Here is a 56,357-nt window from a genome sequence, read left to right as displayed (position 1 = left end):
CGAGGAGTTCGGCACGCTGCTCGGCACTGAGGCCGTCGAAGACGCCGCGCACCGTGATGCGGAAGGTTCGAGTGGTCATCCCCCGACCATAGGCGGCCCGGCCGCCCGGCCGCCAACACGATTCCGGCGTGCGGACGTGCGCGGCCGGGCGGGCGCGACGCCCGGCGGGGCGCTGCCCGGCCGGGCGCCCGGTGCCCGGGGCGCGGCTACGAACGGGCCGCCGGGAGACGGGTGCAGACGGTGCCCGGAGCGGGCGGGGCCGGTTCGGCGTCGAGCGCGGCGAGGCTGAAGGAGGTGGTGATGGCGCTGATGTCGGCCGCCTCGCGGATCAGGTAGTGGTTGGCGCCGGGTGCCTCGTACCGGGCGAGGTCCGCGCTGACGGGCCGGGCCCGGAGGGCGTACTCGAGCGACTGGACGGCGTTGGCGGCACTGCGGTCACCGGTGCCGTGGACGATCAGGACGCGGCGGCCGGCGAGCTGTTCGACCGGGTCGCCGCTCGGCAGCCAGGGGGCGATTCCGGCGACTCCGACGACGTTGCGGTGGCCGGCGCACCAGAAGGCGGCGCGTCCGCCGAGGGAGTTGCCGACGAGGACGACGGGGACGTCGCCGTAACGGCGGGCGAGTTCGTCCAGCGCCCAGCGGGTGTCCACGGCGGTGTCGGCGTCGGCGCCGTTCCAGCCGCTGTAGCGGTAGCGCAGGAGGTGGACGGCGATCCCGTGCGGGCGGCCGCGGGCGGTGAGTTCGGCCGCGAGGTCGCGCAGTCCCAGCTCGGCGACCTTCAGGGGGCCGCGCCGGCTGCGCAGGAAGCCGCCGGGCAGGAGCAGGACGACGCCGGTGACCCGGCCGGTCGCGCCGTCGCCTCCTGGTGGCGGGGTCAGCTGGGCGGCGCGCGGCCGTCGTGCTCGGAACACTCGATCCCTCCCTGGTGCGTACCCGCGGATTCTACGGTTCCGCGGGCGGGTCGTGGTGGTCGAGCGGGGACCGCCGGACCCGGCCGGTGACGCGGGTACGGGTGAGCCGTGCGTGCGCCCGGCCGACCGGGCGACTGCCGCCCCGGCGCGGGTGGTCGGCGCGGGTGGTCGGGGCGGCCGCGGTCAGGCCCGGCCGCCCTGCTCCTGCTCGCCGTCGGCCGCCTTCCGGCCGGGGAGCAGCCGGGACAGGTTGCGGCGCTGGGCCCCGGGCGGCGGGGCGATCGCGTGCCGGGGCTCCGGGGAGGGCCCGAGCCCGGCCTTGGCGGCCGCGTCGGCGAGGAAGTCGGAGGCCTGCCGGCGGGCGTTGTCGACGCTGCGGCGCAGGCTGTCGGCGTCGGCGCGCAGCTTGTCGGTCTGACGGCGCAGCAGGTCGGTGCGCTGCTCCGCCTCGGAGAGCTGCTTGAGGCTGGCGGCGGCCCGGGCGGCGGCCTCGCGTTCGATCTCCTCGCCGCGGCGCTGCGCGTCGGCGATGATCTGCCGCGCGGTGGCCTCGCCGCGGGCCCGGACGGCGGCGATGTCCTGCTCCGCCTCGAGGCGCTGCCGGGCGATGCCGGCCTCGAACTGGAGGGCGGCCTGGGCGGCTTGGTCGCGGGTCTGCGCGAACAGCCGGTCGGCCTCCTGGCGGCGGGCCAGGACGTACGGGTCCTCCTGGGCGGCGGGGACGTCCCGGACGGTGGCGTGGTGGCCGGCCGGGGCCCGTCCGGCCTGCTCGGCGATGTGCAGCAGGCGGTCGGCGACCTGTTCGGCGTGCGGGGGGCGTCGTCCGGGGTCCTTGGCGAGCAGCTCCAGGACGAGGGCGTCGACCTCGGCGGGGAGTCCGGGCCGCAGGGTGCCGGGCGCGGGCGGGTGGACCTCGCCGTGCTGGCGGATCAGTTCGTACAGGGTGCCGCGGAAGGGGGTGCGGCCGGTGAGGAGCTCGTACAGCAGGCAGCCGAAGGCGTAGAGGTCGGAGCGGGCGTCGAGGCCGCCGCCGTCGAAGCGCTCGGGGGCCATGTAGGCGGGGGTGCCGACGATGACGTTGGTGCTGGTCAGGCCGTCGTCGGCGGCGCCGACCCGGGCGATGCCGAAGTCGACGACCTTGACCGCCCCGGAGGACTGGATCATCACGTTGGCCGGCTTGACGTCGCGGTGGACGACGCCGGCCCGGTGGGCGGTGGCGAGCGCCTGGGAGATCTCGACGGCCCAGGCGAGCGCCTGGTGCAGCGGCAGTGGCCCCTCGCCGAGGTGGCGGCTGAGCGGGGCGCCGTCGAGCAGTTCCATGACCAGGAAGTACAGCGGCCGGCCCGATCCGTCGTGCTGGCCGAAGTCGTGCACGGTGACGATCGACGGGTGGTTGAGCGCGCCGGCGGTGGCGACCTCGCGGACGAACCGGGCGGCGTCCTTCGGGGTGTTGCCGGTGCCCGGGAGCATCACCTTGACGGCGACGAGTCGTTGGATCCGCGCGTCGCGCGCCTTCCAGACCGCGCCGAACGCGCCCTCGCCGATCTGCTCGACCAGCTCGTACCGTCCGTCCAGTACGTCGCCAGGCTGCATCCCCCGCCCCTTTCACGCCCCGGTGCCGCGCCCCGGCCCCGGTTCAACCTACCGCCCCGCGGGGGCGGGCCGTCACCGGTGCCGGGCCCTCGGGGCGGGGCCGGGGTCCGGTCCGGCGCGGCCCGCGCGGCGGGCGTGGGCGGAGGCCGGCGGGGGTGCCGGCCGGCCCGCCGGGCGGAGCGGGAAGTCGGCCCGGCCGACCTCCCACTCCGGCCGGCCCGGAGCGCTACGCGGCGACCAGGGCGCGAAACTGTGCCGTGTGGGCGGGCAGTTCGACGTCGGCGAGGCCGGTGAGCAGGTCCCGCAGCGGGAGCGGCCGGTCGACCAGGACCGTGCCGTTCGAGAGCAGCAGGGTGGGCACCGGGGTGTCGAGCTCGGCCTCGCTCAGGCCCGGGCCGGCGAGGGCGCAGAGGGCCTCGCCCTGCACCCGGATGCGTTCCCGGAGGCCGGCGGTGCCGCCGCCCGCGAGGGCGATCGTCCGGTCGATCGTCCAGGTGTCCAGGGCGTGGCGGTTGTCGTAGCCGGTGTTCGCACCCGCGGTGACGGCCGAGACGGCGGCCAGCGTGGTGGCGGTGACCAGGGAGACGTGGGCGAGCACCTGGTCGGCCGTCCACTCGCCGTCCGGCGGGGCGGCCGGGGTGCCGGGGGCCGCGGCGGCGTCGAGGAGGGCGCGGTAGGCCGCGCGGAGCCGGGTGGTGTCGAGCATGTCGTCCGCCCCCTCAGGCCTGCGGGCGGGACATCGCCCAGGGGGCCTGCGGGAGCGCCTCGCCGGTTTCGAGCAGGGACTTGAGGTTGGCCAGCACGGCCGCCCAGCCGTGCGAGATGCCCCGGTACATCTCCAGGTTGGGCAGGTTCTCGTGGGTCACGGTGAGCCGGACGATCGACTCGTGCGGCTCGACGAGGAAGGTCACCACGGACGCGTCCTCGGCGGGCCGCGGGTCGTCGCCGCCCTTCGGCGCGTCGTCGAAGGTGAGCACCAGCCGGGTCGGCGGTTCGGCCTCCAGGACGCGGCCCACGACGTCGAGGGTGCCGGAGCCGTCCGTCCGGCGGTGCTCCCAGCGGGAGCCGGGCCGCCAGTCGGAGACGTTGGCGTGCGCCCAGTAGCGGGCGGTGAGGTCGGCGTCCGTCAGGGCCTGCCAGACCTGCTCGGCGGTGGCGCGGATGTAGGTGACGTAGACGTAGCTGGGCACGGGGGTGCTGGTGGCGGTCATGGCGTAGTCCTCTGCCTGGTTCTTGACGGCGCTGATCAATTGCAGGTTGGGCTTCTCGAAGCCGGCGATCCAGCGTTCCTCGATCTCGTGGATCGGGACCGGGTTGAGGTAGTGCAGCCGCTCCCGGCCCCGGCGCACGATGGTGACGAGGTTGGCCCGCTGGAGCACGTCCAGGTGCTGGGTGGCGGACTGGCGGGCCATGGCGAGGTGCTCGCACAGCTCGCGCAGGGTCTGGCCGTTCTGCTCGCGCAGGCGGTCGAGGAGGAGGCGGCGGGTGGGGTCGGCCAGTGCTTTGAAGACCGAGTCCATCGCTGATGCTTCGAGGCTCACGTTTCGATTATGCAGGTGTTTGACTGCCTATTGTCAACCGGGGGACGCGCGGGTGGCGGGTGGCGGGTGGCGGGTGGCGGGTGGCGGGTGGCGGGCCGGGGCTGGGCCGGGGGCCGGGGCTGGGCCGGGTTTTCCACGCTCTTGGTTTTGGATCTTTCCTTGTCCTGAAATCATCCGATGATCGGCGCTCGTGTGGCGGGCGGCGCTTCACGGAGAGGGACCGGCATGGCCGACGTGCCCGGGGACAAGGACGTCCGAACGGGGCGGGCCGGCGCGAGGCGGTTCGGGCCGTCCGGGCCCGCCCTGGACCGGGACACCTGGATGGTGGTCTCCGGGGGCCTGCTCGGCGCCTTCTTCGCGAGCATGGGCCTGGCGGTGCTGCTCGGGCCGTCCCAGGGCTTCGGCGGCGACAGCCTCGGATCCATGGGCATCGTCAGCATCCTCGGCCTGATGCCGTGTGCAGCCGGCCTGCTCTGGGCCCTGCTCCACCCCCGGCGCGGCGTCCCCGCCATCGCGGGCGGCGCGGCGCTGGGCGTCGGCGCGTTCGCGCTGTTCGCCGGGACGGGCCTCAACGACGACTGGAAGGCGCCGCCCGACCGGCCGGCCACCGCCCGCGCCGTCGGCAGCTGGACCAGCGGGAACCTCGTCGTCCGGGTCCGGCCCGACCAGGTGGTGGCCTACCGCAGCGGCACCGGCACCGTCGCCTGGCGGTGGACGCCCCCCGGCGACGACTCCGTGTGCGCCATGAGCCGCGGCACCGGCCGCGGCCTCGGACTGCTCGGCCACTCCCCGCACGACCAGCCCTGCGGATCCGTGACCGCGCTCGACCTCTCCGACGGCACGGCCCGGTGGACGGCCGTGGCCGACGCCCCCGCCCGGTTCGGCGACACCGCCGAACCGGACCTGCTCGCCGTCGCCGACGACGAGGCCGTCCTCCAGGAACGGACCGACTGGCGGGCCCTGCGCCTCGCCGACGGCGCCGCCGCCTGGCGCAGCGACCCGGACACCGGCTGCGCGCCGCTCCAGGTGGCCGGAGGAGCGGCGGCGGTCGTCACCGTCGCCCAGTGCGGGGCGGCCGAACCCGTGCTGCGCTCGCTCTCCCCGGCCGACGGCCGGGAGCAGACGCGGGTCGCGCTCCCCGGCGCGGGCGGACTGCGGAACCTGGCCGTCGTCTCCGTCGAGCCGCTCGCGGTGTGGGTGGACACCCAGGGCGAGCGCGGCACGCACGCCGTCCTCAGCTACGACCGGGCCGGCCGGCAGCGGGCCGCGATACCGGTCACCGGTGACGAGTACGACCTCGACGTGATGCTCGGCGGGGTCCACGCCTTCGACGAGTTCGACGCCCGGCCGCTGTACGGCGGCGTGGTCGTCGGCGACCTGCTGATCGTCCCCGGCAAACGGCCCGACGACGTGCGGATCACCGGTGGCAAGAACCCCAGCCGCACCGCCACCGGGCGGCTGGTCGCCTACTCCCTCGCGGACGGCGCCAAGCGCTGGACGGCCGGGCTGGACGACCAGGTCATCGGCGTGGCGGTCGACGGCCCCTCGGTGTGGGCGCTCACCCGGGACAAGCTCACCAGCGTCGACGCGGCCACCGGGCGGCAGCGCAGCGAACTGGACGTCAACGACACGGTGTCGGTCAACCCCGTCACCCTGTCCGTCACCGGCCGGGAGCGGTTCACCGTGGTGGCGGAGGACGGGACCCGGGACGAGCCCCCGGCGCGCGGTCTCGGCTGAGGGGCGGGGCGGGGGCGGTGACGGAGCGTCGGGGTCAGTCCGGCGGAGCCTGGCCCCGCTCCGCAGCCTGCGCACGGTTGGCCAGGGCCCTGGCCTCGTTGTGGCGGTCGTCGAGCTCTCGGAAGATGGTGGCGGCCCGGGACAACGAATCGAGGGCCTCGTCGAACCTGCCCGCCCGGCTCTGAGCGAGGCCGAGGTTGTTCAGCGCACCGCCCCTGCGGTGGTGGTCGTGGAGTTCGGCGTAGGTCGCGGCGGCCCGGGTGTGGGCATCGATGGCTTCGTCGAACCTGCGGGCCTTCCGCAGCGCGATACCGAGGTTGTTCAGGGTGCTGGCCTGGCTGTGGGGGTCGTGGAGGTCACGGAAGACGGTGCCCGCCCAGGTGAGGAGGTCGATGGCCTCCTCCAACTTGCCCACCTTCACCAGAGCCTCGCTGAGGGTGGCCAGGGTCATGGCCTCCCGGTGGCGGTCGTGGAGTTCGGCGTAGGTCGCGGCGGCCCGGTCGTGGGCGGCGATGGCTTCCTCGAACCTGTGGACCGCCGTGTGTGCGGCACCGAGGTTGTTCAGCAAGGAGGCTTGGCTCTCGAGGTCGTGGAGGTCACGGAACACGGTGCCGATCCGGGAGAGGACCTCGATGGCTTCCTCGAACCTGCGGGCCTCCCTCAGGGCGAGGCTCAGGTTGTTCAGGGCCTTGGCTTCGCCATGACGGTCGTGGAGCTCGGCGAAGATCGCGGCTGCCCGGGTCTGGACGTCGATGGACTGCTCGAACCTGCGGACGTCCCGGAGCGCGACCCCGAGGTTGACCAGCGCCACGGCCTCACCACTGCGGTCTCCCAGTCGGCGGCGTAGGGCGACGACCCGGGTGTGGGCGTCGATGGCCTCCTCGAACCTGCGCTTCTTCCGCAGGGTGACGCCGAGGTTGTTCAGGGCCCCGGCTTCGCCCGCGTGGTCGCCTCGCTCGCGGAACGTCCTCAAGGCGGCGGCGGTGACGTCGAGCAGGTCGTCGAGATGACGACGGCGGCTCAGGAAGTGGGACAGGTTCAGGGCGAGGGAGGTCGTCGCGCGCGGCCGCCCGAGGGGCGGGGCGGCGGTGACGAGGGCGATGAGGTTGGGCCGCTCTGCGTCCAGCCAGGCCAGGGCCGCCGCGAGGTCGGCGAAGCGGGGCGAGGGCGGATCGAGGAGGGCGGCGAGATGGGTGTTGGCGGCCCGGAGGGTGGCGGTGAAGTGCTCGTGCAGCCGGTCCTGGGCGGCGTCGCGGTGGTCGGCGGCGGCGTGGGCGGGCAGGTTCCCCTGCTCTCCCGCGTAGAGGCGGACGAGGTCGTGCATGCGCCAGCGCCCCCACCCGCCGGCCTGCTCGACGAGGTGGGCGCGGGAGAGGTCGCAGAGCAGCTCCTCGGCCTCGACGTCGTCGACCCCGGCCAGTGCGGCGGCGGCCTCGGTGGCCAGGTCGGGGCCCGGGTTGAGGGAGAGCAGACGGAAGAGGCGGGCGTGGGTGGCGTCCAGGCGCCGGTAGGAGAGGTCGAACGCGGCGCGGACGGCGAAGTCCTCGTAGTGGAGCCGCCTCAGCCGGGTGTGGTCCGCCTCCAGGGCCCTCGCCAGGGAGGACAGCGGCCGGCCTGGGCTGTCGGCGAGCAGCGCGCCCGCGATGCGCAGGGCCAGCGGCAGACCGGCGCAGAGCCGGACGACCGTCGCCGCGTCCTCGGGGGCGTCGGACACCCGGGTGTCGCCCCCGCCGCGGGCCTCGCGCAGGGCGTGGTCGAGGAGGTCGACGGAGGCCCGGGGGCCGAGGGCCGTGAGGTCGTGCAACCGGGCGTCGACGGCGAGGCCGTCACGGGAGGTGACGAGGGCGGCGGTGACGCCGTCGCCCGGCAGCAGGGGGCGGACCTGGTCGGAGCCGGCGGCGTTGTCGATGACGAGCAGGACGGGGCGGCCCGCCCGGGCGAGGGCGGCCAGGGCACTGCGGAAGAGCCGGGACCGGTCCTGGACGCCGGGCGGGATGTGCTCGGCCGGGATGCCCAGGGCGCGCAGCCAGCCGTCGAGGGCGTGGTCGGGGGAGAGGTGGTGGTCCGGGTCGTAGCCGAGCAGGTCGACGAAGAGGGCTCCGCCGGGGAACCACGACTCCTCGCGGAGCGCCGCATGGGCCGTCTGGACGGCGAGTTCGGTCTTCCCGATGCCCGCGAGGCCGGCCACCACCTGGACGCGCGGCGACTGCCCGGCGGCCCCGGGGGCGAGCCCCGCGAGGAGGGTCGCCAGCTCGGCGTCGCGGCCGGTGAAGGTGGAGGAGCACGGGGGGAGGCCGGAGAGCGCCCGGTCGATCTCCCGGGGAAGGCGGAGGTTGACGTGCCTGCCCTGGACCACGGTGTTGAGGAACACCCCGTCACGGATCTCGTTGTGCACACCCGGTGCTGCCTCGGCCGACACTCCGGCGCCTCCCCCTCGCGATCTGTTCCGTCACACCCTAGGGAAGGCCGGGCGATCGTGGGCCGGGAACGCCGACGAGCTCTCGGTGGCCCGGGCTACATCACCCTCGGTGACACCGACGCCCCGGCCGGGGCTGTGACCGGCCGCCTCCCCGCCGGGTCGGGCCCGCGCCCCCGGCGGCCGCGTCGGCGACCACCGGTTCCGTCACTGATCTGAGCCTTCCGACCGGTTGTGTCAGGCTGGTGGGGGAGCACCGCCGAGATCGGGAGGCTCGTGATGTCCGAGGTCAGGGTCAACGGGGTGTCGCTGCACTACGAGGTCCGTGGCGAGGGCCCGGGGATCGTCCTGGTGCACGGCTCGTGGAGCGACGCCGACGGCTGGGCGCGGGTGCTGCCGGGCCTGGCCGAGTCCACCACCGCCGTCGCCTACGACCGCCGGGGGCACAGCCGCAGCGAGGACCCGCTGACCCAGGGGTCGGTCCACGAGGACGCCGCCGACCTGGCCGGCCTGATCCAGGCCCTCGGCTTCGCCCCCGCCTTCGTCTACGGCGACTCCTACGGCGCCCTGGTGGCCCTCCGGCTGGCGGCCGCCCGTCCCGACCTGATGCGGGGCATCGCCGTCCACGAGCCGCCCGGCACCGGCATCCTGCTCGCCGACCCGGACCTGCGCCCGATCGGCACCGCCTTCGCCGACCGGATCGCCGCCGTCCGGGCGCTGCTGGAGCAGGCGGAGTCGGCGGCCGCCGCCGAGCTGTACGTGGAGACCCTGGCCTTCGGCCCCGGCGCGTGGGAGCAGCTGCCCGCGCCGATACGGCACACGTACATCCGCAACGCGCCGACCTACCTGGACGAGCTGCGGGACCCGGACGCGCTGGACCTCGACCTGGCCGGCCTGGCGCACTTCACCGATCCCGTGCTGCTGACGCAGAGCGACGACAGCGCCCCGATGTTCGGCGAGGTGCTGGACCTGATCGACCTCACGCTGCCGAAGGCCGAACGGCACCTGTACGCCGGCGCCGGTCACGCTCCGCACCTGTCGCAGCCGGAGGAATGGGTGCAGGCGGTCCTGCCGCGCGCGTTGGTGTGACGCGTACCCAGGGGGCGTGGGACGGGCGTACGCGCCGGTTCACGAGCCGCCCTCGCCGCCGTCCTCCTGGGCCTCCACCAGTTCCTCGCCGCGCGGCGTCCGCCGGTACAAGACCTCGCGCCCGCTGCGCACCCGGCTCACCAGGCCCGCGCGGTGCAGAACCCCGAGGTGGTACGAGACCGTGCCCGCGCTGAGGAAGTGCCGGGCGGCCAGGGCCGCCGTGGTGGCCGGACCGACCAGTGCGGACAGCAGGTCCGCCCGGGTCGGCCCGAGCAGCTGGGCCAGCGAGGGAGCGGGGGCGTGCGGCACGGTCGACGGCACCCGCGGGACCGGGTACATCACCGTCGGCGCGCGGTGCACGCCGTCGACCGGGTCCAGGATGAGGTGGATCTCGTGGCTCACCAGCGTCGGCACCAGCAGGACCATCCGGGCTGGCAGCGCCACCTCGAAGCGGCTCTCCAACTCGATCCGCCCCTCGGCCCAGCACATCTGCGGGGCCAGCGAGTTGAACAGCGCGCCCGAGCCGTGCCGGGCCAGGAACCGGCCCCGCTGGTCGATCTCGGCGTCCAGCACGGCCCGGGCGTCCGCCCAGTACGGGGCGAGCGCCACGTCCCAGTAGCGGCCCAGCTCGTCCGCGACCCGCTCGGCGAAGTAGCGGGGCCCGCGCGCCAGCGTGCGCAGCACGACGTCGGGCACCGGACGGCCGTTCAGCCGGGCCGCGGGCACGCCGTGCTGCACCGTGTCCAGCTCCGCCCGCACCCGCTCCGGCGGCGTCCGGCGGACGGCCTCCAGCTGCTCCGCGACGGTCGGGGCCGGGCCGGTCGGGTGGGGGGAGAGGAAGTCGGGCAGGTAGCCGCCGGCCTGGTCCAGCGCCAGTCCGGACAGCAGCTCCAGCCGCTCCCGCCGCAGCACCCGGCGGGTCCGGCCCACCCAGGCGTACGGGCCGGTGCGGGTGTTCAGCCCGGACGCCATCAGGGTGTTCACCGCCTCGTGCAGCGGTGACACCGCGAAACGGGTGCGGGCGAGCCCGGTCGAGTCGATGGTGAGCCGGATCACGGCCGCCGTCCTTCCCCCTGCGTCCTGCGCTGCGTGCGCCGCCGGACCGGGGCGCACCGCCCGTGTCACCGACGCCGTCCGATGGGCCGTTCGGGTCCTCGACCCTTCGAAGCTGGTCGAATCCTGGCCCTAATCCTCGCGTCCGGAGCGGCCCAGGGCACAGGCTTTTCCGTGACCGCGTCAGTACGGCACGCGGTCCGACCGGAAGGACGAACATGACGAGCACGCGCGGCCGCATCGCCGCCCTGCTGGGCGCCGTCGCGGTGGTCGCCGGCACCACGCTGGCCACTCCCGCCGCCGCGGCCCCGGCGGGCCCCGACCGGCCCGCCCCCGGCAGCGGACTCACCGGACAGGCCCCCTGCCCGGACCTGCCGGACTTCACCTGCGCGACCCTCACCGTCCCGCTCGACCACAGCGGCTCCGACCCCGGCGCCCTCGGGCTGAAGGTCGCCGTCGGCGGCAACACCCACGCCCCCAAGGGCGATCTGCTCTTCCTCACCGGTGGGCCGGGCCAGCCCGGCGTGCCGCTGGTGAAGCGGGTCGCGGACGGTCTGGCGCCCGTCCTCAAGGACTACCGCCTGGTCATGTTCGACCAGCGGGGCACCGGCGGCGGCGCGCTGCAGTGCCCCGCCCTCCAGGAGCAGATGGGCGCCTCCGACCTCACCCCGCCCACCCCGCAGGCCGTCCGGGACTGCGCGGCCGCGCTCGGCCCCGACCGGCGCCACTACGCCACCGCGGACACCGTCGACGACATCGACCTGCTGCGCCGCGCCCTCGGCGCCCACCGCCTCACGCTGGACGGCGTCTCCTACGGCACCTTCGTCGCCGAGCGGTACGCGCTCGCCCACCCCGGCCACGTGAACCGGCTGGTGCTCGACTCCGTGGTCCCGCAACAGGGTTACGACCCCTTGGACCTCGCCGCCCTGCCCGCCGGTGCCCGGGTGCTGCGGGCCGCCTGCCAGGCCACCGGCTGCACCACCGACCCGGGCGCCGACCTCGCCGAGACCGTCCGCCGCTACCACGACGGGCCGGCCGTGCTGGACACGCTCACCAGCTACGAGTTCGTCGACCCGAACTACGGCGGGATCCCGGAGGCCCTGCACGAGGCCGCCGCCGGACACCCCGAGAAGCTCCAGGGCTTCATCGAGGGAGCGCACGAGGGCGACGCGGTGCCGGCCGAATTCCTCAGCCAGGGCCTGCACGCCAGCACCCTGTGCGCCGACGGCCACTACCCGTGGGGCACCTCGGACACCCCGGTGGAGGGCCGGGCGGCGGCGCTGGAGCGCACCCGGCAGCGGCTCACCGCCGAGCAGACCTGGCCGTTCGACCCGGCCACCGCCACCGGGCTCGGCAGCCTGCTGACCTGCCTGGACTGGCCGCGCGAGAAGGTCCCGCCGACCCCGCCCGCGCACCGGAAGCTGCCCGACGTGCCGGTGCTGCTGCTCGGCGGGGACCGTGACCTCTCCACCCCGCTGGAGTGGCTGCACCAGGAGGCCGCCATGGCGCACGACCCGCAGGTCGTGATCGTGCCGGGTGCGGCGCACTCGGTGCAGTCCCGGGACCGCAGCGGCGTCGGGCGCAAGGCGGTGTTCGACTTCCTGCTCGCGTAGCAGGGAAACCCCGCCCGTGCGGCGGGAGGGGACGGACCGTTCGGGACGGGGGTCTGAACGGTCCGTCCGCACGTCGTACGGGGGACGGGATCCTGCCGGTGGGGACGGGGCCCGCGGTGGGCGGGCGGGCGTCAGTCCTTCGCCAGGCCCCAGCCGTCGTCCGGGACGGAGCGGTCCGGCTCGGGGCAGTCGGTGTGCTCGTAGCCCCAGAGCAGGGCCTTGTGCAGCAGCCAGTCGTCGAGCGGGGGCGCGTCGCGCTCCTCGCGGTCGACGAGGACGAACACCGCCCGGACCTCCCCGGCCACCGGCACCTCCAGGGTGCGCTGGTCGGGGAGGTTCTCGTACGTCACCGTGTTCCAGGAGCAGCCGGCGGCGGTCAGCGCGGCGACCAGGGACGACTCCGTGACCCGGGTGTCGAGGGTCTGCAACGCGCCCCCGGGAAGCGGCAGTTCGAGGTCTCCGTGCCAGACCGGAAGCGAGAGCGACTGGAGCCGGCGGCAGTGGCAGAACACCGTCACCACGTCGCCCCAGCCGAAGCCGTGCGGCCAGCGGGACGCGCGGTGGATCCGCCCGCCGTCCCAGGGATCCCCGTAGCGGGCGGCGAGTGCGGGCAGCGAGGCGTTGTAACGGAAGTCGCCGAGGCCGCCGGTGGCGGCCATCGCGGTCAGCCGGGCCAGGAAGTCCGTCACGCCAGGCACCCGCGCAGCGCCTCGATCAGCCTGGTCGCCCGGGCGTCGCCGTGGCCGATCATCCGGTTCGCGACGTACCCGAAGCCGACGCCGAACTCGTCGTCCCCGAAGGCGAACTGGCCGCCGGCGCCGTCGTTGCCGAAGCTGCGGGCGCCGAGCAGTCCGCGGAAGCCGGGGGAGTCGAGCAGCACGCCCGAGCCCCAGCGGGCGCCCATGTCGAAGCCCAGGAAGCCCTGGCCGGAAGAGAGTTCGCGCACCACGTCGGTGACGGTCGCCGCCGCCAGCAGTCGCTCGCCGCCGTCCAGGCCGGTCACGGCCGCCGCGTACAGGCCCGCCAGGCCGGTCGCGGAGGCGACGGCGCCCGCCCCGGGCAGCTCGATCGCGTGCAGGGCCGGGTCGTTCCAGCCGTGCGGGGCATCCAGCCCGGGGAAGACCAGGGCGCCGTTCATGGTGACGATCCGGGTGAGCAGGTGCTCCGGGCCGGGCATCGGGCGGCGGCCCTCCGACTCCACCAGCCTTGCCAGATCGCCGAGTTCGCTCTCCGGGAGGCCGATCCGGACCGGCAGGCCGAGCGGATCCGCGATCTCCTCGCGGAGGAACGCGCCCGGGGTCAGCCCGGTGATCCGGCGGATCACCTCGCCCACGGCGAAGCCGAACACGTGCCCGTGGTACTCGTGGCCGGTGCCGGGCTCCCAGAGCGGCGGCTGCTCCTCGATCGCCCGCACGACGGGCTCCCAGGCGGCGATCTCCTCGAAGGAGAGCACCGCGTCCAGCGCCGGGATGCCGGCGCGGTGGCCGAGCACCATCCGGGTGGTGACGTCCTGCTTGCCGTGCCGGGCGAACTCGGGCCAGTAGCGGGCGATCGGCGCGTCGAGGTCCAGGCGGCCCCGCTGGGCGAGGAGGTGGGCGAGGATGCTCACCGGGCCCTTGGCGCAGGAGAAGACCGGGACGACGGTCCGCGGCGTCCACGGCCGGCCGGTGCGCTCGTCGGCCGTCCCGCCGTACAGTTCGACGACCTTGCGGCCGCCGACGAACACCGTGGCGGCGGCACCGAGTTCGGGGAACTCCTCGAAGTTGCGGGCGAAGGCGTCCGCGACCGCTCCGTAGCGTTCGTCGGCCCACCCCTGGTACTGCTGCATGGCTCTGCCCGTCCTTCCGGCCCCAAGATCATCGACCGGACCACGCTACGGGAGCGGTGCGACCGGTACGAGGGGTTTTCGCAGGCCGGGGTCGACGGGACGGGCGGAGCCCGCGCGGTGGGCCGCACCGGTGTGACGGGCGGGGCCGGTTTGACGGACGGGGGGCGGTGACGAACGGGGGCGACGGGCTCCCGGCGGGGAGGGCGGCACCGCCGACTGCATCGGCCCAGGGGTGTACATCCGTGGGCCGACCCCCGGGCGGACGATCGACCGGCGGTCTGATGCCGCCCGCAGGAGGCGCGTGACAGCGTTCCCCTTGCCCACGGACCCTCCGGGGCACCCCGATTGACGACCCGCCACCACAGGAGGCACCGTGACCGCCACAACGTCCACCGGCCCGAGGGACGTGACGCGCCGCCGCGTGCTCGGAGCCGCGCTGGCCGCCGGAGCCGCCGTGCCGCTCGCCGCCGTCGCCGGCCCCGCCCGGGCGGACCAGGGCGCACCGGGAGCCCCGGCCGGCCCGGGTCCGTCCGCGCCCGCCCCGACCCGGCTCACGCTGCCCGCCCCGACCGGACCGCACCCGGTGGGCACCGTCCAGCTGCACCTCGTCGACCGGTCACGCCCGGACGACATCGCGGGCCCCGGGCACTTCCGCGAGCTGATGGTCACCGTCTGGTACCCCGCCCGGGACGTCGAACGGTTCCCGGTGGCGCCCTGGATGCAGCCCGCCCCGTTGAAGGCGTACCTCGACGCCGTGGGGTTCGGCGCGCTGGCCGACCTGGCGCCGGTCACCTCCGGCCACGTCGGCGCCCCGGTGCTGCGGTCGGGCCGGCGGCTGCCCGTCCTCCTGTACTCGCACGGCGCGCACAGCCACCAGGGCGACCACACGACCATCGTCCAGCAACTCGCCAGCCACGGCTACGCCGTCGTGACGGTGGCCCACACCTACGACACCTTCGCGGAGTTCCCCGACGGGCGGCTCGTCGCCCCGCTCGACCACCCGACCGACGCCAGCCTCCCCAGGGGCTTCGCCGCCGACCTGCGCTCCGTCCTCGACGCCGTCGAGCAGCTCGCCGCCGGGTGCAACCCGGACGCCGAGCGGCGCGCGCTCCCGGCCGGACTGCTCGGCGGCCTCGACCCCCACCGCATCGGCGCGTTCGGCTGGTCGAAGGGCGGGTCCGCCACCGCCTGCGCGATGCTCGACGACCGGCGGATCAGGGCCGGGCTCAGCCTCGACGCCCCGATGCTGATGAACCCGCCGCTCACCGGCGACCTGGACCGTCCGTTCATGCTGATGACCGCCGAGAAGACCCCGACGCAGGAACCGGCCGTCGCCCGGTTCTGGACGCTCCTGCGGGGCTGGCGGCTGGCCGTCCAGGCCCAGGGCGCCGCCCACGTGTCGTACGGCGACGACGAGGCGCTGTTCCCGCAGGTGGCGAAGCTGGTCGGGTGGAGCGGGCAACAGCTCCAGGACGTGATCGGCACCCTCGACCCCGACCAGGGCGTGCGGATCCAGCAGGCGTACCCGCTCGCGTTCTTCGACCAGCACCTGCGCGAGCGCCGGGACCACCTGCTCGACGGGCCCTCCCCGGCCTTCCCGGCGGTGACCTTCCTCGGGTGAGACCCGGGGCCGTGGGGCCTGGCTGCGGAGGGCGTGACCCTCGGGGGGCGGCCGCGGGGGCGCACCGGCGGGGGCGCGGCCGCAGCCAGGAGTCCGGGCCGGCGCGACCGGGAGGCCGGGGACGCGGTGGAGCGGGGGCCGATCCGCCGGCCCGCCGCTCCACCGCGGGCGGGCTACTGCTCGCGGCCGGTGACGTAGAACGGCTTCATGTCGACGACCGCCGCGGTGGCCGTGTGCCCGAGGCCCTCGCGGGCGGCGTTGGTGAGCAGGCCGGGGTCGGCGGCGGCGTGCTCGGCGAACAGGCCGCCCAGACCGCGGGCCCGCACGTACTCCGCCTTGGCGCGCACCGAGCGCGGGGTGTCGAGGGAGAGGAACACGCCGCTGGCGGGGCTGTACAGGAAGTCGGCGTTGGCGGCGGTGTCGGTGTACAGCTCGAAGCCGTTGCGGCCCCGGCCGTTCTCCAGGTCCAGGTGGTGGCGCAGCACGTCGGCGTAGGTGCTCACCCCCGGACGGAACGAACCGAGCGTCCCGCCCGCGTCCCCCTGGTAGCCGCCGCGCAGCGGCGAGACCGCCTCGACCCGGGCCCGGCGCGCGTTGCGGGTGGTGGTGGCGTAGCCGACGTGGATGCGGCGCGGGTCCACGCCGAGCCCGTCGGTCAGCCGGGTGACGGCGGTGTCGACGTCGCGCAGCGAGGAGTGGTGGCCGAGCCCGGCCGACCAGGGGCTGCCGAAGAGGTCGAAGGACATCAGGTCGAGCCGGTCGGCGCCCGAGTGCAGCAGCAGCGGGACGTTCATCGCGGCCAGCTGGGCCGGGACGGCCGGGACGGCGACGGCGATGGTGGCGCGGACCCCGGCGGCGGTCAGCGCGGCCCTGGTCTCGCGGACCAGCGCCGCGTACTGCTCCGCACCGTCCGGCCAGCGCCAGTCCAGGTGGAGCGTGGAGAACATCGGGAAACGGCCGAGGAGTCGTGCGACCGAGTCCGCGAACCGGCGGCGCGCGGCGGCGTCCCGGGCGACGGCACCGAAGGCCTCGCCCAGCTCCCAGCCGCCCACGTGCAGCCCGACGGCCAGGCCGGGGCTGCGCTCCTGGAGGCGGCGCGCGGCACCGAGCAGGCCCTGCGCCCGCTGCTGGTCGAACAGGGCGCGGTAGTCGTTGGAGACCCAGCCGTCGAAGCCGTAGCCGAAGTAGGCGGCGACGGCGCTCCACGCGTCCGTGAAGACGACCGCGCCGTGGTCGGTGGCCGGGACGCCGAAGTCCTGCGCGGCCTGGGCGGTGGCGGCGGCCAGCGCGCCGCGGTCGCCGACGATGCCGACCAGGCCGAGGACGAGCTCGTCGAAGGCGCCGTCCGCGGCGACGATCCCGGTGAGGTCCGCACCCGGCCCGCCCTCGGCCCCGCCGTCCTGGGTCAGCCGGCTGTCGTAGGCCCAGGAGGTGTCCAGGAAACCGGAGACCGTCTGGTGGCCGCTGCGCCGGTAGGTGTTGAAGACGGGCTTGGCGACCCGGCAGGGCGTGTAGGAGAGGCGGCGGTCCTCCGTCGCCGGGTCGAAGCCGTTCTCGGCGTAGGTCCGTTCGGCGGCGTCGACGGCCAGCCCGTCGAGTCCGGGGTCGGACGGGTGCACCAGTTCGCTCATGGCGGCTCTCCCTCGGCGTTTTCGATCACGGAAAGTGCCCGGACGGGTGCCGGGCGTGGTCGCGCGGGCAGCGTAGCGGCCGGGCCGGTCGGTGCGGGCGGGTTCGGGAGAACGGGTTGACGGGCGGTCGGGTGCGTGCGAGCGTGACCGGCCTCCGGGCGTGGTGTCCGGCTCCCGTCGGGCGCGGGCTTCCGCGGTTTCTGTGATTGCCTTCCGGCTCCCTTCCGGCTCCCTTCCGGTTCCCGTGCGGTTCCGTGCGGTTCCGTGCGGCGAGTTCGCGCCGTCGCGGCTACCGGACCCCGCGGTCGGGCAGGCTCGGTCGGACACCGAGCGAAGGAGCCCGCCATGGCGGCAGTGCACGAATCCGTTCTCGACGCGATCGGCGGGACGCCCCTGTTCCGCCTCGCCCGCCTGGGCGCCGGGCTCGCCACGCCGGTCTACGCCAAGGCGGAGTTCCTCAACGTCGGAGGCAGCGTCAAGGACCGCGCCGCGCTCTCGATGGTGCTCGCCGCCGAACGGGACGGGCTGCTCCGACCCGGCGGGACGATCATCGAGGCGACCTCCGGCAACACCGGGATCGGCCTCACCATCGTCGGCCGGCAGCGCGGCTACCGGGTCATCGCCGGAGTGTCCGACCGCTCCAGCGCCGAGAAGTCGGACATCCTGCGGGCGTACGGCGCGGAGGTGGTGACCGCGCCCACCACGGTGCCCGCGGAGGACCCGGCGCACCTGTTCAACGTCGTCGAGCGGCTCGCCCGGGAGATCCCCGGCGCCTGGCTCGCCAACCAGTACGACAACCCGGCCAACCCGGACGCTCACGTGCGCGGCACCGGCCCCGAGATCTGGGAGCAGACCGGGGGCCGGATCACCCACTTCGTCGCGGGCGTCGGCACCGGCGGGACCATCTCCGGCACCGGCGGCCACCTCAAGCGGGTGTCCGGCGGCGAGGTGACGGTGATCGGCGCCGACCCGGAGGCCTCGCTCTACGGCGGCGGGGACGGCAGCCCCTACTTCGTCGAGAGCATCGGCCACTTCCTCCACCCCGACACCGTCGAGGACCGCTGGCCGCAGGCCTACCGGCGGGACGTGGCGGACGCCTTCGAGCGCGTGCCGGACCGCGAGTCCCTGCTGACGGTCCGCCGGCTCGCCCGGGAGGAGGGCATCCTGGCCGGCCCCTCCTCGGGCACCGCCGTCGCCGCGGCCCTGCGGGTGGCGCGCCGGCTCGGGCCGGGCGACCTGGTCGTGGTCCTGCTGCCGGACTCCGGGCGCTCCTACCTGTCCAAGGTGCACAGCGACGACTGGATGCGGCGGTGGGGCTTCCTGGAGGAGCCGGGGGAGGGGGCGCTGCGGTCCTTCCTGGACACCGTCGGCCCGCTCGCGACGGTGACCGCGGACGCGACCGTCGGCGGGGCGCTGGAGGCGCTGCGCACCGCGCCGGGCGGTGTCGCGCCGGCCGTCCTGGCGCGGGCCGCACGCCCGTACGGGGTGAGCGCGACGGAGGTGGTCGGCTCGGTGTCGCACGCGGTGCTGGCCGCCGCGCTCGCGGACGGCACGGCGAAGCCCGGCGACCCGGTGGCCGGGCTGCTGGGCCCGGCGCTGCCGACGGTCGGGGTCGGGCAGTCGGCGGCCGAGGTGCGGGAGGCGCTCGGCGGGACGTACCCGGCCGCGCTGGTGCTGGTGGACGGGCGGGCGGTCGCGGTGCTCCCGGCGGGGGCGGTCCGCTAGGCGCCGCGCCGCGCCGCGGGCGGGCCGGGGGCAGGGGGCGGTCAGGGGGTGGGTCTGCCGGGAGCTCTTCGGCAACCCCTCCGCCGCCGGCGACGCCTGGCCCGTGCAGCACGCCGTCGCGGCCTCGCTGGTGTGGAGCGCCGTGCTGCTCACGCTCTGCGTGCCGCTCGCCGTAAGGAAGTTCGCCACGCACGGGCGGTGAACGCCACCGGGGCGGTCGGGCCGGCGGGGGCGTGAACGCCGTCGGGGTGGTCAGGGGCCCCGGGGCCGTCCCGGAGGGCGGGAGGTGCTGGACACCGGTGCCGGTGCGGCCGAAGGTGGAGCCCATGGAGTTCACCCACCTCGGCCGCACCGGCCTGACCGTCTCCCGACTCTGCCTGGGCACCATGAACTTCGGCCCCTACACCGAGGAGTCCGACGCCCACCGCATCATGGACACCGCCCACGAACGGGGCATCAACTTCTTCGACACCGCCAACGCCTACGGACGCGACGGCGAGGGCAACCTCAAGGGCCGCACCGAGGAGATCATCGGCCGCTGGTTCGCCCAGGGCGGCGGCCGCCGCGAGCGCACCGTGCTCGCCACCAAGGCCTACGCCCCGATGGGCGACTGGCCCAACGAGGGGCGGCTCTCCGCCCTCGCGATCCGCCGGGCCGTCGAGGCCAGTCTGCGCAGACTCCGGACCGACCACATCGACCTGTACCAGATGCACCACATCGACCGGGACACGCCCTGGGAGGAGATCTGGCAGGCGATGGAGCTCCTGGTCGCCCAGGGCAAGGTCATCTACGTCGGCTCCAGCAACTTCGCCGGCTGGCACATCGCCCAGGCCCAGGAGGCCGCCCGCGCCCGGCACTTCCTCGGCCTGGTCAGCGAGCAGTCCCTCTACAACCTGCTCGACCGCACCGTCGAACTGGAGGTCGTCCCCGCCCTCCAGCACTACGGCCTCGGCCTGCTGCCGTGGTCCCCGCTGCGCAGCGGCGTCCTCGGCGGCATCCTGCGCAAGGAACGCGAGGGCACCCGCGTCCGCGGTGCGCTGGAGCACGCCGGCGCGCTCCTGGAGACCCACCGCGAGCGCCTCCAGGCCTACGAGGACCTCGCCGACGAGCTCGGCACCGACCCCGCCGACCTCGCCCTCGCCTGGCTACTCTCCCGCCCGGCCGTCACCGCCCCCATCATCGGACCCCGCACCCCGGCCCACCTCGACGCGGCCGTCGCCGCCGTCGACCTGAAGCTCGACCAGAAGACCCTCGACCGCCTCGACGAGATCTTCCCCGGCCACCGGCCGGCCCCGGAGGACTACGCCTGGTAGCCCGCGCCCGCCGCCGCCACCGACCGGGTCCTGCTGGCGGTGGCGGTGGCGGTGGTGCGCGGTGCGCCGGTGCCGATGGTGCGTGGTGGTGGTGGCGGCCGGTCGTTGTGGTAGCAAGGCGGGTATGACGGAACGGCCTGACGGGCGCAGCTCGTACCATCACGGGTCCCTGCCGGAGGCGTTGGTCGGGGCGGCGTTCGAGCTGCTCGACGAGTGCGGGCAGGACAAGGTGAGCATGCGGGAGGTGGCGCGCCGGGCGGGGGTGTCGGCGGGGGCGCCGTTCCGCCACTTCGCGGACCGGCAGGCGTTGTTGACGGCGCTGGCGGACCGGGTGCTGGCGGACTTCGCGCGCTGGCAGGAGGCCGAGGCGGCGTCGGTGGAGGCGGCGGGCGGCTCGGTGATGCGGGCGATCGGGCTCGGGTTCGTCCGGTACGCGCTGCGTCATCCGCGCCGCTTCGAGCTGGTGCGGTCGCGGGTGTTCACGGCCTCGCGGGAGCCGGAGCTGCGGGAGCAGCTGGACGGCATCGACCGGGCGCTGACCGGGATGATCGTGGCGGACCAGGAGGCCGGCCGGCTGCGCCCCGGGGACCCGTTGCTGGTGGGCCTGGCCGGGCAGGCGCTGGTGTACGGGCTGGCGCAGATGATCGTGGACGGGTACCTGCCGGCCGAGAAGGCGGAGGAGCTGGTCGTGCAGGTGCTGGACACCTTCGGTCAGGGGATCGCCAACCGCCCTCCGCAGTAACCGACTTGTGCCCGCGGGGAGCCTTGACCGGGTTACCGGGCCCTGATGTAATCACCGCTTACATGGGGTGCGGAACGGGTACGGGGAGGTCGGGATGTCCACGGGAACGACGTTCGTCCGCTCGATGTTCGCCAAGGCGGCACCGGGCTACACCACCGCGGCCGCCACCGGCGACACCGTGGTGCTGCTCATCGGCATGCGGATCAACCGCTTCTGGGCCGTCCACCACTGGGGCCCGGTCATGTTCGCGATGTTCCGGATGCTGCACGAACTCGCCCGCAGCCCGGAACGGGGCCTGCGCGGGCGCATCCTGCTCACCGCCTCGCCGCGCACCTACTACGTCGTGCAGTACTGGGAGTCCAAGGAGAAGCTGTACCGGTACGCCACCGCGCCGGACGGCTTCCACCACACCGTGTGGGGCATCGCCAACCGCAAGCTGCGGGAGGGGAAGGCCCGGCAGCACGTCGGGCTCTGGCACGAGACGTACATCGTGCCGGAGGGCGGATACGAGTCGATCTACTTCGACATGCCGCCGTTCGGCCTCGCCGGCGCCACCGGCTCGTTGCCGGTGGAGGAGCGCGGGCGGCACGCGGCGGCGCGGCTGGCGTTCCGGTCCGGGACGGAGGGCGGGGCCGGGGCGGCCGGGGCGGCGGGAGGGACCGGGGCGGCCGGGGAGGGCGGCGTGGGTGAGACGAGCGGCGCGTCGGCCGCCGGGAAAGCCGCCGGGAAAGCCGCCGGGAAAGCCGCCGGGAAGGCTGCTGGGAAGGCCGCCGCGGAGGGCGGCGCCGCCTGACCGGGGGCCTGCAGGGAGTGTCGCGGGTCGGTCCGTCGGCGCGGTGTGGGAGCGTCGGGGGATGGCGGACGAGGCTGTGGTGCACCAGGTGCCGTACCACTCCCAGTGGGAGTCGGCGGAGCTGGTGCGGGCGATCATCGACGGGCAGGTCGACGCGGCCGAGGACCCGCGCTGGGGGCAGTCCGGCGCGGGCACCCCGGAGGAGTACGCGTGGTGGTCGTGGCGGCTCTGCGGGGTCGCCTGCCTGCGGATGGCGCTCGACCACTGGTGGGGCCTGGCGCCGCCGGCGCTGACCCTGGCCGAGGAGTGCGTGGCGGCGGGTGCCTACGTCCGGGACGGCGAGAGCCTGCGCGGACTGATCCACACCCCGTTCGCCGCCTACGCCCGGGAGCGCTGGGGACTGGCCGCGCGGGCCGCGGAGTTGACGCCCGAGGAGGTCTCCGCCGCGGTGGCCGACGGGGGGCTGGTGATGGTGTCGGTGCATCCGGCGATCCGCGAGCCGGCCGGTCCGGAGCCGGTCCGGCGGGGCGGGCACCTGGTGCTGGCGGTCGGCACCACGGAGACGGCGGTGGTCCTCCACAACCCGTCCGGGTTTCCGGGGGAGTCGCAGTCCTTCGCACACGTTCCGTGGCGGGCCTTCGCGCGGTTCTACTCCGGGCGGGGCATCGTCCTCGGGCCGCCGGGGACGTGACGGCCGGCTGGGTGCGACGACGGTCGTCGTGCCTCCCGGTGCCCGGTCTCCTGGCACCCGGCCTCTCGGCGCCCGGCCCTGACCGGCCGGGCGCCACGGGGCCGAGGGCTACGGCTTGTCCGGCAGTCCGGCCGGATTGACCGGGAGGCTGCCCCGACAGAGCGCCGAGATCGGCTTCAACGCGGACGCCAGGGCGTCCAGTTCGGCCCGCGGGTAGTTCTCCCACACCCGTGCCGCGGCCAGGTCGGTGGCGGCCTCCAGGGACTGGTGCCGGATCCGGCCGAGCTCGGTGACGGTGCCCTCGGGGGTCAGCCAGCCCCGCTCGACCAGCCGGGCCGCGGCCGCCTCCCACTCCTGGTCCGTCCACCCGCGCAGCGGCTGGATCATCTCCCGCCGCATGTCCATCGCGCAGCGGACCACCAGTGCCTCGCAGCCGTCCAGCCCGGCCGTCACCAGGGCGGCCACGTGGCCGTCCCCGCGGTGCTCGCGCATCACGGTGGCGGCCTGCCAGAGCCGCTCGTACAGCCCGGTGGGCCGGGGGAGCGCGGCGTTGGCGGCGGCGAGCACCCGGCCGACGCAGTCCAGCCGGCCCGCGGCCCGCTCCAGCGCCTCCGCCACCAGCTCGACCTGCTCCTGCGGCACGTGCTCCAGCAGCCGGGCCAGCGCGTCCGCCGAACCCTTCAGCCGGGCGGCCAGCGCCTCCTCCGGGCCGGCGTGCGTCCACACCTCGGGCAGCGCCCGCTCGACCAGCGCCGGGGCGAAGTTGAAGAAGGCGGCCGTCACCGGTGCCGCGTCCACCGCGCCCAGCGGTGCCGAACGGCTGGCGAAGTAGCCGCGCCAGGCGCCGTGCAGCCCGACCGCCTCGAAGGCGTCCCGGCCCTCGGGCACGAAGTAGGTGACGGCGTGCACCGGCTCGAAGAGCCACCACAGGGCTCGGGCGGGGTGGACGACATCGGCCATGGCGGGGACCTTCCTCACGGGGACACGGGAACGCGCGGTGGTGCGGCGAAGCGGGAGGGCCCGCGTCCGGCGGGCGCCGGCGGCCCGGGCGTGCGGGTCGTCCCCCTGCTGATGGCCCCGGCCGCCGCCGGGGTAACCCCGCGCGCGGTGTGATGACGGTCACGCGGGGGAGGGGGCGGGCGCCCGGTGCACCGGTGGCGCGAGATGATGGGGGTGAGGTGTCCGTTCCCGGGGCGCCTCGGCCACGCGTGGACGCCGGGGCGGATACCCGTGCGGACGCCCGTCGGCGCTCTCGTGTGAACCCTCGTGTGAAGGTAGTCGGTAATGGCGCAGATCAACCCCAGCATCCTGTCCGCGGACTTCGCCCGGCTCGCCGAGGAGGCCGAGGCCGTCAGGGGCTCCGACTGGCTGCACGTGGACGTGATGGACAACCACTTCGTGCCCAACCTGACCCTGGGCGTGCCGATCGTCGAGTCCCTCGCCCGCGCCACCGACATCCCGCTCGACTGCCACCTGATGATCGAGGACCCGGACCGCTGGGCCCCCCAGTACGTCGAGGCCGGCGCCGGCTCCGTCACCTTCCACGTGGAGGCCGCCGCCGCGCCCGTCCGGCTCGCCCGGGAGATCCGCGCCAAGGGCGCCCGCGCCTCGATGGCGCTCAAGCCGGCCACGCCGATTGAGCCGTACGAGGACCTGCTGCCCGAGCTCGACATGCTGCTGATCATGACCGTCGAGCCCGGCTTCGGCGGCCAGGCCTTCCTGGACATCATGCTGCCGAAGATCCGCCGCACCCGGCAGCTGATCGACAAGCACGGCCTGGAACTGTGGCTGCAGGTCGACGGCGGCGTCTCGGCGAGCACCATCGAGCGCTGCGCCGAGGCCGGCGCCGACGTGTTCGTGGCCGGCTCGGCCGTCTACGGAGCCGAGGACCCGGCCGCCGCCGTCGGCAAGCTGCGGGACCTCGCGGCCGCGGCCACCGCCGACGCCTGGTGGGCCTGCTCGCACTGAGCCCCGTGGGCAGGGACCCGGCAGTGGCGGGTCCCAGCGGGTCCGGGCGGGTCCGAGCGGGTCGAACCGCGCGGACCCGCCCGGCGTGTGGTGGAGGAACCGCCGGCCGTCCTGGAGGATCGGTGCCGAACGCCCCTCGCCCGGCCCCTCTCCGCACGGTGGTGCAGTGCACATGAGCAACCTCGACCGCAAGCCCGCCCCGACCGCCTGCGGCCGCGAGGCCGACACCGGCCCGGTGCGGGACCTGCTCACCGGCCGTCAGGTCCCGCTCGGCGAGAGCACGGTGGTCCGCCGCCTGCTCCCCAACCTGGGCCGCCGGATGGTCGGCGCCTGGTGCTTCGTCGACCACTACGGCCCCGACGACATCGCCGACGAGCCCGGCATGCAGGTCCCGCCGCACCCCCACACGGGCCTCCAGACCGTCAGCTGGCTCCACCAGGGCGAGGTGCTGCACCGCGACAGCCTCGGCAGCCTGCAGACCGTCCGCCCCCGCGAACTGGGCCTGATGACCTCCGGCCGGGCGATCTCGCACTCCGAGGAGTCCCCGCGCCCGCACGCCCGGTTCCTGCACGGCGCCCAGCTCTGGGTCGCCCTCCCGGACGCCCACCGGCACACCGCCCCCGCCTTCGAACACCACGCGGACCTGCCCGTGGTCACGGCCCGCGGCCTGCACGGCACCGTCATCCTCGGCACCCTCGACACCGCGACGTCCCCCGGCACCGCCTACACGCCGCTGGTCGGCGCCGACCTCACCCTCATCGAGGGTGCCGACCTCCGGCTCCCCCTCGTCCCCGACTTCGAGTACGCCGTCCTCGCCATGTCCGGCGGCGTCGACGTCGACGGCGTCCCCGTCGAGCCCGGCTCCCTGCTCTACCTCGGCTGCGGCCGCCGCGAACTCCCCCTCCTCGCCCGCACGGACGCCGCCGTCCTCCTCCTCGGCGGCGAGCCCTTCGAGGAGCGGATCGTCATGTGGTGGAACTTCATCGGCCGCTCCACCGAGGAGATCGCCCGGGCCCGCACCGACTGGGAGACGGGGTCGCGCTTCGGTACCGTCCACGGCTACGCCGGCGCCCGCCTCCCGGCCCCGGAGCTGCCCGCCACCCCGCTGAAGCCCCGCGGCCGCGAGCGCTGACGCGCGGCACGCGGACGCCGAGCGGTGACTTGTGGCACGCCGCCACGGGCTGACAGGATTTCAGATCGCGAACCCCCGGGTGAGGTGGACCGGATCCGGGGCGGCGTGGAGAAGGGGGCAGGATGGCACGGGTGAACCTTCGGGCCGCGTTCATGAGCGGGCTGTCGTCCACCGTCACGGCGCAGCAGGTCTTCACCAACCGGGTCGACGAAGTGGCGGCCTTCAGTAGATCGGTGGAGTGCCTGCGCCGGACGCTGGACGAGGCCGAGGTATCACCGGTGGTGGACCGGGCGCAGGGGCGCCGCAACGTCCTGACGCTGTACGGGGTCGGCGGCATAGGCAAGACGACGCTCTCCCACGAGCTCGAGCGCCGACTGCTCGCCGACGCGACGGCCGAGGGACGTGACGACGTCCTGGCCGTCCGGGTCGACCTGTCCGAGGACGGCGCGTGCGACATCGAGGGCCTGCTGCTTCGGCTGCGGGCCGGATTGGGCCAGTTGGGGAGCCGGTGGCAGGCGTTCGACCTGGCGCTGGCCTCGTACTGGGCCCGTGCGCACCCCGGGGAGGCCCTGCAGGACTTCCTCGACACCTCTCCGTCGCTGCGCCGGGCCTCGCGGAGCATCGGCCTCGGTGACCAGATCGCGGAGACGGTGCGGGACGTCGACCCAGCCGGCCTCGGCGGGCTGACCGGGCTGGCTCAGCGTGCGGCCCTGGCCACCTACCGCGCCATCCGGGACCGGGTGCGTGAGGGACGGCTGCTGGCCGACTGCGAGCTGTTCGCCGAACTGGTCGAGGCCGACGCCGACTACGACACCCTCTCCTACTTCCCGTACCTGCTGGCCTGGGACCTGGACCGGCTGCCGCCGACCGGCCGACCGGCCCGGCGGCCCACGGTGTGCGTGTTCCTGGACACCTTCGAGGTGGTCAACGGGCGCGCCGACCGCGCGGTGGAGCGTCTGATCCAGCGCTGCGCCTACCTGATGCCCAACGTGCTGTTCGTGATCACCGGCCGCAACCGCGTCGACTGGGCCGACGCGGGCGCGGGCGACGAGCTGGACTTCACCGGCCAGCAGTGCTGGCCCAACCTGCACTTCAGCAACGACACCGTGGAACCCCGCCAGCACCTCGTCGGCTACCTGTCGGACTCCGACGCCGACAGCTACCTCCGGGAGGCCCTCGTCCGGGACGGCGAGCCCGCCGTGCCCGTCGAGGTCCGTCGGCGCATCATCGCCGGCGGTCAGGGCCTGCCCCTGTACCTGGACCTGTCGGTGTCGCATTTCGTCGCCCTCCTCGCCCGCGGCGGGCAGCCGTCGGCGGCGGACTTCGGAGGCTCGTTCACGGCGGTGGCCACCCGTTCGATCCGGGATCTACCGCGGGAGGAACGCGACCTCGTCCGCACCGCCGCGCTCACCGACCGGGTCGGTGCCGACCTGCTGAGGGCGGGGCAGCCCGGCGTTTCCCACGGCAGCGTGGCCAGGTTCCTGCGCCGGCCCTTCCTGACGCACGACGACGCCTACGCCCTGCCGTACGCCCTGCACGCGGCTCTGCGCCACGCCATCGGTGAGGCGGACCGGACGCTGCCGGACGGCTGGTCCGATCGCGACCGCAGCGAGGTCGCGGCCAGGCTTCTCGTCTGGCTGGGCGAACGGCTCGGACCGTCGGCCGGCCGGGTCGCCGTCGCGCAGGCCCTCACGTCCGGTCTCAAGCTCGCGGCGGCGCACGGGGTCTTCGAGGACTGGATGGCCCGGGCCACGCAGCGCCTCGTCGAGGCGGGACAGTGGTCGGAGCTGGGCGCCGGGCTCGCCGCCGAACGCGTTGGGACGCCTGAGTACCGCGCGGTCCTCGCCGCCATACGGGGTGTCCAGCTGCGGCGTACGGGCCACGCCGCGCAGGCGGTCGAGTTGCTCGACAGCGTGGGGGCGAGCGTCCGGCCGGGCAGCCCGACGGCGCAGCTGGTGCAGATCCACCTCGCGCACGCGTTGCGCAACCACGGCGACTACACCAAGGCGGCGGAGATCTACCGGGCTCTGGTGGGAGGGGAGTTCGACGCCGCGGCCCGGTACTGGCTCTGCGACTTCGACTACCTCAACGGACGTTTCGGTACGGCACTGGGCTCGCTCCGGGAACAGCGCAGCCGTGGGCCGGAGGAGGAGGGCGAACGGCTGCGGCTGATCGGTCACATCTGGCGGGTCAACGCCCGCTTCGGCGAGGCGACCGCCGCGTACACCGAGGCGATCGACCTGGCCCGGGGTGAGGGCCTGGCCGCCGCGGAGGCGAAGGCGCTGGCCAACCTGGCGCAGACCGCCTGCTGGTCGGGTGACACGGCGGCGGTGTCGGAAGCGGCGGCCCGGGCGCGGGACCTGCTCGACCTGGTGCCCAATCCGGTCGAGCTGGTCAAGATCCGTTCCGCCGAGGCGGTCGTGCACGCGGTGGCCGGTGACCAGGAGGCCGCGGGGCGGGCCGTCGGGGGCACCCGGCAGCTGGCGGACGGCATCGGCTACCGTGGCGGCCACAACCTGGCCGACGTGGCCCAGATCCTGCTGAGGATCATCGGCGGAGACCACGACGGCGCCCGGCGCACGCGGGCCGAGCTCGATGCGCGAACCCGCAGGTCGGGCGGCAACACCTACTGGGTGCCGATCGTGACCAGCTGGATCGAGGGCGTCCCCCAGGCAGTGGAGCACGACCCGCGGGTGGAATGGGTCGATGCTCCGGCCGTGTCGTTGGGCCGGTGGGCCGAGGTGGCCGCGCGACGATGAGACACCAGGGCCCGCGGGGTGGGGCCGGACGAGGGGAAGGGATCTCATGATCGACCCGGCGCGAGTCGAACCTGTGCGAGTCGGTCTGGTCGGGGTCGGCATCATCGCCGCGACGCACCTCGCCGTCCTGGCCGAACGGGACGACGTGGAACTGGAGTTCACGGTCGACCCGCGGCCGTCAGGGGCGGTCGACTTCCGGGGCGCCGTGCCGCCCCACTACGGCAGCCTCGCCGCCGCGCTCGACCTGCACCAGCCTGACCTGGTGGTCCTCGCGACCCCGACGGAGACGCACGCCGAGTTGGCGACCGCCGCCCTCCTCCGGTCCACGGCCGGCGTGCTCGTCGAGAAGCCGCTCGTCCACGACCTGGCCACCCTCGCGGGGCTGCGTGCGTTGGACGGCGAGGTCGACGTTCGGGGCCGGCTGTTCACCGCGCACCACTTCGCCTTCTCGCCCGAGGTGGAATGGGCGGCGGAGCTGCTGGCCGGGCACCCCGACTGGGGGCCGGTCACGACCGTCACCTCGGCGTTCTACGACCCCTACGTCCTCCGGGGGCCCGAAGCCTTCGCCTCGTACGTCTCCAGCTGGATGGACTCGGGCGTGAATCAGCTCAGCATGCTCACCCGCTTCGTCGAGCTCACCGAGCTCACCTCCGCCCGGGAGACGGACGGTGGCGCCAGCGCCTGGTGCTCGGTGGGTTTCCGCTCTCGGGGTGGGACGGGCACGGCGCGGCTGCGCAGCAGCTGGTTGACCGGGTCCAGCAGCAAGGAGAGCAGTCTGGTGCTCGGCCGCTCAGGGGTGGAGGTGTGGATCGATCACACCGCCATGACCGGATTCGCGGCTCGGGGCGGTGAGTTGCTGGCCGACTTCGGCAACGACGGTCGGACTCCCCGGAAGGTCGCCCACTACCGTCCGCTCTACGCCAGCCTGCTCTCCGGACGGCCGGACCCGGTGCTCGGTTTCGACGCCACCGCGACGATCACCGCGATCCATCACGCGGTGCCGGGAGCGGGACGGCCGCCGGCCTGACAGGCACCGTACGCACGCGGACGGGTCCGCGCACCGGGGGTGGGCGGACCCGTTCGGGGGGGGGGTGTTCGGGGCGGTTCAGGGGGCCGCCCGGGGGGTGGTCAGTTGGTGCGCGGCTGGCTGAAGCGGACCATGTTGCCCGCGGGGTCGCGGAAGGCGCAGTCGCGGACGCCGTACGGCTGGTTGATCGGCTCCTGGATGACCTCGGCGCCGGCGGCGCGGATCCGCTCGAAGGTGGCGTCGCAGTCCTCGGTGCGGAAGATCACCGCGCGCAGCAGGCCCTTGGCCATCAGGTCGGCCACGGCCTTGCGGTCGGCGTCGTCGGCGTTGGGGTCGGCGAGCGGGGGCTCCAGGACGATGTCCACCTCCGGCTGCGCGGACGAGCCGATGGTCACCCAGCGGAGGTCCCCGAAGGCGACGTCGTTGCGCACCTCGAGGCCCAGCGCGTCACGGTAGAAGCCGAGCGCCTTGTCGTGGTCGTCGACGGTGATGAAGGTCTGTCCAACTTTGATGTCCATGTCCTTCACGCTACTTAGCTCCCGGACCTCCTGCTTCTCCGTTCCTGACCGGCCGGGTGTAGACCTTCGCGACGCAGGCCGGGACGGCGGCGTCCTCGTAGTGGTCCCGGGCCCGGTAGGCGCTCGGGCTCTCGCCGACCAACTGGGTGAACCGGGTGCTGAACGAGCCCAGCGAGGTACAGCCCACCGCCATGCAGACGTCGGTCACCGAGAGGTCGCCGCGCCGCAGCAGCGCCATGGCGCGCTCGATCCGGCGGGTCATGAGGTAGCCGTACGGCGTCTCGCCGAAGGCGGTGCGGAAGCTGCGGGAGAAGTGGCCGGGGGACATCAGGGCGGTCTGGGCGAGCGCGGGGACGTCCAGCGGCTGCGCGTACTCGCGGTCCATGCGATCACGGGCCTGGCGCAGCCGGACGAGGTCGGGGAGTGGCACACGGGACGCACGGGACATGCCGGCCAGCCTAGCGGGCCGACCGGGCCGGGTCGCGCCGTTGCCGGGGCGGGGTGCGGACAGTGCCGGACGGGAACCGGGAATCCGGCCAATTGTGCTGTGGAGGTGGTGGGTTGAACGTGTGTGCGGGTGTGTCAGGAGGGGTGTCCGGCGGGCCGCCGGGGCGGGTCGGCCCGCCCCGGCGGCGCGTGGTCACCAGGCCGCCGGGAGGCGGGCCGGGCTGCGGGTGGTGGTGCCGAGCTGCCAGGCGATCCGGTGGACGGGCGTGGTGAGGTGCAGGCCGGGGAGGGCGGTGGCGAGGCGGCGGAGGGACTCCCGCATCTCGAGCCGCATCCGCCAGGCGCCGAGGCAGTAGTGGGGGCCGGCGCTGAAGGCGAGGGTGGGGGCGGGGAGGGCGGTGTCGAGGTCGGCGTCGAGGCCGTCGGGGAAGACGGCGCGGTCGCGGTTGGCGCTGCCCAGGTTGACGGCGAGGACGGCGCCGGCGGGGATGTCGACGCCGCCGATGCCGACCGGCTCGGTGGCGCGGCGGGTGGTGGCCTCGTCGTCGCCGAGGGGGATGAAGTGGAGCAGGCGTTCGGTGGTGCGCTCGGTGGTGTCCGGGTCGGCGAGGCGGGGCCAGTGCTCGGGGCGTTCGCCGAGCAGGTAGACCAGGGCGTTGCCGAGGGCGCCGGTGACGCTCTCGTTGCCGCTGGCGGTGAGCCCGCAGACGAGGTGGACGAGCGACTCCTCGGGGACTCTGCCGTCCTGGTCGGCGGCGTGCACCAGGCGGCTGACGAGGTCGTCGCCGGGTGTGCGCCGCCGGCGGGCGATCAGTTCGGCGGTGAAGGCGGCGTACTCGGCGAGGGCGCTCTCCGGGTTCTGGGCGGGGTCCTTGGCGGGGTCCTCGGCGGACCGGTCCTGGGTGGCGGGGGTGTCCGCCCCGCCGTCGGCGAGGACGGCGCGGGTCCAGCGGCGCAGGCGTTCCGCGTCGAGGTGGTCCGGTCCGTCGCCGTCGAGGCCCATCAGGCGGGTGGTGACGGCGAAGGGCACCGGGCGGGTGAAGGCGGTGACGAGGTCGGCCGGGGGGCCGGCGGCCGCGAGCGCGTCGACGGCCTGCTGGACGGCCTCGGCGACCCAGGGCTGCCAGTCGGCGATGGCGCGGGCGGTGAAGGCGCGCTGGACGGTGCTGCGCAGCCGGCGGTGGGCGGGGCCGTCCTGGTTGAACAGGGAGGCGGGGTTGCTGGCCACGTCGGCGCCGCCGCCGGGGGTGCCGACGGTGTGCAGGTCGCCGCGGGTGAAGCGCGGGTCGGTGAGGACCTGTCGGACGTCGTGGTAGCGGGTGACCAGCCAGGCCGGGGTGCCGTCGGGCAGGGTGGTGGGGTGGGGCGCCCGGGCGGGGGTGACGGGGAGCCGGTGGAGCGGGGGGAGGTCGGTCCCGGTGTCGGGTGCGGCGGAGGACATGGGTCCCTTCGGGGGTCGGGGTCCAGCGCTGAGGTGAGGATCCAACTGTGTTATTTTCATGGGAAATTGGTGCCTTTGGGCGTGTTTCCCCTTGGATCCCGATGGTAGCGATTCCGCCCCTGCCGAACGGGGTTCCCGCCGGTGGTCGGGGGTTATTCTCAGTGGCTCGGGTCAGCGGTCGGGTCGGCACTCGGTCCGGCGGCCGCGTCGGCGGGCAGCAGCGGGCGCAGGGCGCCGAGCACCGCGCCGATGCAGGCGTCGCGCAGCTCCTCGCGGGTGCAGCTCTCCTCGGTGAGCCAGTCGACGACCAGGACCCGGACGAACACCAGCCAGCTGCCGAGGACCTGTGAGACCGCCCGCCGGGCCGTCTCGTCCGTGAGGGGGAGGACGCCGAGCAGGCGGCCGCGCAGGGTGTCGAGTTCGCCGGTGATGATCGTCTGGATCACCGGGTCGCCGGCCAGGACGCGGTTGGCGGCGAGCACGGCGTGCCGGTTGGCGACGAAGTAGTCCAGATGGGCGTCCATGCCCTCGACGAGCTGTTCGAGCAGGGTGTCGGCGGAGTCGAAGCGGGACTTGGCGAGCAGCTCGTCGGCGGCCTGCCGGTAGACGGCGGCGAACAGGTCGTGCTTGCCCGGGAAGTGACGGTAGAGCAGGGCGCGCGAGACGCCGGCCTGTTCGGCGACCTCCTCCATCAGCACCTCCTCGTACGGGCGGGCGGCGAAGAGCCGGGCGCCGACGGAGAGCAGCTGGGCGCGTCGGTCGGCGGGGGACAGGCGGCGGCGCCGTTGGTGGACTGGCATGCGGCGAAGGCTACTTGACACGTGTCCACTAGCGCGCGCTAGCTAAGTGGACACGTGTCAACTAACCGTCCGACGGGTGGTGGGTTCATGGCCAGGGTTCTGCGGGTGCTCGGGTGGACGATGGGGGTCGCCTGCGTGGCGATCGGCTTCTACCACCTGCTGGCGGGGAACGCGGCGATCCCGGGCGAGGAGGACGCCGGTGCGACGGTCGACAGCTTCGGCCGGTTCATGGGCGCGATCTTCGCCGGTTACGGCGCGGCCTGGCTGTGGGCCGTCCGGCAGTCGCCGGTGCCGGCCCACGCGGTGCGGTGGCTGACGGCGGTGTTCCTGCTGGGCGGGCTCGGCCGGGTGTTGTCGACCGCGGTGGCCGGGTGGCCGGACGGGTTCCAGGTGGTGCTGATGGTGGTCGAACTGGGCCTGTCCCCGGTGTACTTCCTGCTCGCGGACGCGGACGAGCGGGCCGCCGCCGCCCGCGCCCGATCGGCGGGCTGACCGGCGGGCCGAGGGACCCGGCCCGCCGGTCGGCCGGAGCGCCGGCCCGCCGGTCAGGCGCTCAGCTGCTCAGGCCGAAGCCCTGCAGGTGGGCGGTGAGCGCGGCCCGGTCCGGCCGCCCCGCCGTCAGCGAGACGTAGCCGTCCGGCCGGACCAGGGCGACGGCCGTGCCGCTCAGTCCGTAGGCGCGGCCGACGTGGCCGCCCGGGTCGGTGACGACGGCCCGGCGCAGGCGACCGGCCCGTTCGAGCCCGTCGAGCCACTCCCGTCGGTCGAGCCCGTCGAGCCCGTCGAACCCGTCGGGCCGCCCGGGCGGTGCGGTCGGGCCGGTCGGCGCGGGCCGTCCGGCGAGGGTCAGCAGGGTGAAGTGGGTGCCGCGGAAGAGGTCGAACAGCCGGGTGGGCGTGCCGTCGGCGGTGGCGCAGGGGGCGTCCGGGGCGCGGTCCCCGGCACGGATGCCGGTGCCGTCGTCCAGGTCGAGGCCGAGCGGGCCGCCCCGGTAGCCGACCGAGAGCCCGGTGAGGTCGGCGCCCGCGGTGCCCGCCAGGCTGGCGAACTGCGCGGACAGGGCGCGGGCGCCGTCGGCGGAGAACAGCGCCTTGTGCTGGGCGGAGGTGGCGGCGAGGACGGTGGCGGCGACGGGCAGCCGTTCCGCCTGGTAGCTGTCGAGCAGGGCGTCGGGTGCGCCGCGCAGTACCGCGGCGAGCTTCCAGCTCAGGTTGTGCGCGTCCTGGATACCGGTGTTCATGCCCTGGCCGCCGGCCGCGGAGTGGCAGTGCGCGGCGTCACCGGCGAGCAGGACCCGGCCCTGGCGGTAGCGCTCGACCATGCGGACGGTCGGCCGCCACACCGTGGACCAGGACGGTTCGTGCAGTCGGACCCCGGGCAGGCCGGCGCGTTCGGCGAACAGCCGGCGGAAGGTGTCCAGGGTGGGGGCGGGCGGCTCGCCGGCCGCGCTCGGCGGGACGGAGGCGTGGATGGCCCAGTTGTCGTCCTCGCGCATCGGCACCAGCACCATGGCGCCCGCGCCGAGGTCGGGGTGGTTCCAGACGTGCATGAGGTCGGGGTCGAGCCCGTCCACGGCGAGCGAGGCCATCAGGAAGCGTTCCTGGTCCCAGGTCTCGCCGAGGAACGGGATGCCGGCCAGCTTGCGGACGGTGCTGCGGCCGCCGTCGCAGCCGACCAGGTAGCGGGCGCGGAGGTGTTCCGTCGCGGCGCCGCGACGGACGGTGGCCAGGACGCCCTCGGGGTCCTGCCGGTGGTCGAGCAGCTCGGTGTCGAGTTCGACGGTGACGCCGTACCCGGCGAGCCGGTCACGCAGGACGGCCTCGGTGTGGTGCTGGCCGAGCAGCAGCATGCCGGGGTGGGGCCGGTCCGGGGTCGCGGCGCCGGCGGGCCGAGGGGCGACCTCGTGGACGATCCGGACGCCCTGGTAGCTGCGGACCCCGAGGTCCGACCGGCCGCGGGCGAGGATGCCGTCGACGACGCCGAGGTCGTCGAACACCTCCAGCGTCCGGGAGTTGACGCCCTTGCCGCGGACGCCGCGGTCGCGGAACCGCGGCTCGCGTTCGAGGACGCGGCAGTCGATCCCGGCGCGGGCCAGTCCGAGGGCGAGGGCGAGGCCCACCGGGCCTGCGCCGACCACCAGGACGTCGGTCGTTCGGAGAGTGCGCATGACGGGTTCCCCCCAGGTCATCCGGCCATAAGATACGGAGCGTTTCTTAGTCACGACTGTAGACTCATCCGGATAAGAAACGCAACGTATCTACGAATCGACGAAGGTCGGGTGCGGCACTCGATGGCGGACGGATCGGCGGCAGGCGGATCGGCAGCGGGCAGATCGGCGGCAGGCGGAGCGGCGAGGGGCGGAGCGGCGCCCGGCGAACCGGTGACGTCCGGCGTGCCGGTGGGCGAGGAGGTCCGCGGCAGGCCCTCGCGGCGCCGCGGCGACGAGCTGGAACGGGCGATCCTCGACGCCGTCTGGGCCGAACTCGCCGACCACGGCTACGACCGGCTCACCATGGACGGCGTCGCCGCCCGGGCCCGGACCAGCAAGCCGGTGCTGTACCGCCGCTGGCCGAACCGCGCGGCGCTCGTCGTCGCCGCCCTCGGCCGCAACGCCCCCGACTACCGGGAGCCGCCGGACACCGGCGACCTGAAGGCGGACCTGGCGCTCTTCCTGCGCGGCCTGCTGCACCGCTTCGACGACCTGCCGACCGACGCCGTGCACGGGTTCCTGGTCGACCTGATGCGCGACCCCGAGCTCCGCGGGATCTTCCGCGGCGGCCTGACCGCGCAGGGGCCGGTGAGCAGCCTGGAGGTGATGATGCGCCGGGCCGTCGACCGGGGCGAGATCGACCCCGCGCGGCTCACCCCGCGGGTCCTCTCCCTCCCGCTCGACCTGCTGCGCGACGCCTTCCTGATCGGCGGGACGGTGCCGCCCGACCGGGTCGTCGACGAGATCCTCGACGAGGTCGTCCTCCCCCTGTTGCGGGCGCCGTCCGACGCGCGGTGACCGGCCGGGCCGCCGGGGGTGCCCCGTTCCGGGGTGCCCGCGCCCTGCGGGGCCGCTCCTTGCGCACCCCCACCTGACGCACCCCCGCCCGGCATACCCCCGCCCGGTAACGCGGAGCGGCCCCCGACGACCAGGTCGTCGGGGGCCGCTCCGCGTCGTGCCGCGGTCCGTCAGCCGTCCAGGCGGCCGACCAGCTCGTAGCCGGCCTCGTCGATGGCGGCGGCGACGGCCTCGTCGGAGAGCGGGGCGGTGCTGTCGACGGTGACCCGGCCGGTGGCGAGGTCCACGGCGACGGCGCCCACGCCGTCGATCCGCTGGAGCTCGGCGGTCACCGCGGTGACGCAGTGCCCGCAGGTCATGCCCTTGACCTGGAAGACGGCCGGGCCGGCCGTCGCGGCGGCGGGGGCGTCGGTGGCGCCGGTGCCGCACGAGCCGCAGCAGGAGGCGGTCTCGGTGGACTCGACGGTGACGGCGATCTCGGTCATGGCTGTGCTCCTGTCATCGTGCCGGGCGCCGGCCGCGCGATCCGGTCGGCTGCTTCACCACTGAAGCTAGCATACCCCCAGGGGGTAATTGAAGAGGGGTGTGGAGCGGCCGGGAGCGGGCGGGTGGACCGCCTCCAGCGATCGTCAAGTCATCCTTGTGGCGGTCCTGTTGCGCCCTCCGGGGCAGGGTGGAACGCCCGCCGGCATCCCGGGCCGGCCGGCCCCTCGGCAGGCCGCCGACCCCACCACACGAGGTGAGCACCCCATGGACCACACCACCCGCCCCGGCCCGCGCGGCCTGCGCGAGATCCTGGCGGCCGGCGAGCGGACCTACTCCTTCGAGTTCTTCCCCGCCAAGGACGAGGCCGGCGAACGCGCCCTGTGGGCCGCCATCCGGCGGGTGGAGGCGGTGGCGCCGACCTTCGTGTCCGTCACCTACGGCGCCGGCGGCTCCTCGCGCGACCGCACCATCGGGACCACCGAACGGATCGCCGCCCAGACCACGCTGCGCCCCGTCGCGCACCTCACCGCCGTCGGCCACTCCACCGCCGAGCTGCAGGCCGTCCTGCGGCGCTACGCGGACGTCGGGATCCGGGACGTGCTGGCCCTGCGCGGCGACCCGCCGGGGGACCCGAACGGTGTCTGGCGGCCGCATCCGCAGGGCCTGCGGCACGCCGCCGAACTGGTCGAACTCGTCCGGGGCTGCGGTGCGTTCACGGTCGGCGTGGCGGCCTTCCCGGAGCGCCACCCGCGTTCGGCGGACTGGTCCGAGGACATCCGGCACTTCGTCGCCAAGTGCCGGGCGGGGGCGGACTACGCCGTCACCCAGATGTTCTTCGAGGTCGAGCACTACCTGCGGCTGCGCGACCGGCTGGCGGCGGCCGGCTGCGACACCCCGGTCATCCCGGAGATCATGCCGGCCACCGACGTTCGCCAGATCGCCCGCTTCGCCGAGCTGAGCGGTGCCTCCTTCCCGCCCGCGCTCGCCGCCGCGCTGGAGGCCGCCCGCGGCGACCGGGCGGCGTCCCACCGCATCGGGGTGGACCACGCGACCCGGATGGCCGAGCGCCTGCTCGGGGAGGGGGTGCCCGGGCTGCACTTCATCACGTTGAACCGCTCGACGGCGGCCCTGGAGATCCACCGGAACCTGGGACTGGACCGCCCGGCGCCACTGGGCTCCGCGGCGCCGTCGTGCTCCCCGGCGCCACAGGACCGGCCGCTGACCGGCGCCCGGGCCTGAAACCCGGCCCGATCCCGATCCCGGACCCGATCCCGGACCCGATCCCGGGCCGGGCGCCGCCCCGCCGCCGAATCCGCCGAAGCCGCCGTGCCGGGCGGTCCGTGGTGGACCGCCCGGCACGGCGCGCAGGTGGGCCTCAGTGCTGGTGGTCCACGGTCTCCCCGGTGGTCGGGGCGGGCTCGCCGGCCGGGGCGGCCGCCGGGCCGGGGGCGGCGGCGCCCTCGGTGGTGACGGTGAAGGCGGCGGTGTGCACGGCGTCCTGGTGCTTGAAGTCCAGGAAGAGCCGGTAGCTCCCGGCGCTCGGCGCGGTGGTGGTGAAGCCGATCTCCGGACCCGGGGCGGTGGTGTCCGGGTGGACGTGGAGGTAGGCGAGGTCCCCGGCCCGGAGGGCGACCAAGTGGCCGGAGGCGCCGAGGTAGGGCTGGAGGTCGGTGACCGGTCGGCCGTCCCGGGTGACGGTCAGGGTGAGCCGCCCGCTGCGCCCGGGGGTGAGCTCGCCGCCGAGGGCGACGGTGTAGCCGTCGACGGTGACGGTCCGTCCGGTCTCGGGCAATGGCGCGGGCCGCAGGTCGCCGGTGGCGTGCAGGTCGGCGCCCAGGGTGAGGCCCTCGGTGGCGCCGGCGGGGGTGAAGTCCGCGAAGACCCGGTAGGTGCCGGCGGCCGGCAGCGCGGCGGTGGCGCTCCAGGTGCCGTCGGCGGCGCGGGTGGGGTGCAGGTGCTGGTACCCGGAGAGGTCGCGCGGGGCGACGATCAGGTGCAGTTCCTTCTCGTGCGAGGGCTGGAAGGCGGTGACGGCCCGGCCGTCGGCGCCGAGGATCCGGAAGCGCAGGTCGGTGGGGGTGCCGGCGGTGACGAAGGGGTCGTCGAGGCTGAGGGTGTAGCCGCGCTCGGAGACCTGCAGCCCGCCGGGCAGGTGGTCGGCCGGGGTCGCGGCCTCGGCGTGTCCGGCGTGTCCGCCGTGCCCGGTGGTGCCGGCGGGCGCGGGGGCGGGACCGCGTCCGGTGGCGTGGCCGACGCCGAGGGCGAGGCCGAAGGCGGCGGTGAGCCCGGCGGTGAAGGCGGTGATCTTCAGGGCGGTGTTCATGGCGGGTCTCCTCGGTGGTGGGCGGCGGGCGCGGGCGGATGCGGCGCGGGTGGAGGGGTCAGGCGCGCAGGAGGCGGGCGATGGCGCGGGAGGCCTCGGCGACCTTGGTGTCGGCGGCCGCGGTGCCGCCGTCGGCGACGGCGTCCTGGACGCAGTGCGCGAGGTGGCCGTCGAGCAGGAGCAGGGCGACGGACTGGAGGGCCTTGGTGGCGGCCGAGACCTGGGTGAGCACGTCGATGCAGTAGGTGTCGTCGGCGACCATCCGCTGGAGGCCGCGGACCTGGCCCTCGATCCGGCGCAGTCGGCGCCGCAGGCGGTCCTGGTCGTGCCGGTAGCCGGTCATGCGGGCCTCCTCGGGAGCTCCGGCGGGGCGCTGCCGGCCCCGGTCCGATGCCCCGAGTGAATACCCCGTGGGGGTATCAAGTCAAGCGGTTCGGTCGGTCCGGAAAATGCGGGAGGGGGGTATCGGTGAAGCCTTGCCCTGGATACCCCTCAGGGGTATAAATGAACTCGGCGCCGCCCGATACCCCCCATGGGTACCAGTCCGGTGGGTCCGGATCCGGCGGTGCCACCCGGCACGTCGCACGCGCCCTGTCCGACGACAGTCACGAGGAGCAACGATGACCACCCAGGCACCCGCCTCCACGGAGGTGGAACTCTCGATCGGCGGCATGACCTGCGCCTCGTGCGCGGCCCGCATCGAGAAGAAGCTGAACCGGATGGACGGCGTCTCGGCGAGCGTCAACTACGCCACCGAGAAGGCGAAGGTCTCCTACGAGGGCGACGTCGTGGTCGCCGACCTGATCGCCACCGTCGAGGCCACCGGCTACACCGCGGCGCTTCCCGCGCCGCCGGCCGCCGAGGGTGCGGGCGGGCCCGCGGAGCCGGCCGACGAGCTGGCCCCGCTGCGGCAGCGGCTGTCCACCGCGGTGGCCCTGGCGGTGCCGGTGATCGCGATGGCGATGGTGCCGGCCCTGCAGTTCGACAACTGGCAGTGGCTCTCGCTGACCCTGGCCGCCCCCGTGGTCACCTACGCCGCCTGGCCGTTCCACCGCGCCGCCTGGACCAACCTCAAGCACGGCGCGGCGACGATGGACACCCTGGTCTCGCTCGGCACCGGCGCCGCGTTCCTCTGGTCGCTGTGGGCGCTGTTCCTCGGCGACGCGGGCATGCCGGGCATGCGGCACGGCTTCGAACTGACCATCGCCCGCAGCGACGGCTCGTCGAACATCTACCTGGAGGCCGCCGCCGGCGTCACCGCCTTCATCCTGGCCGGCCGCTACTTCGAGGCCCGCTCCAAGCGCACCGCCGGGGCCGCCCTCAAGGCCCTGCTGGAGCTGGGGGCCAAGGACGTGGCCGTCCTGCGGGCCGGGCAGGAGGTGCGGATCCCGGTCGCGGAGCTCGCGGTGGGCGACCGGTTCGTGGTGCGCCCCGGGGAGAAGGTCGCCACCGACGGCACGGTGGTCGAGGGTGCCTCGGCCGTCGACGCCTCGATGCTGACCGGTGAGTCGGTGCCCGTGGAGGTCTCCGTCGGCGACGCGGTCACCGGTGCGACCGTCAACGCGGGCGGCCGGCTGGTCGTCGAGGCCGCCAGGGTCGGCGCCGACACCCAGCTCGCCCGGATGGCCCGGCTGGTCGAGGACGCGCAGAACGGCAAGGCCGCCGCCCAGCGCCTCGCCGACCGCATCTCCGCCGTCTTCGTCCCGATCGTGATCACCCTCGCGGTGGCCACCCTCGGCTACTGGCTGGGCACCGGCGAGGGCTGGACCGCGGCCTTCACCGCCGCCGTCGCGGTGCTGATCATCGCCTGCCCGTGCGCCCTCGGCCTGGCCACCCCGACCGCGCTCATGGTCGGCACCGGCCGCGGCGCCCAGCTCGGCATCCTGATCAAGGGCCCCGAGGTGCTGGAGAACACCCGCAAGGTCGACACCGTCGTCCTGGACAAGACCGGCACCGTCACCACCGGACGGATGACCCTGCTCGCCGTGCACACCGCCGAGGGCGTCACCGAGGCCGAGGCCCTGCGCCTGGCCGGCGCCCTGGAACACGCCTCCGAACACCCCATCGCCCGCGCCATCGCCACCGCCGCGGCCAGGGCCGGTGCGCTGCCCGCCGTCGAGGGCTTCGAGAACGTGCCGGGACTGGGCGTCCAGGGCGTGGTGGACGGCCACGCGGTGGTCGCCGGCCGGGAGGCGCTGCTGAACGACTGGTCGCAGTACCTGCCCGGGCACCTGGCCGAGGCCAAGCGCACCGCCGAGGCGGCCGGCCGCACCGCGATCGCGGTCGGCTGGGACGGCGCGGCGCGGGCCGTGCTGGAGGTCGCCGACGCCGTCCGGCCGACCAGTGCCGAGGCGATCGCCCGGCTGCGCGCCCTGGGCCTGACGCCGGTGCTGCTGACCGGGGACAACCGCGCGGCCGCCGAGGCCGTCGCCGCCGAGGTCGGCATCGCCCCGGAGCACGTCATCGCCGAGGTCATGCCGCAGGACAAGGTGGACACCGTCCGCCGGCTGCAGGCCGAGGGCCGGGTCGTGGCCATGGTCGGCGACGGGGTCAACGACGCGGCCGCGCTCGCCCAGGCCGACCTCGGCCTGGCCATGGGCACCGGCACCGACGCCGCGATCGAGGCCGGCGACCTCACCCTCGTCCGCGGGGACCTGCTGGCCGCCGCCGACGCGATCCGGCTCTCCCGCCGGACCCTGGCCACCATCAAGAGCAACCTGTTCTGGGCGTTCGGCTACAACGTGGCCGCCCTGCCGCTGGCCGCGGCCGGACTGCTCAACCCGATGATCGCGGGCGGGGCGATGGCCTTCTCCTCGGTCTTCGTGGTCGGCAACAGCCTGCGGCTGCGCCGCTTCCGCTGAGCGGCACCGCCGACGGGTACGACCGGGAGCACCACCGAGGGCCAGCACCGAGCAGCACCGCCGAGGAGCACCGCGCCGCGGCCCCGGAACCCACCAGGTTCCGGGGCCTCGGCGCGTTCCGGCCGAGCGCCCACGGCGAGGCCGGGCCCGGGCCCGGGGGCCCCTCCGGTCCTGTCCGGTCCGGGAGAGGCGCCGGCCCCGGGCCCGGCACCGGCGTCAGCCCTGTTCCGGCAGGGCCACCGGCAGCCAGCGGTACGCCGCGTCCTCCTGCCAGCACTGCAACTCGCCCTCCACCACCGCGGCCAGGCACAGCCGCCAGTCGTCGCCGACCGCGAGCGCGACCCGGGTGGCCGGGCGCAGCGTGGGCCGCCACCAGCGCGGGCGGCGGGAGGCGCCGCCGGCCGGCAGCCGCAGCCGGACCCCGCCCGCGCCGGCCAGCGCGACGGTCGGGCCGCCCCGGTGCCCGGCCACCGCGACGCCCAGGGCGGGTTCGCCGTCGCCGATCTCGGAGCCCGGCCCGGCGCCCGCCCCGAGCGGGTGCAGCCGGACGGAGCCGTCCGGTTGCAGCGTGACGGCCTGCGGCCCGGCGGAGGTGAGGGCCAGGGCCCCGGCGCGCGGTGCGCCGGGCGGTCCGACCGGGGCCGGGTGCTCCGCCGAGCCGGGCCGCCAGCTCAGCACCTGTTCCCGGTGTTCGACCAGGACCAGCCAGGATCCGGGGCGTTCCTCCAGGGCGGCGAGCACCCGGTCGGCCGGGCAGCCGGGCAGCTCCCGGCCGGTGAGGGTGAGCCCGGGCGCCCAGCGGTAGGAGCGCAGTGCGCCGCCGACCGCCGTCCAGACCGTCATCTCCCCGGCCGGGTCGACGCCCCCGGCGAGCCCGCTGACGCCGCGCGCGGCCTCCCACCAGCCGGCCGCGGTGCCGACCCAGAGCGATCCGCCGCGGTCCTCGGCGCAGACCACCAGCTCGCCCTGCCGGCCTGCCCAGCCGGCCGTCAACTCGCGGACGGGGCCGGGCCCCTGGCCGGTCGGCAGCCGGTGGCCGGGGTGTCCGGGGCCGGTCAGGGCGGTGCCGTCCGGGCCGCCGGTGACCAGCAGCGGCCGGCCGGCCCGGTCGGGCAGTACGGCCAGGCCCGCGGTGCGTGCCACCGGCCGGTGGGCGCGCAGCAGTTCGCGTCCGCGGCCGACCCAGGGGCCGAGCGGGGCGGGGCGGCGCTGTGGGTCGCGGGCCAGCGGCTCGCAGGCCCACCGGACCAGCTCCTCGCCGTAGCCGGCGGCGAGCAGTTCGGCGCGGGCCTGTTCGGCGGCGAGCCGGTGGTCGAGGCGGCCGTGGTCGGGCAGCAGCAGGGTGCGCGCGAGGGTGCCGACGGCGAACAGGTCCTTGGCCGTGGTGGGGAAGCCGCCGACCTGCTCGGCCTCCGGCGGGACGTGGCCGGGGGTGAACACGGCGACGGTCAGGGTGTGGTCGAGCGGGGCCAGGAAGGTCAGGTCAATCAGCTTGACCTGGCCGTGGGCGTCCACCAGGACGTTGGCGGGGGAGATGTCGCGGTGCACCCAGCGCTTGCGGTGCAGCTCGTCGACGATCCGGCAGAGCCGGGACAGGACCTCGGCCGCCGCGGCCGGCCCGCCGCGCTGGGTGCGGGCCCAGGTGTGCAGCGGGACCCCTTCGACCCAGGGGGAGATCTGGTAGCCGAGCAGACCGCCGGCGGGCAGGGCGCCGGGCCGGTGCGGGGAGGGGCCGAGCAGGAAGCTGGGCACCACCAGGTCGGTGACGCCCAGGCGGTGGGCGTTGTGCGAGACGTCGTCCCAGCGGCCGAGCCAGCGGCGGACCTCGGAGGGGTCGCGCTCCAGCATGATCTTCGCGGCGACGAGCTCCTTGAGCCCGCTGTGGCCGGTGCGCACCGCCCGCCACACCTCGGCCTCGCCGCCCCGGTGGTGGAACTCCAGGAGCTCGTACTGCTCGGGGTCGAACTCCGGCCCGAACCGGAGCCCGGGTACCCAACGCGACTCGGACACTCGACCCCCGACTCGATGCCTCGGCTTTTCAGCTGATCCCAGGATAGTGCTCTCCGCTGTTCGGACGTCCCACGAAGGGCCTATCCTGCATTCGATCGGACAACATCATGACAGTACGTCAACTCATGATCATCACCAGCATGTTGATCATGAAATCGGTGGATCTGACCAGCAGGGGGACGGTGCATGGTGCAGCTCGCGGTGCTGCTGATCGTGGTGGCACTGGTCGGTGCGGCCGCCGTCGTACTGGCCCGGCGCCACCGCGCCCTGGACGCCGGGACGGTGGCCGCGGCCCTCGCCACGGCCGCCGAACGGCTCGCCGCCGGCAAGGCCCCGCAGGCCCGGCGCCGCTACGCCCGGCTCGCCCGCCGGCTCGCCGAGGGCCCCGCCGAACTGCTCCCGCAACGCGGCCTCGCCCTCCTCGGCCAAGCCGAGGCCACCATCCCCACCGGAGACCAGCAGGCCACCCTCGCCCTGCACCGCGAGGCCTTCCCGCTGCTCGCCGACCCGGCCCGGCAACTGCCCCGGTGGAGCCTGCGGCGCCTCGCCGCGGAACGCACCGCCGCCGCCGACGGCGACCTCGGGCCGGTCCTCGCCCTGTTGCAGGCCACCGCCGACGGCGCCGAACCCGGGGAGGAGGCCGAGGCCGTCGCCCGCACCCGGGACTGGCTGCAACGCCTCTGCCGCGAAGGCAGCCCCGCACAGCGCGAGCACACCACCGCCGCCGCCCTCGCCGCCCTGCCCGGCCGTGACTGGCCCGTCCTCGCCCGCGCCGCCCAGCTGCGCGGCACCGACCGGGCCGCCGAGGCCGAGACCCTGCTCGCCGCGGCCGCCCCCGGCGGCAGCGGCGAACTCTGGTTCCGCTGGGGCGCCCAGCTGTTCAGCCTGCACCGCGACGAACCCGCCGTCGTCGCCTTCGACGAGGCGCTGCGCCGCGGCGCCGGCGACCCCTCCCCGTGGGGGCGCGGACCGGCGCTGCGCACCGAGACCCTGCTCTTCCGCGGCCTCGCCCGCCAGCGGCTCGGCGCCACCGACGCCGCCTGGGCCGACCTCGCGGCCGCCGCCACCGAGGCCCCCGGCGACCCCCGCCCCCGCTACGCCCTCGGCCGGCTCGCCCTGCTGCTCGGCGCCGACGAACAGGCCCGGGAGCAGTTCGCCGCCGCCCTCGCCGTCCAACCCGGCTTCGCCCCGGCCGGGTTCGGCCTCGCCCTGGTCAACGAGCGGGCCGACCGCCCCGCCGAGGCCGCCGCCGACTACCGTGCCGCCCTCGACCGGGCCCCCGACTGGCGCCCCGCCCGGGTCCGGCTCGGCGCCGCCCTGCTCGCCGCCGGCCGCGCCGCCGAGGCCGAACCGCTGCTCCGCGCCGAGGCCGACCGCGAACCGGACTCCCGCTGGGCCCGGATCGCCGCCTTCCACCACGGCCTCGCGCTGTCCCGCACCGACGACCCGGCCGGGGCGCTGACCCGCTGGGAACCGCTGCAGGACGAGGAGCTGCACGACCGCCTCGCCCTCGCCCGCGACCGGCTCGCCCGCACCCGACTGGCCGCCGACCCGGCCGCCGCCCGGGAGCTCTGGCAGCAGGCCGCCGCCGAGCACCCGGCCGCCCCCGGCTACCGGGCCGCGCTGCGCGAAGCCGCGCTGCGCGAGGCCGCCCACCTGCTGGTCACCGGCCGCGACCGGGCCGAGGAGCGCGAACGGGCCGCCGCCGCCCTCGCCCTCGCCGACACCCTGCCCGGCGCGATCACCCACCGGCAGGCCCGGCTGCGCGCCGCCCTGGCCCTGGCCGAGGGCCGGACCGAGCCCCTGGCCGGTGTGCTCGACCCCGCCGCCGGACCGCGCGAGCGCTACCACCTGGCCGCCGCCGCCCTGCTGGCCGGCCGCCCGGTGCAGACCATCGCGCTGCTCGCCCCGCTCGCACCCGACCCGGCCGGCGACCCGGCGCTCGCCCGGCTGCGCGCCCTGCTGGCCGAACGCGCCGGCAACTGGGCCGCCGCACTGGACTGGTACCGCCACTTCCTCACCGCCGGCCCGGCCCCCGCGCCGCAGGCCGCCCCGGCCGACTGCGCCGTCTGCGCCGGCCCGGCCACCGGCGCCTGCGGCGGCTGCGGCCGCGAGGCCTGCGACGCCCACCTGCACCGGGCCGCCGAGGGCGCCCCGCCGCGCTGCGTCCGCTGCGCCGGGCCCGCGCTGCGCGCCGTCCTGGACTGCGCCCGCCGGGCCGGCACGCCCGAGCAGGCCGAACCCGTCCTCGCCGCCTGGGCCCGGGCCTTCGGAGACAGCCCCGCGGCCGCGCCCGTCCGGCTCGACCTGGCCCTGCTCCGCGCCGAACTCGGCCGACTGGACGAGGCGCTGGCCGAGCTGCCCGCGCAGGCCGGGGCCGCCCGCAGCGCCGTGCTGCTCCGCCGGGCCGCCGCCGCGCTCGACGCGGGGGGAGCCCGGACGGGCCGCCGGCGACCTGCGCCAGGCCCTCGGCCACACCCCGGACCACCCACAGGCCGGCCCCGCCCTCGTCCTGCTCGCCGAACACGAGGCCCACCAGCACGCCGTCGAGGGCCGCCACCGGGAGGCCTGGGACGGCTACCACGCGCTGCTGCTGCGGGACCCGGCCCAGCCGCGGCTGCTGCACGCCCTCGGACTCGCCGGCTACCGGCTCGCCGCCGCGGCCCCCGAGGGCGCCGAACCCGACGAGCGGACCTGGGCTTGGACGCTCGGCTGCCTGGTCGCCGCCCTGCACCAGCCCGAGCTGTGGGCGGAGTCCGCCCGGATCACCGGCCGCCCGCTCGAACCCCAGCGGATCGCCACCGCCCGCACCGCGCTCACCGACCGCCTCCGGGACGACCTGCGGGCACTGGACCGCGCCGCCGGCCGCGGCGGCGACGAGGTCACCGCCTGGACCCTGCGGCTGGGCATGGAGACCCACAGCGCCGACGCCTTCGCCCGGGAGGACGTCCGCCTGGCGCTGCCCGGCCGCCCCGCCCGCCGCCTGGCGCTCGGCCCCACGCTCGACCGGCTGCTCCGGCAGGAGCCCGGACTCGCCGCCTGGGCGGCCGCCTTCGACCGGGCCGTAGAGCCCTGGCGGCGGCCCGGGGAGCCAGACGGACACCCGCTGGCCCGGGCGCTCGACCTGTTCGGCGGGCTCGGACCGCAGCACTACCTCCTCCTCCAGGGCCGTCAGGCCGCCGCGGTCGGCGCCCTGGACGCCGTGCCCGAGACCGAACGCGGCGCCGACTGGCAGGCCCTGCTCGCCGAGAGCCTGGTCGGCCAGGCCCGCGAGCACCACCGCAACCAGGACTGGCGCGAGGCCCTCGACTGCCTCACCCGCGCCGGCACCGTACCCGGCGCCGTGCTGCCCGCCGACGCCCCGGCGATCGCCGCCGAGTCCGGCCTGCGGGCGGCCCGCGCCCTGCTCAAGACCAGCGACGACGACCAGGCGGGAGCGACCGAACTCCTGGAGAAGGCGCTGGCCCTGGCCCCCGACCACGCCGAGGTGCGCGGCGACCTCGGCGCCACCTACGCCCAGTGGGCCCGGAAGATCAACAACGAGACGAAGGACTACCCGCGCGCCCTGCGCCTGCTCCGCAAGAGCCTCGCACTCACCCCCGGCGACCCGACCGCCCGGCACTTCCTGGAGGCCGCCCTCGGCAACCGGGCCAGCCAGCTCAGCCGGCCCGACGCCCCGGACGCGGAGCTGGAGGAGGCCGCCGAGGCCTGGCGGGAGCTGATCTCGCTCAACCCGGACCCGGACCACCGGCACGGCCTCGCCTTCGCGCTGCGCCACCTCGCCCGCTCCGCCGCCTTCGCCGACCAGCGCACCCTCGCCGTCGGCCGGATGGCCGACGCGCTGCGCGCCGACCCGGACTGGGACGGCGACCCGGAGCGCGAGGCGCCGCGCCGGGTCGGCGTGATGCTCGCCAACCACGTGCTGGACAACCTGCAGGACAGCCCGTTCACCACGCAGGCCGCCATGCTCCGCAAGGCCAGGTCCTACGACGACTCGCCCGACATCCGGCGGCTGATGGTCAGCGTCTGGCGCGGCGAGGCCGTCGGCCACTACGAGGCCCGCCGTTACCCCGACGCGATCCGTCTCCTGGAAGAGGCGCTCGAGCTGTCCGGAACCCCCGAGGACGTCGCCAAGCTGCACACCGAACTCGGCGTGGTGTTCAGCTCCTACGCCGTCGCCCGGGCCAACGCCCGCGGGTTCCGGGAGGCCCGCGCACTGATCCGCCAGGCAGTCGAGCACAACCCGGACGACCGGGAGCTGCGGGCCCTCCAGCGGAGGATCAACGCGCTCCGCTGACGGCAACCGCCGTGCCACCGGTGCCGTCCTCAGGTGGTGGGGCTTCAGATTCCCCATCCCGAGGCCGAGTCGGGAGCCACCGGACGTCTGCGGCAGGCCGCACGCCACCGGACGTGAGCCGCACGTCAAAAGCTGCAAGCCGCAAGCCGCTAGCCGTGATTCGTGAGTCGTGAGGAGAGAAACCGCCCGCCATGCCACTGCACGAACCGTCGCCGTACGAGGTCCTGGGCGTTGCGCTCACGGCCGGCGTGCGCGAGATCAACCTGGCCGTCGGACCGGCGATGAAGGCCGGCCGCTTCACCCGTCAGCAGATCCAGGACGCCGCCGCGCTGCTGCGCCACCCCGACCGGCGGCTGGAGGCGGACCTCCAGCGCCCGCTGCCGCCGGAGCCCGTCGACCAGGCCGCGGGGCTGCTGGCGCCCGCCCTCGCCGAGCCGCTGCTGGTCGTCGAGCGCCCGGCGCTGCCGCCCGCCGCCTCCCTGCTGGCGCTGCACCGGGCCGAGCTGGCCGCCGACTTCACCGAACCCGCCCCCGGCGGCGCCGACCCCGAACCGCCCGTCCCCGCCCGCTACGCCGCCGACCTGTCGGTGCTGCCGCAGATCGAGGTACCCGAGTGACCGACGCACCGACCGACGTACCGACCGCCGACCCCATCGCCGGGCCGGCCGACGGCCTCCGGCCGCTGGACGTCCCGCAGCGCGCGCTGGAGGTCGACCTCGACCAGGCGTTCAGCCAACTCCTCTTCCGGGCCTCGCTGTTGCAGCGGCTCCGGGCGGAGGAGGCGCAGACCGCCCGGGCCACCCAGCGCGACCTGCTGGGCATCCTGGTCGAGGTCGACGACGCGCTGGCCTCGCTCGGCCTGGACCAGGAACTGGTGCTGCTCGGGCGCGGCGCCGGGATCGAGGCCACCCGACGCCGGCTGCTCGGCCGCCTGGCCAAGGCCGGCGTGCGCCCGATGCGGCTGGAGGGCCTGGCGGCGGACCCGGCGCTGACCGAGATCGTCGGCGTGGAGCCGCGGGCCGGGGTGGCGCCGGAGACGGTCCTGCGGACGGTCATCACCGGGTTCTTCTGGGGCGAGGAGGTGCTGCGCCGGGCACAGGTGGTCGTCGCCGCGCCGCCGGGGCCGGACCCGGCGCCGGAGCCGGTCCACGCGGCGGACACCGGGGGCCCCGAGGGCCCCGGGGGCTTCGAGGGGTTCGGGGCCGCGGGCGCCACCGAGGACCCCGGGCCGGCGGACCCCGCGGCGCCGGACGTCGCCGGGGAGCCGGCACCGGAGCCCGGGCCCGAACCGGAGCCGGCACCGGAACCGGAGCAGACCGCGGGACCCGGGCGGCCCGCCGTCCGGCCCCCGGCCCGCCGGAAGGGCGCGGCCGCCGGTGCCCGGCGCAGGCGCAAGAAGTAGCCAGGACCACGAGGGGCAAGAGGGGAACGACATGTACCGCACACTCGGCATCGACCTGGGCACCACCAACTCCGTGGTGGCCCACCTGCGCCGGGGCGAGCCGGAGATCATCTTCAACCGGCAGAACCAGGAGGCCACGCCCTCCGTGGTCGGCAGCGGTCGCAAGGGCGAGCTGCTGGTCGGCTCCACCGCACGCAGCCGGACCGCCGTCGACGGCGCCAACGTGATCCGCTCGGTGAAGCGCTTCATGGGCCGCAAGTTCAAGGACCCGCAGGTCCAGGCGGCCCTGAAGGAGGTCGACTACAAGGTCACCGCGGGCACCGACGGCGACGTCAACGTCTGGTTCAACGGCCGTTCCTACACCCCGATCGAGATCTCCGCGATCATCCTGCACCGCCTCAAGGAGGACGCCGAGCAGCGCCTCGGCGAGCCCTTCCACCGGGCCGTGATCACCGTGCCCGCGTACTTCGGCGAGCGGCAGGTCGCGGCCACCCAGGAGGCGGGCCGGATGGCCGGCCTGCACGTGCTGCGGATCATCAACGAGCCGACCGCCGCCGCGCTCGCCTACGGGATCACCACCGAGGCGGGCGACGAGGGCCGGACCGTCCTGGTCTACGACCTCGGCGGCGGCACCTTCGACATCTCGATCCTGCTGCTGGTGCCGGGCTCGGTCTCGGTGCTCGGCATCGAGGGCGACAACCTGCTCGGCGGCGACGACTTCGACCGCGCCATCACCACCGCGCTGCTGGAGGACATCCGCGAGGAGTACGGCGCCGACTACCAGCCGGACCTGCGGGACCGCCCCAAGATCGCCTCCACCGCAGAGACCATCAAGATCGAGCTCTCCCACCAGGAGGCCTCCGAGGTCATCCTGCCCGGCCTCGGCGCCGGCCAGCTGGTGCTGGAGACCGAGTTCGAGCGGGCCCGTTTCGAGGAGCTGATCGAGGCCCGGATCGAGCGCACCATCGAACTGACCCACAAGGCCATCATGCAGGCCAACCTCACCGTGGGGGACGTCGACGAGGTGGTGCTGGTCGGCGGCTCCACCGCCATCCCGCTGGTGGCCCGGCGGCTCGGCGAGGTGTTCGGCCCCCGGCGGATCCGGCGCGGCGTCAACCCGATGCAGTGCGTGGCGCTCGGCGCGGCCGTGCAGTCCGCGCTGGTCGGCGAGGTGGAGTGCCCCGAGTGCCGGGCCCCCGGCGACCTCTCCGCCTCCAACTGCGCCAACTGCGCGACCTCGCTGCTCGGCGGCCCCCGGATCTCCTGCACCGGCTGCCACATCCCGTTCGACGCCGAGGCCGCGGCCTGCCCCAAGTGCGGTCTGGGGGCGAGCGGTTCGCCCGCCCCCCGGTCGGCCGCGCCGGTGCGGTCGCCGGCCCCGACCGTCGCCCACGGGGAGAACTGCCCGCGCTGCGGCACCCCCGCCGCGCCCGGCGTCACCGCCTGCGGGCTGTGCGGCGAGGCCCTCAACTCGGCGGCGCCCGGCGGCACCAGGGTGGCCTCCACGGCCGCCGAGGACGTCGGTCTGCGCTGTGCGGCCTGCGGCGTGGTCAACCCGCCCGGCAGCGAGGTCTGCCAGGGCTGCGGCGAGCTGATGCAGGTCACCAACCCGTTCGACATCACGCCGAAGAACCTCGGCATCGAGCTCAACGACGGCCGGCTGGCCGTGATCATCCCCAAGAACACCAGCTACCCGACCGGTTCGCCGGTCAGCCGGGAGTTCGTGGTCGCCGGCAGCGGCCGCCAGCGGCTGGAGGTCGCGGTCTACGAGGGCGAGCACGAGATCGCCCAGCAGAACGAGCTGATCGGCCACCTGACCCTGCGGCTGCCGGCCGGGCTCGGCGGCCGCACGCCGGTGGAGGTCTCCTTCGGTCTGGACCGGGACCGCACGATCACCCTCTCGGTGCGGATCCAGGGGGGCGGCGAGAAGACCGTCAAGCTGGAGCGGGTCACCCTGGACCCGGAGCTCAAGGTCCAGGTCGAGGAGCAGCAGCGGCAGATCGAGTCCTTCACCGACCGCTGGGGCGGCGAGCTGACCGAGGCCGAGCTGCGCGAGGCGCAGCAGCTCATGGACCGGCTGGACGACCTGGCCGCCGGCCAGACCCGCGGCCAGTCGGTGGACGAGGCGCTGGAGCGGGCCCAGCGCCAGCTCCGCGCCCAGCGCTGGGTGCGCGGCTCGGAGGCGTACCTGAGCCTGTTCCTCCACTACTGCGAGAAGCACCTCGACCCGAGCGACCTGGACCGGCTGCGGTCGGTGGCCGCCGAGCTGCGGCTGCGCCGCGAGGCCGCCGACTGGGAGGGCGCGATGGTCGCGGCCCAGCGGGCGGACGAGCTGTGCGACTCGCTCGGGCACACCTTCCGGATGCTCACCATGTGCAACGTCTACGTGAACCAGAACATGGTCTCGCCGGCGCTGTCCCAGCTGATCATGGCGGAGCTGCGGGGGCTGGACGAGGGCGTGGAGGCGCCGAACATGGAGAAGGTCAACCGGCACATGTCGAACCTGCTGGCCCTGTACGCGCAGGCGCAGCGGGAGCTGGGCAGCGAGCCGCCGGCGGAGTCGCTGGGCCCGGTGCGGCCCGAGGAGGCGGGGCCGCGATGAGCTCTCCCGAGACCACCCGGACGACCCCGGCGGACGGGGTTCCCCCGCACGACGCTCCCGGGCACGACAACCCCGCGCCCGGAGGCCCCGGGTCGCAGGTGCCCGCCCCGAGGGCGGCCGGGCCCGCGGTGCCCCCGCTGGAGGTGCCCTGTCCGCAGTGCGCCGTCCCGGCGGATCCGGAGGGCCTGCGCTGCCCCTCCTGCCGGGAGGACCTCGCGGCGCTGGTCCGGCTGCGGCACGCGGGCCGGATCGACTACAACGAGGCGCTGGCGGCCCTGCGGACCGGGGACGACGCGGCCGCCCGGGTGCTGTTGCGGCGGTCGCTGGCGGCCGAGCCCGGGCTGCGGCCGGCCCGGGACCTGCTGGACGCGCTGGTGACCCGGACGGGTGACTGACCGGTGGCGGCCGCGGTAGGCCCGTCGGGGGCGGGCCCACCGCCGCCGCCCACGGGGTGCGGGGCGCCGACACGCCCTCCAAGCGAGCAATCCGGGCGTTCCCCGGGTGGCGTCGCGTCTGATCGGAGGTGAGTGTGATCGTCACACGGATGTTCGCCACCCTCACAAGGAGTGACGCAATGCGTATTCGCACCACCCTCGCCGCCACCGCGCTCGCCGCCGTCGCCGTCCTCGCCGGTGCCGGCACCGCCGCCGCCGGCGACGCCACCGCCAACGGTGTCGCGTTCGGCTCGCCGGGCGTCCTGTCCGGCAACCAGATCCAGATCCCGATCAACCTCGAGGCCAATGTCTGCGGCAACACGATCGGTGTCATCTCGATCCTGAACCCGGCCATCGGGAACACCTGCATCAACGGCTGACCCCCGGCACCGGGGCCGCCCGTCGCACCTGACGGGCGGCCCCGGTGGCGTGTCCGCACCCCCGTTCGGGGGTGGCGGCGCGGCGCCCGGGCCGGGAGCATGGTGCCCGTCCCGCCCCGCCGTACCCAGGAGCCGTACGTGCCGATCCAGCCGACCCCGCGCAGCTACTCCTCCGGCACCGCGGACGTCCCGCTGCTCGGCGACACCATCGGGGAGAACCTCGACCGCGCGGTGCGCGCCTTCCCCGGGCGGGACGCCCTCGTCGACCGGGCCACCGCCCGCCGCTGGACCTACGCCGAACTCGCCGCCGACGTCGACGCGCTCGCGCTCGGTCTGCTCGACCTCGGGATCGCCAAGGGCGACCGGGTCGGCATCTGGGCCCCCAACTGCGCCGAGTGGACGCTCACCCAGTACGCCACCGCCAAGCTCGGCGCGATCCTGGTGACCGTCAACCCCGCCTACCGCCCGCACGAGCTGGAGTACGTGCTGAACCAGTCGGGCATCCGGCTGCTGGTCGCCGCCGAGCGCTTCAAGACCTCGGACTACGCCGGGATGATCGAGGAGGTGCGGCCCCGCTGCCCGGAGCTGGAGCGCGTGGTGCTGATCGGCGGCCCCGGCTGGGACGCGCTGCTGGCCGCCGGACGCCGCGGGGACCCCGGCCGACTGGCCGAACGCGGAGCCGAGCTGGCCCCCGACGACCCGATCAACATCCAGTACACCTCGGGCACCACCGGCTTCCCCAAGGGCGCCACCCTCTCGCACCACAACATCCTCAACAACGGGTACTTCGTGGGCGAGTTGCTCGACTACACCGAGCAGGACCGGATCTGCGTCCCGGTGCCCTTCTACCACTGCTTCGGCATGGTGATGGGCAACCTCGCCGCCACCTCGCACGGCGCCTGCACCGTCATCCCCGCCCCGTCCTTCGACCCCGGGGCCACCCTGGCCGCCGTGGCCGCCGAGCGCTGCACCTCGCTGTACGGCGTGCCGACCATGTTCATCGCCGAGCTCGCCGACCCGGACTTCGACCGGCACGACCTCTCCAGCCTGCGCACCGGCATCATGGCCGGTTCGCCCTGCCCGACCGAGGTGATGAAGGAGGTCATCGAGCGGATGGGCATGGCGGAGGTGTCCATCTGCTACGGCATGACCGAGACCTCGCCGGTCTCCACCCAGACCCGCACCGACGACCCGGTCGAGCGCCGGGTCTCCACCGTCGGCCGGGTCGGCCCCCACCTGGAGGTCAAGGTCGTCGACCCGGTCACCGGCCGCACCGTCCCGCGCGGCGAGCCCGGCGAACTCTGCACCCGCGGCTACTCCGTGATGCTCGGCTACTGGGGCGAGCCGGAGCGCACCGCCGAGGCCGTCGACGCCGCCCGCTGGATGCACACCGGGGACCTCGCCGTGATGGACGGGGACGGCTACCTCGCCATCACCGGCCGGATCAAGGACATGGTGATCCGGGGCGGGGAGAACCTCTACCCGCGCGAGATCGAGGAGTTCCTGCACGGCCACCCCGACATCCTCGACGTCCAGGTCATCGGGGTGCCCGACCCGAAGTACGGCGAGGAGCTGATGGCGTGGATCCGGATGCGCGGGGGCGCCGAGCCGCTCACGGCCGAGGCCGTCCGCGCCTACTGCACCGGCCGGCTGGCCCACGTGAAGATCCCGCGCTACGTGCACGTGGTCGAGGAGTTCCCGATGACCGTCACCGGCAAGATCCGCAAGGTCGAGATGCGGGAGATGGCGGTGCGCCTCCTCAACCCGTGAGCCGTCCGCCCGGGTGAGCCGTCCGCGCGTGCGCCGCGCACGGGCCGGCGGCCCGGGGTGCCTCACCAGCGGTGGTGGACCAGCGCGCGGATGCGGCGGTCGTAGAGCTCGGCCGCCCCGGCCAGCACGCGTTCCGGGAGCGGCGGCAGGGCGGCGGCCGCGGAGTTGGCCGCCGCCTGGGCGGGGGTGCGGGCGCCCGGGATGACGCTGGTGACGCCGGGCTGCTGGACGATCCAGCGCAGCGCGGTCTGGGCGGGGGTGGCGCCCTCGGGCGCCAGCGCGGAGAACTCGGCGGCCGCCTCCACCCCGGTCGCGTAGTCGACGCCGGAGAAGGTCTCGCCGACGTCGAAGGAGTCGCCGTGCCGGTTGTAGGTGCGGTGGTCCTCGGCGGGGAACACGGTGTCGTGCCGGTAGGCGCCGGAGAGCAGCCCGGAGGCCAGCGGGACGCGGGCGATGACCGCCACGCCGGCCTCCCGGGCCGCCGGCAGCACCTCGGCGAGGGGCTTGCGGCGGAACGGGTTGAGGATGATCTGGACGCTGGCCACGTTCGGGCGGGCGATCGCGGCGAGGGCCTCCGCGCAGGTCTCGACGCTGACCCCGTAGGCGGCGGTCCGCTTCTCGGCGACGAGCGTGTCGAGCGCCTCGTAGACGGCGGGGGTGGCGAGGACCGCGGTCGGCGGGCAGTGCAGCTGGACCAGGTCGAGGGTGTCCACGCCCAGGTTCTCCCGTGAACGGTCGGTCCAGCTGCGGAAGGCGTCCAGGGTGAAGGCCTCCGGCTGCTGGGGGCCGCGGCGGCCCAGCTTGGTCGCGACGGTGATCGCGGCGGCCCGGTCCGGGGCGAGCCCGCGCAGGTACCCGCCGATCAGACGCTCGCTGCGGCCGTCGCCGTAGACGTCGGCGGTGTCCAGGAAGGTCACGCCGGAGCCGACCGCGGCGTCCAGGACGGCGTGGGCGTCCGGTTCGGAGACGTGCCCCCAGTCCGCGCCGAGCTGCCAGGTGCCCAGGCCGATCACCGACAGCTGCCGGTGGCCGAGCCTGCTCGTCGTCCGCTTCTCCATGAGGGCCGTCCTCGGGTCGTGGGGGTGGGGCTTCCGGACACCATCCTGGCACAGGAATTGCCAGACTAGACAAATGTTTGCCAAGTTCCTATCGTCCAGAGCAGATATCCGGAGGAAGACCGATGAACCGGGAGGTTCCGACCATGCGGTTGAACAAGGCGACCGTGTTGCTCACCGGTGCGGCCGGAGGCATCGGCCGCACCCTGGCCCGCCGGCTCGCCGGGGCGGGCGCCACCCTGATCGTCACCGGCCGGCGCCGGGAGCCCCTGCGGTCGCTGGCGGCCGAACTCGGTGCCCGGCCGGTGGTCGCCGACCTCGCCGACCCGGAGCAGGTCCGCCGGCTCGCCGAGGAGTGCCCGGACGTCGACGTGCTGGTGGCCAACGCCGCCCTGCCCGCCAGCGGCGAGCTGCTCGACTACACGCCCGAGCAGATCGACCGGGCGCTGGCCGTCAACCTGAGCGCACCGGTGATGCTCAGCCGGCTGCTGACGCCCCGGATGGTGGCGGCCGGCCGCGGGCAGCTCGCCTTCGTCGGCTCGATGTCGGGGAAGGCCGCGACGCCCTACTCGTCGCTGTACACCGCGGGCAAGTTCGGGCTGCGCGGCTTCGCGCTGAGCCTGCGGCAGGACCTGCGCGGCACCGGGGTCGGGGTCTCGCTCGTCCAGCCCGGGTTCGTGGGCGGGGCCGGGATGTTCGCGGACACCGGGGCCGAGGTGCCGAGCGGCGTGCGCACGGTGTCGCCGGAGCAGGTCGCGACCGCAGTCCTCCGGGCGATCGAGGAGGACCGGGCCGAGACCAACGTGGCACCGCTCACCCTGCGGCTGCGCTGCGCGGTGGCCGGGCAGTTCCCCGGCTACGCGGAGCGCGGCGGGCGCGGGGACGAGACGGCGGCCCGACGCATCGTCGCGGCGCAGCGCGCGCTGCGCTGAGGCCGGCCGGCCCGTGCTCCGGGGCGTCACGGGGCGCCCCGGAGCACGCGTCGGCCGCAGGCTCACACCCCGGCCCCGGCCCCGGCGCGGCGCCCGGGGCGGGCGGCCCGGGTCACCAGCGGCCCGGTCAGGGTGCCGACGGCGAGCAGCAGCGCGGCCAGCAGCAGCCATCCCGGCCGGCCCCACGAGAGCACGAAGACCCCGAGGACGGCGGGGCCGAGCGCGTCGCCCAGGCCGGCGCCGAAGCCGAACACCCCGGAGTACTGGCCCTGGGCCCCGGGCTCGGCGAAGCCGAAGGAGTACTCCATCGACGCCGCGGCGTGCCAGAGCTCGCCCGCCGTGTACACCGCCGTCGCGACGGTGAGGAGCAGCGCGGCCGCCCACCACGGCGGCCCCTCGGCGGCCGCCG

At 75.3% G+C, this 56,357-nt stretch carries 47 protein-coding genes and 1 pseudogene (2 of these 48 cut by a window edge); 25 read left to right on the top strand and 23 right to left on the bottom strand.

Annotated features, from left to right (window positions below; all coding sequences use genetic code 11):
• The 5 genes from ACIA8Q_RS15065 to ACIA8Q_RS15045 form a co-directional block, all read right to left on the bottom strand.
• Window positions 1-79, bottom strand: partial view of a DUF6204 family protein gene (locus tag ACIA8Q_RS15065; RefSeq protein WP_360214316.1) — the 5' portion only. Its footprint begins 275 nt before the window's first position; 79 of the gene's 354 nt are visible here — the first part of the coding sequence; the start codon lies at window positions 77-79; its stop codon lies off the left edge, out of view.
• 127 nt (window positions 80-206) lie between these two features.
• On the bottom strand, window positions 207-911 hold the full coding sequence (locus tag ACIA8Q_RS15060; protein WP_360214314.1) for an alpha/beta hydrolase: 705 nt from the start codon (window positions 909-911) through the stop codon (window positions 207-209).
• A 183-nt stretch (window positions 912-1,094) separates the two neighbouring features.
• The gene (locus ACIA8Q_RS15055; protein ID WP_360214312.1) at window positions 1,095-2,504 is read right to left on the bottom strand and encodes a serine/threonine-protein kinase; all 1,410 of its coding nucleotides are present in this window, start codon (window positions 2,502-2,504) and stop codon (window positions 1,095-1,097) included.
• Between the two features lie 226 nt (window positions 2,505-2,730).
• Window positions 2,731-3,210, bottom strand: coding sequence for a hypothetical protein (locus ACIA8Q_RS15050; protein WP_360214310.1), 480 nt, complete (start codon window positions 3,208-3,210; stop codon window positions 2,731-2,733).
• Window positions 3,211-3,223: 13 nt separating this feature from the next.
• Window positions 3,224-4,024 (bottom strand): metalloregulator ArsR/SmtB family transcription factor, encoded by an 801-nt coding sequence (locus ACIA8Q_RS15045; protein ID WP_360214386.1) that lies wholly within the window; start codon window positions 4,022-4,024, stop codon window positions 3,224-3,226.
• Window positions 4,025-4,270: 246 nt separating this feature from the next.
• Here ACIA8Q_RS15045 and ACIA8Q_RS15040 point away from each other — a divergent pair, with 246 nt between their 5' ends.
• Complete coding sequence (locus ACIA8Q_RS15040) at window positions 4,271-5,782, top strand: PQQ-binding-like beta-propeller repeat protein (RefSeq protein ID WP_360214308.1); 1,512 nt, start codon at window positions 4,271-4,273, stop codon at window positions 5,780-5,782.
• Window positions 5,783-5,816: 34 nt separating this feature from the next.
• Here the strand turns inward: ACIA8Q_RS15040 and ACIA8Q_RS15035 are convergent, their stop codons facing one another.
• Window positions 5,817-8,201, bottom strand: coding sequence for a tetratricopeptide repeat protein (locus ACIA8Q_RS15035; RefSeq protein ID WP_360214306.1), 2,385 nt, complete (start codon window positions 8,199-8,201; stop codon window positions 5,817-5,819).
• Between the two features lie 276 nt (window positions 8,202-8,477).
• Between ACIA8Q_RS15035 and ACIA8Q_RS15030 the strand changes: the two genes are divergently transcribed.
• Window positions 8,478-9,287: an alpha/beta hydrolase gene (locus ACIA8Q_RS15030; protein ID WP_360214304.1), complete on the top strand. Its 810-nt coding sequence runs from the start codon at window positions 8,478-8,480 to the stop codon at window positions 9,285-9,287.
• Between the two features lie 39 nt (window positions 9,288-9,326).
• Here the strand turns inward: ACIA8Q_RS15030 and ACIA8Q_RS15025 are convergent, their stop codons facing one another.
• Entirely contained in the window at window positions 9,327-10,343 is a 1,017-nt protein-coding gene (locus ACIA8Q_RS15025) for a helix-turn-helix domain-containing protein (RefSeq protein WP_360214302.1), read from the bottom strand.
• Window positions 10,344-10,558: 215 nt separating this feature from the next.
• Here ACIA8Q_RS15025 and ACIA8Q_RS15020 point away from each other — a divergent pair, with 215 nt between their 5' ends.
• Window positions 10,559-11,953, top strand: coding sequence for an alpha/beta fold hydrolase (locus ACIA8Q_RS15020; protein WP_360214300.1), 1,395 nt, complete (start codon window positions 10,559-10,561; stop codon window positions 11,951-11,953).
• A 131-nt stretch (window positions 11,954-12,084) separates the two neighbouring features.
• Here ACIA8Q_RS15020 and ACIA8Q_RS15015 read toward each other — a convergent pair whose 3' ends face one another.
• Together ACIA8Q_RS15015 and ACIA8Q_RS15010 are read right to left on the bottom strand one after the other, a co-directional pair.
• Complete coding sequence (locus tag ACIA8Q_RS15015) at window positions 12,085-12,642, bottom strand: hypothetical protein (protein WP_360214298.1); 558 nt, start codon at window positions 12,640-12,642, stop codon at window positions 12,085-12,087.
• Window positions 12,639-13,781 (bottom strand): serine hydrolase domain-containing protein, encoded by a 1,143-nt coding sequence (locus tag ACIA8Q_RS15010; protein ID WP_360214296.1) that lies wholly within the window; start codon window positions 13,779-13,781, stop codon window positions 12,639-12,641. The genes ACIA8Q_RS15015 and ACIA8Q_RS15010 overlap by 4 nt, the downstream gene beginning before the upstream one ends.
• A gap of 373 nt (window positions 13,782-14,154) precedes the next feature.
• Between ACIA8Q_RS15010 and ACIA8Q_RS15005 the strand changes: the two genes are divergently transcribed.
• Window positions 14,155-15,402 carry an acetylhydrolase gene (locus ACIA8Q_RS15005; RefSeq protein WP_360214295.1) on the top strand — a complete coding sequence of 416 codons (1,248 nt, stop codon included), beginning with the start codon at window positions 14,155-14,157 and terminating at the stop codon, window positions 15,400-15,402.
• Window positions 15,403-15,575: 173 nt separating this feature from the next.
• Here the strand turns inward: ACIA8Q_RS15005 and ACIA8Q_RS15000 are convergent, their stop codons facing one another.
• A complete protein-coding gene (locus ACIA8Q_RS15000; protein WP_396317263.1) occupies window positions 15,576-17,033 on the bottom strand; it encodes a glycosyl hydrolase family 18 protein in 1,458 nt (485 codons plus the stop codon).
• 345 nt (window positions 17,034-17,378) lie between these two features.
• Here ACIA8Q_RS15000 and ACIA8Q_RS14995 point away from each other — a divergent pair, with 345 nt between their 5' ends.
• The 5 genes and pseudogenes from ACIA8Q_RS14995 (at window position 17,379) to ACIA8Q_RS14975 (ending at window position 22,297) form a co-directional block, all read left to right on the top strand.
• Complete coding sequence (locus tag ACIA8Q_RS14995; RefSeq protein WP_396317262.1) at window positions 17,379-18,758, top strand: pyridoxal-phosphate dependent enzyme; 1,380 nt, start codon at window positions 17,379-17,381, stop codon at window positions 18,756-18,758.
• Window positions 18,759-19,084: 326 nt separating this feature from the next.
• Window positions 19,085-20,071 (top strand): aldo/keto reductase, encoded by a 987-nt coding sequence (locus ACIA8Q_RS14990; protein WP_360214289.1) that lies wholly within the window; start codon window positions 19,085-19,087, stop codon window positions 20,069-20,071.
• A gap of 124 nt (window positions 20,072-20,195) precedes the next feature.
• Complete coding sequence (locus tag ACIA8Q_RS14985) at window positions 20,196-20,813, top strand: TetR/AcrR family transcriptional regulator (RefSeq protein WP_360214287.1); 618 nt, start codon at window positions 20,196-20,198, stop codon at window positions 20,811-20,813.
• A gap of 124 nt (window positions 20,814-20,937) precedes the next feature.
• Window positions 20,938-21,435 (top strand): annotated as a pseudogene (locus tag ACIA8Q_RS14980) (DUF4188 domain-containing protein); the annotation flags it as partial.
• A 232-nt stretch (window positions 21,436-21,667) separates the two neighbouring features.
• Complete coding sequence (locus tag ACIA8Q_RS14975) at window positions 21,668-22,297, top strand: C39 family peptidase (protein ID WP_360214285.1); 630 nt, start codon at window positions 21,668-21,670, stop codon at window positions 22,295-22,297.
• Window positions 22,298-22,405: 108 nt separating this feature from the next.
• On the opposite strand, the gene ACIA8Q_RS14970 is transcribed toward ACIA8Q_RS14975, so the two are convergent.
• Complete coding sequence (locus tag ACIA8Q_RS14970; protein ID WP_360214283.1) at window positions 22,406-23,257, bottom strand: hypothetical protein; 852 nt, start codon at window positions 23,255-23,257, stop codon at window positions 22,406-22,408.
• A 324-nt stretch (window positions 23,258-23,581) separates the two neighbouring features.
• On the opposite strand from ACIA8Q_RS14970, the gene rpe reads away from it, so the two are divergent.
• The 4 genes from rpe (at window position 23,582) to ACIA8Q_RS14950 (ending at window position 29,183) form a co-directional block, all read left to right on the top strand.
• A complete protein-coding gene (gene rpe, locus ACIA8Q_RS14965; protein WP_360214281.1) occupies window positions 23,582-24,265 on the top strand; it encodes a ribulose-phosphate 3-epimerase in 684 nt (227 codons plus the stop codon).
• A gap of 172 nt (window positions 24,266-24,437) precedes the next feature.
• Window positions 24,438-25,397 (top strand): pirin family protein, encoded by a 960-nt coding sequence (locus tag ACIA8Q_RS14960; protein WP_360214279.1) that lies wholly within the window; start codon window positions 24,438-24,440, stop codon window positions 25,395-25,397.
• A gap of 131 nt (window positions 25,398-25,528) precedes the next feature.
• Window positions 25,529-28,156: a hypothetical protein gene (locus ACIA8Q_RS14955; protein WP_396317261.1), complete on the top strand. Its 2,628-nt coding sequence runs from the start codon at window positions 25,529-25,531 to the stop codon at window positions 28,154-28,156.
• Window positions 28,157-28,229: 73 nt separating this feature from the next.
• The gene (locus ACIA8Q_RS14950; RefSeq protein ID WP_396317260.1) at window positions 28,230-29,183 is read left to right on the top strand and encodes a Gfo/Idh/MocA family protein; all 954 of its coding nucleotides are present in this window, start codon (window positions 28,230-28,232) and stop codon (window positions 29,181-29,183) included.
• Window positions 29,184-29,284: 101 nt separating this feature from the next.
• Here ACIA8Q_RS14950 and ACIA8Q_RS14945 read toward each other — a convergent pair whose 3' ends face one another.
• From ACIA8Q_RS14945 to ACIA8Q_RS14930, 4 genes are all read right to left on the bottom strand, one after another.
• On the bottom strand, window positions 29,285-29,701 hold the full coding sequence (locus ACIA8Q_RS14945) for a VOC family protein (RefSeq protein WP_360214277.1): 417 nt from the start codon (window positions 29,699-29,701) through the stop codon (window positions 29,285-29,287).
• A 10-nt stretch (window positions 29,702-29,711) separates the two neighbouring features.
• Complete coding sequence (locus ACIA8Q_RS14940) at window positions 29,712-30,149, bottom strand: helix-turn-helix transcriptional regulator (protein ID WP_360214275.1); 438 nt, start codon at window positions 30,147-30,149, stop codon at window positions 29,712-29,714.
• A 192-nt stretch (window positions 30,150-30,341) separates the two neighbouring features.
• Window positions 30,342-31,589 (bottom strand): cytochrome P450, encoded by a 1,248-nt coding sequence (locus ACIA8Q_RS14935; RefSeq protein WP_396317259.1) that lies wholly within the window; start codon window positions 31,587-31,589, stop codon window positions 30,342-30,344.
• 158 nt (window positions 31,590-31,747) lie between these two features.
• On the bottom strand, window positions 31,748-32,389 hold the full coding sequence (locus ACIA8Q_RS14930; RefSeq protein ID WP_360214271.1) for a helix-turn-helix domain-containing protein: 642 nt from the start codon (window positions 32,387-32,389) through the stop codon (window positions 31,748-31,750).
• Between the two features lie 87 nt (window positions 32,390-32,476).
• On the opposite strand from ACIA8Q_RS14930, the gene ACIA8Q_RS14925 reads away from it, so the two are divergent.
• On the top strand, window positions 32,477-32,881 hold the full coding sequence (locus ACIA8Q_RS14925) for a DUF4345 domain-containing protein (protein ID WP_387899957.1): 405 nt from the start codon (window positions 32,477-32,479) through the stop codon (window positions 32,879-32,881).
• A gap of 61 nt (window positions 32,882-32,942) precedes the next feature.
• Here the strand turns inward: ACIA8Q_RS14925 and ACIA8Q_RS14920 are convergent, their stop codons facing one another.
• Window positions 32,943-34,556 carry an FAD-dependent monooxygenase gene (locus tag ACIA8Q_RS14920; RefSeq protein ID WP_396317258.1) on the bottom strand — a complete coding sequence of 538 codons (1,614 nt, stop codon included), beginning with the start codon at window positions 34,554-34,556 and terminating at the stop codon, window positions 32,943-32,945.
• A 213-nt stretch (window positions 34,557-34,769) separates the two neighbouring features.
• On the opposite strand from ACIA8Q_RS14920, the gene ACIA8Q_RS14915 reads away from it, so the two are divergent.
• Entirely contained in the window at window positions 34,770-35,396 is a 627-nt protein-coding gene (locus ACIA8Q_RS14915; protein WP_360214265.1) for a TetR/AcrR family transcriptional regulator, read from the top strand.
• Between the two features lie 170 nt (window positions 35,397-35,566).
• Here ACIA8Q_RS14915 and ACIA8Q_RS14910 read toward each other — a convergent pair whose 3' ends face one another.
• A complete protein-coding gene (locus ACIA8Q_RS14910; protein ID WP_360223465.1) occupies window positions 35,567-35,881 on the bottom strand; it encodes a cation transporter in 315 nt (104 codons plus the stop codon).
• A 265-nt stretch (window positions 35,882-36,146) separates the two neighbouring features.
• On the opposite strand from ACIA8Q_RS14910, the gene metF reads away from it, so the two are divergent.
• Window positions 36,147-37,121 carry a methylenetetrahydrofolate reductase [NAD(P)H] gene (gene metF / locus ACIA8Q_RS14905; RefSeq protein ID WP_360223468.1) on the top strand — a complete coding sequence of 325 codons (975 nt, stop codon included), beginning with the start codon at window positions 36,147-36,149 and terminating at the stop codon, window positions 37,119-37,121.
• 136 nt (window positions 37,122-37,257) lie between these two features.
• Here metF and ACIA8Q_RS14900 read toward each other — a convergent pair whose 3' ends face one another.
• Together ACIA8Q_RS14900 and ACIA8Q_RS14895 are read right to left on the bottom strand one after the other, a co-directional pair.
• On the bottom strand, window positions 37,258-38,205 hold the full coding sequence (locus tag ACIA8Q_RS14900; protein WP_396317257.1) for a hypothetical protein: 948 nt from the start codon (window positions 38,203-38,205) through the stop codon (window positions 37,258-37,260).
• Window positions 38,206-38,263: 58 nt separating this feature from the next.
• Complete coding sequence (locus ACIA8Q_RS14895; RefSeq protein ID WP_387899950.1) at window positions 38,264-38,548, bottom strand: metal-sensitive transcriptional regulator; 285 nt, start codon at window positions 38,546-38,548, stop codon at window positions 38,264-38,266.
• A gap of 277 nt (window positions 38,549-38,825) precedes the next feature.
• Between ACIA8Q_RS14895 and ACIA8Q_RS14890 the strand changes: the two genes are divergently transcribed.
• Window positions 38,826-41,066 (top strand): heavy metal translocating P-type ATPase, encoded by a 2,241-nt coding sequence (locus ACIA8Q_RS14890; RefSeq protein WP_396317256.1) that lies wholly within the window; start codon window positions 38,826-38,828, stop codon window positions 41,064-41,066.
• A 216-nt stretch (window positions 41,067-41,282) separates the two neighbouring features.
• Here the strand turns inward: ACIA8Q_RS14890 and ACIA8Q_RS14885 are convergent, their stop codons facing one another.
• Window positions 41,283-43,076, bottom strand: a complete 1,794-nt coding sequence (locus ACIA8Q_RS14885; protein WP_387899946.1) for a hypothetical protein — start codon at window positions 43,074-43,076, stop codon at window positions 41,283-41,285.
• A gap of 147 nt (window positions 43,077-43,223) precedes the next feature.
• Entirely contained in the window at window positions 43,224-45,089 is a 1,866-nt protein-coding gene (locus ACIA8Q_RS14880) for a hypothetical protein (protein WP_396317255.1), read from the bottom strand.
• A gap of 895 nt (window positions 45,090-45,984) precedes the next feature.
• On the opposite strand from ACIA8Q_RS14880, the gene ACIA8Q_RS14875 reads away from it, so the two are divergent.
• The 7 genes from ACIA8Q_RS14875 (at window position 45,985) to ACIA8Q_RS14845 (ending at window position 53,961) form a co-directional block, all read left to right on the top strand.
• Window positions 45,985-47,373, top strand: coding sequence for a hypothetical protein (locus tag ACIA8Q_RS14875; RefSeq protein ID WP_396317254.1), 1,389 nt, complete (start codon window positions 45,985-45,987; stop codon window positions 47,371-47,373).
• Between the two features lie 191 nt (window positions 47,374-47,564).
• Complete coding sequence (locus ACIA8Q_RS14870; protein WP_360217914.1) at window positions 47,565-47,990, top strand: hypothetical protein; 426 nt, start codon at window positions 47,565-47,567, stop codon at window positions 47,988-47,990.
• Complete coding sequence (locus ACIA8Q_RS14865) at window positions 47,987-48,775, top strand: nucleotide exchange factor GrpE (RefSeq protein WP_396317253.1); 789 nt, start codon at window positions 47,987-47,989, stop codon at window positions 48,773-48,775. Before ACIA8Q_RS14870 ends, ACIA8Q_RS14865 begins: the two co-directional genes overlap by 4 nt.
• 31 nt (window positions 48,776-48,806) lie before the next feature.
• The gene (locus tag ACIA8Q_RS14860; RefSeq protein ID WP_360217908.1) at window positions 48,807-51,377 is read left to right on the top strand and encodes an Hsp70 family protein; all 2,571 of its coding nucleotides are present in this window, start codon (window positions 48,807-48,809) and stop codon (window positions 51,375-51,377) included.
• On the top strand, window positions 51,374-51,772 hold the full coding sequence (locus ACIA8Q_RS14855) for a hypothetical protein (protein ID WP_360217905.1): 399 nt from the start codon (window positions 51,374-51,376) through the stop codon (window positions 51,770-51,772). The genes ACIA8Q_RS14860 and ACIA8Q_RS14855 overlap by 4 nt, the downstream gene beginning before the upstream one ends.
• 179 nt (window positions 51,773-51,951) lie before the next feature.
• Window positions 51,952-52,191 carry a chaplin gene (locus ACIA8Q_RS14850; protein ID WP_360217902.1) on the top strand — a complete coding sequence of 80 codons (240 nt, stop codon included), beginning with the start codon at window positions 51,952-51,954 and terminating at the stop codon, window positions 52,189-52,191.
• Between the two features lie 99 nt (window positions 52,192-52,290).
• Complete coding sequence (locus tag ACIA8Q_RS14845; RefSeq protein ID WP_387899939.1) at window positions 52,291-53,961, top strand: AMP-binding protein; 1,671 nt, start codon at window positions 52,291-52,293, stop codon at window positions 53,959-53,961.
• Between the two features lie 62 nt (window positions 53,962-54,023).
• On the opposite strand, the gene ACIA8Q_RS14840 is transcribed toward ACIA8Q_RS14845, so the two are convergent.
• Window positions 54,024-55,019, bottom strand: coding sequence for an aldo/keto reductase (locus tag ACIA8Q_RS14840; RefSeq protein ID WP_360217896.1), 996 nt, complete (start codon window positions 55,017-55,019; stop codon window positions 54,024-54,026).
• A 143-nt stretch (window positions 55,020-55,162) separates the two neighbouring features.
• On the opposite strand from ACIA8Q_RS14840, the gene ACIA8Q_RS14835 reads away from it, so the two are divergent.
• Window positions 55,163-55,948 (top strand): SDR family NAD(P)-dependent oxidoreductase, encoded by a 786-nt coding sequence (locus ACIA8Q_RS14835; RefSeq protein ID WP_387900025.1) that lies wholly within the window; start codon window positions 55,163-55,165, stop codon window positions 55,946-55,948.
• Window positions 55,949-56,010: 62 nt separating this feature from the next.
• On the opposite strand, the gene ACIA8Q_RS14830 is transcribed toward ACIA8Q_RS14835, so the two are convergent.
• On the bottom strand, window positions 56,011-56,357 hold the 3' end of the coding sequence (locus ACIA8Q_RS14830; protein WP_360217893.1) for an MFS transporter. Its footprint extends 961 nt past the window's final position; only the last 347 of its 1,308 coding nucleotides appear in the window; the start codon falls outside the window, past its right edge; its stop codon occupies window positions 56,011-56,013.

Origin of the sequence: Kitasatospora sp. NPDC051705, assembly GCF_044453265.1 — a bacterium.
Lineage (GTDB): Bacteria > Actinomycetota > Actinomycetes > Streptomycetales > Streptomycetaceae > Kitasatospora.
Note: the sequence above shows the minus strand (reverse complement) of the source record. Positions and strands in the feature narration are given on the sequence as shown.

Bases quoted from the DNA above. Each gene is read 5' to 3' on its own strand.
- ACIA8Q_RS15055 (WP_360214312.1), bottom strand. From the start codon at position 2,504: ATGCAGCCTGGCGACGTACTGGACGGACGGTACGAGCTGGTCGAGCAG.
- ACIA8Q_RS15050 (WP_360214310.1), bottom strand. From the start codon at position 3,210: ATGCTCGACACCACCCGGCTCCGCGCGGCCTACCGCGCCCTCCTCGAC.
- ACIA8Q_RS15045 (WP_360214386.1), bottom strand. From the start codon at position 4,024: ATGGACTCGGTCTTCAAAGCACTGGCCGACCCCACCCGCCGCCTCCTC.
- ACIA8Q_RS15040 (WP_360214308.1), top strand. From the start codon at position 4,271: ATGGCCGACGTGCCCGGGGACAAGGACGTCCGAACGGGGCGGGCCGGC.
- ACIA8Q_RS15030 (WP_360214304.1), top strand. From the start codon at position 8,478: ATGTCCGAGGTCAGGGTCAACGGGGTGTCGCTGCACTACGAGGTCCGT.
- ACIA8Q_RS15020 (WP_360214300.1), top strand. From the start codon at position 10,559: ATGACGAGCACGCGCGGCCGCATCGCCGCCCTGCTGGGCGCCGTCGCG.
- ACIA8Q_RS15010 (WP_360214296.1), bottom strand. From the start codon at position 13,781: ATGCAGCAGTACCAGGGGTGGGCCGACGAACGCTACGGAGCGGTCGCG.
- ACIA8Q_RS15000 (WP_396317263.1), bottom strand. From the start codon at position 17,033: ATGAGCGAACTGGTGCACCCGTCCGACCCCGGACTCGACGGGCTGGCC.
- ACIA8Q_RS14995 (WP_396317262.1), top strand. From the start codon at position 17,379: ATGGCGGCAGTGCACGAATCCGTTCTCGACGCGATCGGCGGGACGCCC.
- ACIA8Q_RS14990 (WP_360214289.1), top strand. From the start codon at position 19,085: ATGGAGTTCACCCACCTCGGCCGCACCGGCCTGACCGTCTCCCGACTC.
- ACIA8Q_RS14985 (WP_360214287.1), top strand. From the start codon at position 20,196: ATGACGGAACGGCCTGACGGGCGCAGCTCGTACCATCACGGGTCCCTG.
- ACIA8Q_RS14975 (WP_360214285.1), top strand. From the start codon at position 21,668: ATGGCGGACGAGGCTGTGGTGCACCAGGTGCCGTACCACTCCCAGTGG.
- ACIA8Q_RS14970 (WP_360214283.1), bottom strand. From the start codon at position 23,257: ATGGCCGATGTCGTCCACCCCGCCCGAGCCCTGTGGTGGCTCTTCGAG.
- rpe (WP_360214281.1), top strand. From the start codon at position 23,582: ATGGCGCAGATCAACCCCAGCATCCTGTCCGCGGACTTCGCCCGGCTC.
- ACIA8Q_RS14960 (WP_360214279.1), top strand. From the start codon at position 24,438: ATGAGCAACCTCGACCGCAAGCCCGCCCCGACCGCCTGCGGCCGCGAG.
- ACIA8Q_RS14945 (WP_360214277.1), bottom strand. From the start codon at position 29,701: ATGGACATCAAAGTTGGACAGACCTTCATCACCGTCGACGACCACGAC.
- ACIA8Q_RS14940 (WP_360214275.1), bottom strand. From the start codon at position 30,149: ATGTCCCGTGCGTCCCGTGTGCCACTCCCCGACCTCGTCCGGCTGCGC.
- ACIA8Q_RS14935 (WP_396317259.1), bottom strand. From the start codon at position 31,589: ATGTCCTCCGCCGCACCCGACACCGGGACCGACCTCCCCCCGCTCCAC.
- ACIA8Q_RS14930 (WP_360214271.1), bottom strand. From the start codon at position 32,389: ATGCCAGTCCACCAACGGCGCCGCCGCCTGTCCCCCGCCGACCGACGC.
- ACIA8Q_RS14925 (WP_387899957.1), top strand. From the start codon at position 32,477: ATGGCCAGGGTTCTGCGGGTGCTCGGGTGGACGATGGGGGTCGCCTGC.
- ACIA8Q_RS14920 (WP_396317258.1), bottom strand. From the start codon at position 34,556: ATGCGCACTCTCCGAACGACCGACGTCCTGGTGGTCGGCGCAGGCCCG.
- ACIA8Q_RS14910 (WP_360223465.1), bottom strand. From the start codon at position 35,881: ATGACCGAGATCGCCGTCACCGTCGAGTCCACCGAGACCGCCTCCTGC.
- metF (WP_360223468.1), top strand. From the start codon at position 36,147: ATGGACCACACCACCCGCCCCGGCCCGCGCGGCCTGCGCGAGATCCTG.
- ACIA8Q_RS14900 (WP_396317257.1), bottom strand. From the start codon at position 38,205: ATGAACACCGCCCTGAAGATCACCGCCTTCACCGCCGGGCTCACCGCC.
- ACIA8Q_RS14895 (WP_387899950.1), bottom strand. From the start codon at position 38,548: ATGACCGGCTACCGGCACGACCAGGACCGCCTGCGGCGCCGACTGCGC.
- ACIA8Q_RS14890 (WP_396317256.1), top strand. From the start codon at position 38,826: ATGACCACCCAGGCACCCGCCTCCACGGAGGTGGAACTCTCGATCGGC.
- ACIA8Q_RS14875 (WP_396317254.1), top strand. From the start codon at position 45,985: ATGGAGACCCACAGCGCCGACGCCTTCGCCCGGGAGGACGTCCGCCTG.
- ACIA8Q_RS14870 (WP_360217914.1), top strand. From the start codon at position 47,565: ATGCCACTGCACGAACCGTCGCCGTACGAGGTCCTGGGCGTTGCGCTC.
- ACIA8Q_RS14860 (WP_360217908.1), top strand. From the start codon at position 48,807: ATGTACCGCACACTCGGCATCGACCTGGGCACCACCAACTCCGTGGTG.
- ACIA8Q_RS14855 (WP_360217905.1), top strand. From the start codon at position 51,374: ATGAGCTCTCCCGAGACCACCCGGACGACCCCGGCGGACGGGGTTCCC.
- ACIA8Q_RS14850 (WP_360217902.1), top strand. From the start codon at position 51,952: ATGCGTATTCGCACCACCCTCGCCGCCACCGCGCTCGCCGCCGTCGCC.
- ACIA8Q_RS14845 (WP_387899939.1), top strand. From the start codon at position 52,291: ATGGTGCCCGTCCCGCCCCGCCGTACCCAGGAGCCGTACGTGCCGATC.
- ACIA8Q_RS14840 (WP_360217896.1), bottom strand. From the start codon at position 55,019: ATGGAGAAGCGGACGACGAGCAGGCTCGGCCACCGGCAGCTGTCGGTG.
- ACIA8Q_RS14835 (WP_387900025.1), top strand. From the start codon at position 55,163: ATGCGGTTGAACAAGGCGACCGTGTTGCTCACCGGTGCGGCCGGAGGC.